The 55927-nt window shown below is 71.2% G+C and carries 62 protein-coding genes; 53 read left to right on the top strand and 9 right to left on the bottom strand.

Annotation, left to right across the window (positions count from 1 at the left end):
• Positions 1-398: 398 nt before the first annotated feature.
• From rpoB to JQN72_RS18555, 4 genes are all read left to right on the top strand, one after another.
• Positions 399-3887, top strand: a complete 3489-nt coding sequence (gene rpoB, locus JQN72_RS15985) for a DNA-directed RNA polymerase subunit beta (protein WP_204136128.1) — start codon at positions 399-401, stop codon at positions 3885-3887.
• 101 nt (positions 3888-3988) lie between these two features.
• Positions 3989-7876 (top strand): DNA-directed RNA polymerase subunit beta', encoded by a 3888-nt coding sequence (locus JQN72_RS15980; protein WP_204136127.1) that lies wholly within the window; start codon positions 3989-3991, stop codon positions 7874-7876.
• 88 nt (positions 7877-7964) lie between these two features.
• Complete coding sequence (locus JQN72_RS18560; RefSeq protein WP_239100749.1) at positions 7965-8648, top strand: hypothetical protein; 684 nt, start codon at positions 7965-7967, stop codon at positions 8646-8648.
• 14 nt (positions 8649-8662) lie between these two features.
• On the top strand, positions 8663-9199 hold the full coding sequence (locus tag JQN72_RS18555) for an N-acetyltransferase (protein ID WP_307812756.1): 537 nt from the start codon (positions 8663-8665) through the stop codon (positions 9197-9199).
• Between the two features lie 12 nt (positions 9200-9211).
• Here JQN72_RS18555 and JQN72_RS15970 read toward each other — a convergent pair whose 3' ends face one another.
• A complete protein-coding gene (locus JQN72_RS15970) occupies positions 9212-9910 on the bottom strand; it encodes a GNAT family protein (protein ID WP_307812754.1) in 699 nt (232 codons plus the stop codon).
• A 363-nt stretch (positions 9911-10273) separates the two neighbouring features.
• Here JQN72_RS15970 and rpsL point away from each other — a divergent pair, with 363 nt between their 5' ends.
• From rpsL to tuf, 4 genes are all read left to right on the top strand, one after another.
• Complete coding sequence (gene rpsL, locus JQN72_RS15965; protein ID WP_204136124.1) at positions 10274-10648, top strand: 30S ribosomal protein S12; 375 nt, start codon at positions 10274-10276, stop codon at positions 10646-10648.
• The gene (gene rpsG / locus JQN72_RS15960; RefSeq protein WP_204136123.1) at positions 10648-11118 is read left to right on the top strand and encodes a 30S ribosomal protein S7; all 471 of its coding nucleotides are present in this window, start codon (positions 10648-10650) and stop codon (positions 11116-11118) included. Before rpsL ends, rpsG begins: the two co-directional genes overlap by 1 nt.
• 108 nt (positions 11119-11226) lie before the next feature.
• Positions 11227-13341 (top strand): elongation factor G, encoded by a 2115-nt coding sequence (gene fusA, locus JQN72_RS15955; RefSeq protein ID WP_204136122.1) that lies wholly within the window; start codon positions 11227-11229, stop codon positions 13339-13341.
• Positions 13342-13463: 122 nt separating this feature from the next.
• A complete protein-coding gene (gene tuf / locus JQN72_RS15950; protein ID WP_204136121.1) occupies positions 13464-14660 on the top strand; it encodes an elongation factor Tu in 1197 nt (398 codons plus the stop codon).
• A gap of 68 nt (positions 14661-14728) precedes the next feature.
• Here tuf and JQN72_RS15945 read toward each other — a convergent pair whose 3' ends face one another.
• A complete protein-coding gene (locus JQN72_RS15945) occupies positions 14729-15652 on the bottom strand; it encodes a LysR family transcriptional regulator (RefSeq protein WP_204136120.1) in 924 nt (307 codons plus the stop codon).
• A gap of 72 nt (positions 15653-15724) precedes the next feature.
• Between JQN72_RS15945 and JQN72_RS15940 the strand changes: the two genes are divergently transcribed.
• The 24 genes from JQN72_RS15940 (at position 15725) to JQN72_RS15825 (ending at position 28896) form a co-directional block, all read left to right on the top strand.
• Positions 15725-16654: an EamA family transporter gene (locus tag JQN72_RS15940; protein ID WP_307812753.1), complete on the top strand. Its 930-nt coding sequence runs from the start codon at positions 15725-15727 to the stop codon at positions 16652-16654.
• Between the two features lie 415 nt (positions 16655-17069).
• Positions 17070-17378, top strand: coding sequence for a 30S ribosomal protein S10 (gene rpsJ, locus JQN72_RS15935; protein WP_012867945.1), 309 nt, complete (start codon positions 17070-17072; stop codon positions 17376-17378).
• Positions 17379-17386: 8 nt separating this feature from the next.
• A complete protein-coding gene (rplC, locus tag JQN72_RS15930; RefSeq protein WP_204136119.1) occupies positions 17387-18043 on the top strand; it encodes a 50S ribosomal protein L3 in 657 nt (218 codons plus the stop codon).
• 2 nt (positions 18044-18045) lie between these two features.
• A complete protein-coding gene (rplD, locus tag JQN72_RS15925) occupies positions 18046-18795 on the top strand; it encodes a 50S ribosomal protein L4 (RefSeq protein ID WP_204136118.1) in 750 nt (249 codons plus the stop codon).
• Positions 18792-19091, top strand: a complete 300-nt coding sequence (gene rplW, locus JQN72_RS15920) for a 50S ribosomal protein L23 (RefSeq protein WP_204136117.1) — start codon at positions 18792-18794, stop codon at positions 19089-19091. The genes rplD and rplW overlap by 4 nt, the downstream gene beginning before the upstream one ends.
• A gap of 24 nt (positions 19092-19115) precedes the next feature.
• Positions 19116-19952, top strand: a complete 837-nt coding sequence (gene rplB, locus JQN72_RS15915) for a 50S ribosomal protein L2 (RefSeq protein WP_204136116.1) — start codon at positions 19116-19118, stop codon at positions 19950-19952.
• A 15-nt stretch (positions 19953-19967) separates the two neighbouring features.
• On the top strand, positions 19968-20249 hold the full coding sequence (rpsS, locus tag JQN72_RS15910) for a 30S ribosomal protein S19 (RefSeq protein ID WP_204136115.1): 282 nt from the start codon (positions 19968-19970) through the stop codon (positions 20247-20249).
• Positions 20249-20644 carry a 50S ribosomal protein L22 gene (rplV, locus tag JQN72_RS15905; protein ID WP_204136114.1) on the top strand — a complete coding sequence of 132 codons (396 nt, stop codon included), beginning with the start codon at positions 20249-20251 and terminating at the stop codon, positions 20642-20644. The genes rpsS and rplV overlap by 1 nt, the downstream gene beginning before the upstream one ends.
• Positions 20644-21444, top strand: coding sequence for a 30S ribosomal protein S3 (gene rpsC, locus JQN72_RS15900; protein ID WP_204136113.1), 801 nt, complete (start codon positions 20644-20646; stop codon positions 21442-21444). The genes rplV and rpsC overlap by 1 nt, the downstream gene beginning before the upstream one ends.
• Before the next feature lie 2 nt (positions 21445-21446).
• Complete coding sequence (gene rplP / locus JQN72_RS15895) at positions 21447-21866, top strand: 50S ribosomal protein L16 (RefSeq protein ID WP_204136112.1); 420 nt, start codon at positions 21447-21449, stop codon at positions 21864-21866.
• Positions 21866-22102, top strand: coding sequence for a 50S ribosomal protein L29 (gene rpmC, locus JQN72_RS15890; RefSeq protein ID WP_304622440.1), 237 nt, complete (start codon positions 21866-21868; stop codon positions 22100-22102). The genes rplP and rpmC overlap by 1 nt, the downstream gene beginning before the upstream one ends.
• On the top strand, positions 22099-22389 hold the full coding sequence (gene rpsQ / locus JQN72_RS15885) for a 30S ribosomal protein S17 (RefSeq protein WP_204136111.1): 291 nt from the start codon (positions 22099-22101) through the stop codon (positions 22387-22389). Before rpmC ends, rpsQ begins: the two co-directional genes overlap by 4 nt.
• A gap of 96 nt (positions 22390-22485) precedes the next feature.
• Complete coding sequence (gene rplN, locus JQN72_RS15880; RefSeq protein ID WP_204136110.1) at positions 22486-22854, top strand: 50S ribosomal protein L14; 369 nt, start codon at positions 22486-22488, stop codon at positions 22852-22854.
• 2 nt (positions 22855-22856) lie between these two features.
• Positions 22857-23201, top strand: coding sequence for a 50S ribosomal protein L24 (gene rplX / locus JQN72_RS15875; protein ID WP_204136109.1), 345 nt, complete (start codon positions 22857-22859; stop codon positions 23199-23201).
• 5 nt (positions 23202-23206) lie between these two features.
• A complete protein-coding gene (gene rplE / locus JQN72_RS15870) occupies positions 23207-23767 on the top strand; it encodes a 50S ribosomal protein L5 (protein ID WP_204136108.1) in 561 nt (186 codons plus the stop codon).
• A 2-nt stretch (positions 23768-23769) separates the two neighbouring features.
• A complete protein-coding gene (locus JQN72_RS15865; RefSeq protein WP_204136107.1) occupies positions 23770-23955 on the top strand; it encodes a type Z 30S ribosomal protein S14 in 186 nt (61 codons plus the stop codon).
• Between the two features lie 107 nt (positions 23956-24062).
• A complete protein-coding gene (gene rpsH, locus JQN72_RS15860) occupies positions 24063-24461 on the top strand; it encodes a 30S ribosomal protein S8 (RefSeq protein ID WP_204136106.1) in 399 nt (132 codons plus the stop codon).
• A 12-nt stretch (positions 24462-24473) separates the two neighbouring features.
• Positions 24474-25010: a 50S ribosomal protein L6 gene (gene rplF / locus JQN72_RS15855; protein ID WP_204136105.1), complete on the top strand. Its 537-nt coding sequence runs from the start codon at positions 24474-24476 to the stop codon at positions 25008-25010.
• 3 nt (positions 25011-25013) lie between these two features.
• Positions 25014-25388 carry a 50S ribosomal protein L18 gene (gene rplR, locus JQN72_RS15850; RefSeq protein WP_204136104.1) on the top strand — a complete coding sequence of 125 codons (375 nt, stop codon included), beginning with the start codon at positions 25014-25016 and terminating at the stop codon, positions 25386-25388.
• A 46-nt stretch (positions 25389-25434) separates the two neighbouring features.
• The gene (gene rpsE / locus JQN72_RS15845; RefSeq protein ID WP_204136103.1) at positions 25435-26076 is read left to right on the top strand and encodes a 30S ribosomal protein S5; all 642 of its coding nucleotides are present in this window, start codon (positions 25435-25437) and stop codon (positions 26074-26076) included.
• A complete protein-coding gene (rpmD, locus tag JQN72_RS15840) occupies positions 26076-26258 on the top strand; it encodes a 50S ribosomal protein L30 (RefSeq protein ID WP_204136102.1) in 183 nt (60 codons plus the stop codon). Before rpsE ends, rpmD begins: the two co-directional genes overlap by 1 nt.
• A gap of 2 nt (positions 26259-26260) precedes the next feature.
• Positions 26261-26743: a 50S ribosomal protein L15 gene (rplO, locus tag JQN72_RS15835; RefSeq protein WP_204136101.1), complete on the top strand. Its 483-nt coding sequence runs from the start codon at positions 26261-26263 to the stop codon at positions 26741-26743.
• A 172-nt stretch (positions 26744-26915) separates the two neighbouring features.
• The gene (gene secY, locus JQN72_RS15830) at positions 26916-28229 is read left to right on the top strand and encodes a preprotein translocase subunit SecY (protein WP_204136100.1); all 1314 of its coding nucleotides are present in this window, start codon (positions 26916-26918) and stop codon (positions 28227-28229) included.
• Between the two features lie 106 nt (positions 28230-28335).
• Complete coding sequence (locus JQN72_RS15825; RefSeq protein ID WP_204136130.1) at positions 28336-28896, top strand: adenylate kinase; 561 nt, start codon at positions 28336-28338, stop codon at positions 28894-28896.
• Here the strand turns inward: JQN72_RS15825 and JQN72_RS15820 are convergent.
• Positions 28877-29587, bottom strand: a complete 711-nt coding sequence (locus tag JQN72_RS15820) for a spermidine synthase (RefSeq protein ID WP_204136099.1) — start codon at positions 29585-29587, stop codon at positions 28877-28879. The genes JQN72_RS15825 and JQN72_RS15820 overlap by 20 nt on opposite strands.
• A gap of 58 nt (positions 29588-29645) precedes the next feature.
• On the opposite strand from JQN72_RS15820, the gene map reads away from it, so the two are divergent.
• The 4 genes from map (at position 29646) to meaB (ending at position 35567) form a co-directional block, all read left to right on the top strand.
• Positions 29646-30503 (top strand): type I methionyl aminopeptidase, encoded by an 858-nt coding sequence (map, locus tag JQN72_RS15815; RefSeq protein WP_204136098.1) that lies wholly within the window; start codon positions 29646-29648, stop codon positions 30501-30503.
• 98 nt (positions 30504-30601) lie between these two features.
• Positions 30602-32413 carry a methylmalonyl-CoA mutase subunit beta gene (locus JQN72_RS15810; protein ID WP_204136097.1) on the top strand — a complete coding sequence of 604 codons (1812 nt, stop codon included), beginning with the start codon at positions 30602-30604 and terminating at the stop codon, positions 32411-32413.
• On the top strand, positions 32410-34563 hold the full coding sequence (gene scpA / locus JQN72_RS15805; protein WP_204136096.1) for a methylmalonyl-CoA mutase: 2154 nt from the start codon (positions 32410-32412) through the stop codon (positions 34561-34563). The genes JQN72_RS15810 and scpA overlap by 4 nt, the downstream gene beginning before the upstream one ends.
• Positions 34560-35567, top strand: a complete 1008-nt coding sequence (gene meaB / locus JQN72_RS15800) for a methylmalonyl Co-A mutase-associated GTPase MeaB (RefSeq protein ID WP_204136095.1) — start codon at positions 34560-34562, stop codon at positions 35565-35567. The genes scpA and meaB overlap by 4 nt, the downstream gene beginning before the upstream one ends.
• Here meaB and JQN72_RS15795 read toward each other — a convergent pair.
• From JQN72_RS15795 to JQN72_RS15785, 3 genes are all read right to left on the bottom strand, one after another.
• Complete coding sequence (locus JQN72_RS15795) at positions 35548-36786, bottom strand: CPBP family intramembrane glutamic endopeptidase (RefSeq protein WP_204136094.1); 1239 nt, start codon at positions 36784-36786, stop codon at positions 35548-35550. The two genes, meaB and JQN72_RS15795, sit on opposite strands and share 20 nt — an antisense overlap.
• A 77-nt stretch (positions 36787-36863) precedes the next feature.
• Complete coding sequence (locus tag JQN72_RS15790) at positions 36864-37568, bottom strand: CPBP family intramembrane glutamic endopeptidase (RefSeq protein ID WP_204136093.1); 705 nt, start codon at positions 37566-37568, stop codon at positions 36864-36866.
• Positions 37569-37614: 46 nt separating this feature from the next.
• The gene (locus tag JQN72_RS15785) at positions 37615-38328 is read right to left on the bottom strand and encodes a DUF4386 domain-containing protein (protein ID WP_204136092.1); all 714 of its coding nucleotides are present in this window, start codon (positions 38326-38328) and stop codon (positions 37615-37617) included.
• Between the two features lie 67 nt (positions 38329-38395).
• On the opposite strand from JQN72_RS15785, the gene JQN72_RS15780 reads away from it, so the two are divergent.
• From JQN72_RS15780 to JQN72_RS15720, 13 genes are all read left to right on the top strand, one after another.
• The gene (locus JQN72_RS15780; RefSeq protein ID WP_204136091.1) at positions 38396-38938 is read left to right on the top strand and encodes a MarR family winged helix-turn-helix transcriptional regulator; all 543 of its coding nucleotides are present in this window, start codon (positions 38396-38398) and stop codon (positions 38936-38938) included.
• Positions 38939-39101: 163 nt separating this feature from the next.
• Positions 39102-39323: a translation initiation factor IF-1 gene (gene infA / locus JQN72_RS15775; RefSeq protein WP_006946284.1), complete on the top strand. Its 222-nt coding sequence runs from the start codon at positions 39102-39104 to the stop codon at positions 39321-39323.
• 33 nt (positions 39324-39356) lie between these two features.
• A complete protein-coding gene (gene rpmJ, locus JQN72_RS15770) occupies positions 39357-39470 on the top strand; it encodes a 50S ribosomal protein L36 (protein ID WP_009775928.1) in 114 nt (37 codons plus the stop codon).
• 220 nt (positions 39471-39690) lie between these two features.
• Entirely contained in the window at positions 39691-40068 is a 378-nt protein-coding gene (gene rpsM, locus JQN72_RS15765) for a 30S ribosomal protein S13 (RefSeq protein ID WP_204136090.1), read from the top strand.
• A gap of 58 nt (positions 40069-40126) precedes the next feature.
• Positions 40127-40531 carry a 30S ribosomal protein S11 gene (gene rpsK / locus JQN72_RS15760; protein ID WP_204136089.1) on the top strand — a complete coding sequence of 135 codons (405 nt, stop codon included), beginning with the start codon at positions 40127-40129 and terminating at the stop codon, positions 40529-40531.
• Positions 40532-40567: 36 nt separating this feature from the next.
• Positions 40568-41176 (top strand): 30S ribosomal protein S4, encoded by a 609-nt coding sequence (rpsD, locus tag JQN72_RS15755; protein ID WP_204136088.1) that lies wholly within the window; start codon positions 40568-40570, stop codon positions 41174-41176.
• 152 nt (positions 41177-41328) lie between these two features.
• Positions 41329-42363, top strand: coding sequence for a DNA-directed RNA polymerase subunit alpha (locus JQN72_RS15750; protein WP_204136087.1), 1035 nt, complete (start codon positions 41329-41331; stop codon positions 42361-42363).
• Between the two features lie 35 nt (positions 42364-42398).
• Positions 42399-43142, top strand: a complete 744-nt coding sequence (gene rplQ, locus JQN72_RS15745) for a 50S ribosomal protein L17 (RefSeq protein WP_204136086.1) — start codon at positions 42399-42401, stop codon at positions 43140-43142.
• 133 nt (positions 43143-43275) lie between these two features.
• Positions 43276-43737 carry a hypothetical protein gene (locus tag JQN72_RS15740; protein WP_204136085.1) on the top strand — a complete coding sequence of 154 codons (462 nt, stop codon included), beginning with the start codon at positions 43276-43278 and terminating at the stop codon, positions 43735-43737.
• A 16-nt stretch (positions 43738-43753) separates the two neighbouring features.
• A complete protein-coding gene (gene truA / locus JQN72_RS15735; RefSeq protein WP_204136129.1) occupies positions 43754-44590 on the top strand; it encodes a tRNA pseudouridine(38-40) synthase TruA in 837 nt (278 codons plus the stop codon).
• Positions 44591-44614: 24 nt separating this feature from the next.
• Positions 44615-45040, top strand: a complete 426-nt coding sequence (locus tag JQN72_RS15730) for an MmcQ/YjbR family DNA-binding protein (protein WP_204136084.1) — start codon at positions 44615-44617, stop codon at positions 45038-45040.
• Between the two features lie 34 nt (positions 45041-45074).
• Positions 45075-46817 (top strand): ABC-F family ATP-binding cassette domain-containing protein, encoded by a 1743-nt coding sequence (locus JQN72_RS15725; RefSeq protein WP_204136083.1) that lies wholly within the window; start codon positions 45075-45077, stop codon positions 46815-46817.
• 123 nt (positions 46818-46940) lie between these two features.
• Complete coding sequence (locus tag JQN72_RS15720; protein ID WP_204136082.1) at positions 46941-50063, top strand: alpha-amylase family glycosyl hydrolase; 3123 nt, start codon at positions 46941-46943, stop codon at positions 50061-50063.
• 15 nt (positions 50064-50078) lie between these two features.
• Here the strand turns inward: JQN72_RS15720 and JQN72_RS15715 are convergent, their stop codons facing one another.
• The 3 genes from JQN72_RS15715 to JQN72_RS15705 are packed head-to-tail and all read right to left on the bottom strand — an operon-like array spanning position 50079 to position 52670.
• A complete protein-coding gene (locus JQN72_RS15715; RefSeq protein ID WP_204136081.1) occupies positions 50079-50741 on the bottom strand; it encodes an LmeA family phospholipid-binding protein in 663 nt (220 codons plus the stop codon).
• A gap of 4 nt (positions 50742-50745) precedes the next feature.
• Complete coding sequence (locus JQN72_RS15710) at positions 50746-52050, bottom strand: MFS transporter (RefSeq protein ID WP_204136080.1); 1305 nt, start codon at positions 52048-52050, stop codon at positions 50746-50748.
• Positions 52047-52670: a helix-turn-helix domain-containing protein gene (locus JQN72_RS15705; protein ID WP_204136079.1), complete on the bottom strand. Its 624-nt coding sequence runs from the start codon at positions 52668-52670 to the stop codon at positions 52047-52049. The genes JQN72_RS15710 and JQN72_RS15705 overlap by 4 nt, the downstream gene beginning before the upstream one ends.
• 213 nt (positions 52671-52883) lie before the next feature.
• On the opposite strand from JQN72_RS15705, the gene rplM reads away from it, so the two are divergent.
• The 4 genes from rplM (at position 52884) to JQN72_RS15685 (ending at position 55807) form a co-directional block, all read left to right on the top strand.
• The gene (gene rplM, locus JQN72_RS15700) at positions 52884-53327 is read left to right on the top strand and encodes a 50S ribosomal protein L13 (RefSeq protein WP_204136078.1); all 444 of its coding nucleotides are present in this window, start codon (positions 52884-52886) and stop codon (positions 53325-53327) included.
• A complete protein-coding gene (rpsI, locus tag JQN72_RS15695) occupies positions 53327-53842 on the top strand; it encodes a 30S ribosomal protein S9 (RefSeq protein ID WP_204136077.1) in 516 nt (171 codons plus the stop codon). Before rplM ends, rpsI begins: the two co-directional genes overlap by 1 nt.
• Positions 53843-53955: 113 nt before the next feature.
• A complete protein-coding gene (gene glmM / locus JQN72_RS15690) occupies positions 53956-55302 on the top strand; it encodes a phosphoglucosamine mutase (protein WP_204136076.1) in 1347 nt (448 codons plus the stop codon).
• Positions 55303-55381: 79 nt separating this feature from the next.
• A complete protein-coding gene (locus JQN72_RS15685) occupies positions 55382-55807 on the top strand; it encodes an Ohr family peroxiredoxin (RefSeq protein ID WP_307812748.1) in 426 nt (141 codons plus the stop codon).
• Positions 55808-55927 lie beyond the last annotated feature (120 nt).

Raw genomic sequence — 55927 nt, 5'->3', positions numbered from 1 at the left:
GGGGGGGGCCCCCACGGTCGTGTCCGGATGGCAGCCGCCGCACCCGGGGTCGGCCGTATCGCGGCCTGCTGAGCGTGCCTCCACGGCCGGCGAGCAACGCCGATTGGCCCGTACTGCTTGACGTCACGGGGTGTTGCGGCCATCCTGGCTGCGTCGCCCGCTCGCGTGGGCGTCCGCACCGGGAGCCAGGGGGCTTGACGCGGTTGGACGGTGCTGCCTGTGTGGGGTATGGTACTTCTTTGCGCTGCCCCTTACCTTCCATGCTCGGTGTCGAGCCGTCGTCCTCGCCATGCCCCCGGCTGCCCCGGGAGACCTGCGAAGCGGCGGTCCTGCGATGAGCCGGTGGGTGGAGAGCGGCCGGAACGCACGTCAAACCAGGCCTGTGGAAGGAACCCTCCTTGGCTGCCTCGCGCACCTCGTCCAAGACCGTGAACTCTGCTCGGACGGCTTCAGGCCGTCTCTCCTTCGCCAAGATCCGTGAGCCCCTGGAGGTCCCCGACCTCCTCGCTCTCCAGACCGAGAGCTTCGACTGGCTCCTCGGCAACGAGCGCTGGCAGGAGCGCGTCGCGCAGGCCCAGGCCGCCGGCCGGGACGACGTCCCCGAGCGCTCGGGCCTCGAGGAGATCTTCGAGGAGATCTCCCCCATCGAGGACTTCAGCGGCTCGATGTCGCTGAGCTTCCGCGACCACCGTTTCGAGGAGGTCAAGTACTCCATCGAGGAGTGCAAGGAGCGCGACCAGACCTACTCGGCGCCGCTGTTCGTCACCGCCGAGTTCATGAACAACACGACCGGCGAGATCAAGAGCCAGACGGTGTTCATGGGCGACTTCCCGCTCATGACCGAGCGCGGCACGTTCGTCATCAACGGCACCGAGCGCGTCGTCGTCTCCCAGCTCGTCCGCAGCCCGGGCGTCTACTTCGAGCGCACCCCGGACAAGACCTCCGACAAGGACGTCTACTCCGCGAAGGTCATCCCGAGCCGCGGTGCCTGGCTCGAGTTCGAGGTCGACAAGCGCGACATGGTCGGCGTGCGCGTCGACCGCAAGCGCAAGCAGTCCGTCACGGTCCTGCTCAAGGCCCTCGGCATGTCCGAGGCCGAGATCCTCGAGCAGTTCGGCGACTACGAGTCGATGCGGCTCACCCTGGAGAAGGACAACACCACCGACCAGGACGACGCGCTGCTCGACATCTACCGCAAGCTGCGTCCGGGCGAGCCGCCGACCAAGGAGGCCGCGCAGACCCTCCTGGACAACCTGTACTTCAACGGCAAGCGCTACGACCTCGCCAAGGTCGGCCGGTACAAGATCGACAAGAAGCTCGGCGTCGACGCCGACCTCACCCAGTCCACGCTGTCGGTCGACGACATCGTCGCCACGATCCACTACCTCGTCGCGCTGCACGCCGGTGAGGACACGATCGCCGGCCACCGCCGGGGCGAGGACGTCGAGGTCCGCGTCGAGACCGACGACATCGACCACTTCGGCAACCGCCGCCTGCGCAACGTCGGCGAGCTCATCCAGAACCAGGTCCGCACGGGTCTGTCCCGGATGGAGCGCGTCGTCCGCGAGCGGATGACGACCCAGGACGTCGAGGCCATCACGCCGCAGACGCTCATCAACATCCGCCCGGTCGTGGCGTCCATCAAGGAGTTCTTCGGCACCAGCCAGCTCTCCCAGTTCATGGACCAGAACAACCCGCTCGCGGGCCTGACGCACAAGCGGCGTCTGTCGGCCCTGGGCCCGGGTGGTCTCTCCCGCGACCGCGCCGGCATGGAGGTCCGCGACGTCCACCCGTCGCACTACGGCCGGATGTGCCCGATCGAGACCCCCGAGGGTCCGAACATCGGCCTCATCGGCTCGCTCGCGTCCTACGGGCGGATCAACTCCTTCGGCTTCATCGAGACCCCGTACCGCAAGGTCGAGAAGGGCCGCATCACCGACGACGTGCACTACCTGTCCGCGGACGAGGAGGACGAGCACGTCATCGCGCAGGCGAACGCCACCCTCACCGATGACGGCACGCACTTCGCGCACGAGCGTGTGACGGTCCGCCGCAAGGGCGGCGAGGTCGAGTACGTCCCGGCCGACGAGGTCGACTACATCGACGTCTCGCCCCGCCAGATGGTCTCGGCCGCGACCGCGCTCATCCCGTTCCTCGAGCACGACGACGCCAACCGCGCGCTCATGGGCTCGAACATGCAGCGCCAGGCCGTCCCGCTCGTGCGGGCCGAGGCCCCGCTCGTCGGCACCGGCATGGAGTACCGCGCGGCGGTCGACTCCGGTGACGTCGTCGTGGCCGAGAAGGCCGGGGCCGTCACCGAGGTCTCCGCCGACCTCGTGACGGTCGCCGCCGACGACGGCACCTCGCGCACCTACCGGATCGCGAAGTTCGACCGCTCCAACCAGGGCAACAGCTACAACCAGGTCGTCCGGGTCCAGGAGGGCCAGCGCCTCGAGGCCGGTCAGCTCATCGCCGACGGTCCCGCGACCGAGGGCGGCGAGATGGCGCTCGGGCGCAACCTGCTCGTCGCGTTCATGCCGTGGGAGGGCCACAACTACGAGGACGCGATCATCCTCAGCCAGCGTCTGGTGCAGGACGACGTCCTCTCCTCCATCCACATCGAGGAGCACGAGGTCGACGCCCGCGACACCAAGCTCGGCCCGGAGGAGATCACCCGCGACATCCCGAACGTCAGCGAGGACGTCCTCGCCGACCTCGACGAGCGCGGCATCATCCGGATCGGTGCCGAGGTCCGCGACGGCGACCTCCTCGTCGGCAAGGTCACGCCGAAGGGCGAGACCGAGCTGACCCCCGAGGAGCGGCTGCTCCGCGCGATCTTCGGTGAGAAGGCGCGCGAGGTCCGCGACACCTCCCTCAAGGTCCCGCACGGCGAGACCGGCACCGTCATCGGTGTCAAGGTCTTCGACAAGGACGAGGGCGACGAGCTCCCGCCGGGTGTCAACCAGCTGGTCCGCGTCTATGTCGCGAACAAGCGGAAGATCACCGACGGCGACAAGCTCGCCGGCCGGCACGGCAACAAGGGCGTCATCTCCAAGATCCTCCCGGTCGAGGACATGCCCTTCCTGCCGGACGGCACCCCGGTCGACATCGTGCTCAACCCGCTCGGCGTGCCCGGACGGATGAACGTCGGCCAGATCCTCGAGCTCCACCTCGGCTGGGCCGCCAGCAGGGGCTGGAAGATCGAGGGCCAGCCGGACTGGGCCTCGCTCATCCCGGAGGACGCCCGTGAGGCGGAGGCCGGGACGCGCGTCGCCTCGCCGGTGTTCGACGGTGTCCGCGAGAACGAGATCGTCGGTCTCCTCGACTCGACGAACCCGACCCGCGACGGCGACCGTCTCATCGACGGCTCCGGCAAGGCCCGGCTCTTCGACGGCCGCTCCGGCGAGCCGTTCCCCGAGCCGGTCTCCGTGGGCTACATGTACATCCTCAAGCTGCACCACCTCGTGGACGACAAGATCCACGCGCGCAGCACGGGTCCGTACTCGATGATCACCCAGCAGCCGCTCGGCGGTAAGGCCCAGTTCGGTGGCCAGCGCTTCGGTGAGATGGAGGTCTGGGCCCTCGAGGCGTACGGCGCGGCCTACGCGCTGCAGGAGCTGCTCACCATCAAGTCCGACGACGTCAACGGCCGCGTCAAGGTGTACGAGGCCATCGTCAAGGGCGACAACATCCCCGAGCCCGGCATCCCCGAGTCCTTCAAGGTGCTCATCAAGGAGATGCAGAGCCTCTGCCTCAACGTCGAGGTGCTGTCCAGCGACGGCTCCACGATCGAGATGCACGACGCGGAGGACGACGTCTTCCGCGCGGCGGAGGAGCTCGGCATCGACCTGTCCCGGCGCGAGCCGAGCAGCGTCGAAGAGGTCTGACAGGTGCCCCGGCCCGGACACCGCGAGGCGTCCGGACCGGGGAGCCCGCCCGACTCACACCAGTCAGACCAGAGATTTCGTAGAACGAGAGAAGGAACCACGTGCTCGACGTCAACTTCTTCGACGAGCTCCGGATCGGTCTCGCGACGGCCGACTCCATCCGTGCCTGGAGCCACGGCGAGGTCAAGAAGCCCGAGACGATCAACTACCGCACCCTGAAGCCCGAGAAGGACGGCCTCTTCTGCGAGAAGATCTTCGGCCCGACCCGGGACTGGGAGTGCGCCTGCGGCAAGTACAAGCGGGTCCGCTTCAAGGGCATCATCTGTGAGCGCTGCGGTGTCGAGGTCACCCGCGCCGCCGTGCGGCGTGAGCGGATGGGCCACATCGAGCTCGCCGCCCCCGTCACCCACATCTGGTACTTCAAGGGTGTCCCGAGCCGCCTCGGGTACCTGCTCGACCTCGCCCCGAAGGACCTCGAGAAGGTCATCTACTTCGCGGCGTACATGATCACCCACGTCGACGAGGACCAGCGGCACGCCGACCTCCCGTCGCTCGAGGCGCAGATCCAGGTCGAGAAGAAGGAGATCGAGAACCGGCGCGACGCCGACGTCGAGACCCGGGCCAAGAAGCTCGAGGACGACATCGCCGCGCTCGAGGCCGAGGGCGCCAAGTCCGACGCCAAGCGCAAGGTCCGCGACTCCGCCGAGCGGGAGATGAACGCCATCCGCCGCCGCGCCGACCAGCAGGTCGAGCGGCTCGAGCAGGTCTGGGACCGCTTCAAGAACCTCAAGGTCCAGGACCTCGAGGGCGACGAGGTCCTCTACCGCGAGATGCGCGACCGGTTCGGGCTCTACTTCGAGGGCGGGATGGGCGCCGCGGCGATCCAGAAGCGCCTCGAGACCTTCGACCTCGAGGCCGAGGCGGAGTCGCTGCGCGAGACCATCGCCACGGGCAAGGGCCAGCGCAAGACCCGGGCCCTGAAGCGCCTCAAGGTCGTGTCCGCGTTCCAGACGACGACGAACCAGCCGGCCGGCATGGTCCTCGACGCGATCCCGGTCATCCCGCCGGACCTGCGCCCGATGGTGCAGCTCGACGGTGGGCGGTTCGCGACGTCCGACCTCAACGACCTCTACCGCCGGGTCATCAACCGGAACAACCGCCTCAAGCGGCTGCTCGACCTCGGTGCGCCCGAGATCATCGTCAACAACGAGAAGCGGATGCTCCAGGAGGCCGTCGACAGCCTCTTCGACAACGGCCGCCGCGGCCGCCCCGTCACGGGCCCCGGCAACCGTCCGCTCAAGTCGCTGTCCGACATGCTCAAGGGCAAGCAGGGCCGGTTCCGCCAGAACCTGCTCGGCAAGCGCGTCGACTACTCGGGCCGCTCGGTCATCGTCGTCGGCCCGCAGCTCAAGCTGCACCAGTGCGGCCTGCCGAAGCAGATGGCGCTCGAGCTCTTCAAGCCGTTCGTCATGAAGCGGCTCGTCGACCTCGACCACGCGCAGAACATCAAGTCCGCCAAGCGGATGGTCGAGCGTCAGCGTCCGGTCGTGTGGGACGTCCTCGAGGAGGTCATCACCGAGCACCCCGTGCTGCTCAACCGTGCACCCACGCTGCACCGCCTCGGCATCCAGGCCTTCGAGCCGCAGCTCGTCGAGGGCAAGGCCATCCAGATCCACCCGCTCGTCTGCACCGCGTTCAACGCGGACTTCGACGGTGACCAGATGGCCGTGCACGTGCCGCTGTCGGCGGAGGCGCAGGCCGAGGCCCGCATCCTCATGCTGTCCTCGAACAACATCCTCAAGCCGGCCGACGGCCGCCCGGTGACCATGCCCACCCAGGACATGATCATCGGCCTGTACCACCTCACCTCCGAGGTCGAGGACGGCAAGGGCGCCGGCCGGGTCTTCGCGACCCCGTCGGAGGCGCGGATGGCGTTCGACGCGGGCGAGATCGAGCTGGGGTCGAACGTCAAGATCCGCCTCGAGCGTCTCGTCCCGACGCCGCTCATGGAGCTGCCGGAGGGTGTCGAGGTCGGCGCGGACGGCACCGTCCCGTCGCTGACGCTCGAGACGACCCTCGGCCGCGCGCTCTTCAACGAGACGCTGCCGGAGGACTACCCCTACGTCAACGACCAGGTCGACAAGAAGCGCCTGTCGACGATCGTCAACGACCTCGCCGAGCGGTACAGCAAGGTGCAGGTCGCGGCGAGCCTCGACGCGCTCAAGGAGTACGGCTTCCACTGGGCGACCCGCTCGGGCACCACGGTGGCTATCTCCGACGTCGTCACCCCGCCGCGCAAGGGCGAGATCCTCGAGGCCTACGAGACCAAGGCCACGAAGGTGCAGACGCAGTACGAGCGCGGTCTGATCACCGACGACGAGCGCCGTCAGGAGCTCATCGAGATCTGGACCCAGGCGACGAACGAGGTCGCCAAGGAGATGGAGGGCAACATCCCGCGCACCAACACCATCTACCGGATGGTGAGCTCGGGTGCGCGCGGTAACTGGATGCAGCTCCGCCAGATCGCCGGCATGCGTGGCCTGGTGTCGAACCCGAAGGGCGACATCATCCCGCGGCCGATCCGCGCGAACTTCCGCGAGGGCCTCACGGTCGTCGAGTTCTTCATCTCGACGCACGGCTCCCGCAAGGGCCTCGCGGATACCGCGCTGCGCACCGCCGACTCCGGGTACCTCACCCGTCGCCTCGTCGACGTCTCGCAGGACGTCATCATCCGCGAGGACGACTGCGGCACCGAGCGTGGGCTGACGATGCCCATCGCGACGACCGACGAGCGCACCGGCACGCGGGCGGTCCACGACGACGTCGAGACCTCGGTCTACGCACGCTCGCTCGCCGAGGACGTCACCCAGGACGGCGAGGTGCTCGCCCAGGCCGGCATCGACCTCGGCGACGTCGTCATCGGCGCGCTCTTCGCGGCCGGAGTCGACTCCGTCAAGGTGCGCTCCGTGCTCACCTGCGACTCCAAGGTCGGGACCTGCGCCAAGTGCTACGGCCGCTCGCTGGCCACCGGCAAGCTCGTCGACATCGGCGAGGCCGTCGGCATCATCGCGGCGCAGTCGATCGGTGAGCCCGGTACCCAGCTGACGATGCGGACCTTCCACACCGGTGGTGTGGCCGGTGACGACATCACCCAGGGTCTGCCGCGTGTCGTCGAGCTCTTCGAGGCGCGCACCCCGAAGGGTGTCGCCCCGATCGCCGAGTCCAGCGGGCGGGTGACGATCGAGGAGACCGACAAGGCGCGGCGCATCCTCGTCACCCCGGACGACGGCTCCGAGGACCACGCCTACCCGGTGACGAAGCGGGCCCGCCTGCTGGTCCAGGACGGCCAGCACGTCGAGGTCGGCACCCAGCTGACCCAGGGCTCGATCGACCCGAAGCAGGTGCTCCGGATCCTCGGCCCGCGCCAGGTGCAGATGCACCTCGTCGACGAGGTCCAGAACGTGTACCGCCAGCAGGGTGTGTCGATCCACGACAAGCACATCGAGGTCATCGTCCGGCAGATGCTCCGCCGGATCACGATCATCGAGTCGGGCGACGCCGACCTCCTGCCGGGCATGCTCGCCGAGCGCGGCCGCTTCGAGTCCGAGAACCGTCGGGTGGTCTCCGAGGGCGGTCGTCCCGCCTCGGGTCGACCCGAGCTCATGGGCATCACCAAGGCCTCGCTCGCGACCGAGTCGTGGCTGTCGGCGGCGTCCTTCCAGGAGACGACGCGCGTCCTCACCGAGGCCGCGATGGAGGGCAAGTCCGACCCGCTGCTGGGCCTCAAGGAGAACGTCATCCTCGGCAAGCTCATCCCCGCGGGCACCGGCCTCACCCGGTACCGGAACATCGCGGTCGAGCCCACCGAGGAGGCCAAGGCAGCGATGTACTCGATGCCGAACTACGAGGACTACGCGTTCTCGTTCGGTCCTGGCTCCGGCGAGGCCGTACGCCTCGACGACTCCGAGCTCGGTCTCGACCGGCTCTGACGGGTCCGACCCGCACCTGACGAGGGCGGGCACCACGGTGGGAGACCACCGGGTGCCCGCCCTCGTCGCGTGTGCCTACGCTTCCCGGATGGAGCCCGTCGTCCCCGTGACCCTCGGCCGCGAGGACACCCCTGCCGGCGAGGTGGTCCTGCGGCGTCGCGGCGAGGTCCTCGAGCTCTTCGTCGACGGCACGTTCACGATGGACACCGTCGACACCTCCACCGAGGTGCTCCTCGCCACCGAGGCCCTGCGCCGCCACCCGGCGCCCGGGAGGGTGCTCGTGGGCGGGCTGGGGCTGGGCTTCACCACGCGGGCGGTCCTCGACGACGCCCGGGTACGTCACGTTGACGTCGTCGAGCTCGCGGAGCCGCTCGTGCGATGGGCCCGCGAGGGTCTGGCCCCCGAGCTCTCGGGTCTCGAGGGGGACCGGTGCGCGCTGCACGTCGAGGACGTCGCCGACGTCCTCCGTCGTGGGGCGGGCCCCTCGGGGTGCTGGGACCTCGTCCTCCTCGACGTCGACAACGGCCCCGGCTTCCTCGTCCACCCCGGCAACGCCGACCTCTACCGCACGCCCCTGCTCGCCCGGGCACGGGGAGTGCTGCGCCCGGCCGGGGTGCTCGTCGTCTGGTCCTCGCACGCGGCCCCGGACCTCGAGCAACACCTGCGCCGGGTGGCAGGTCCGCAGGACCGGATCGAGGAGACGGTGCTCGAGGTCGCGCGGGACGGACGCACCTTCCACTACGCGCTCTACACGCTGGCTCGCGGGCGGTAGGGAAGGATGGGGTCGTGCGCGCCGACCTCGTCATCCGTCCCGAGCAGTCCACGGACGCACCCGGCGTCCGCGGTGTCCTCGACGCGGCGTTCCCGGTGCCCGAGGGTGCGCAGGAGACCGTCGAGGCCCGGCTCGCCGACGCGCTGCGATCGGACGGCGACGTCGTCCCCGGCCTCACCTTCGTCGCCGAGCTCGACGGCGAAGTGGTCGGCTCCGTGGTGTGCAGCCGCGCGACGATGGGCCGCGGCGTCTCGGTCGGCCTGGGGCCGCTGGCCGTCCGCCCGGACCTGCAGCGACAGGGCATCGGCTCCGCGCTCATGGCGTCCGTGATCGCCACGGCGGACCAGGCCGCCGAGCCCTCCCTCGTGCTGCTCGGCGACCCCGGGTACTACGGGCACTTCGGGTTCGTGCCGGCGGTCGAGCACGGCATCGGCTCGCCAGGCCCCTGGGACGACCGCTACTTCCAGGTCAAGGTCCTCCGCGCCTGGCGACCGCAGCTCGCCGGGCCCTTCCGCTATGCGCCGGCCTTCGAGCGCCTCGAGGAGTCGTGAGCGACCGACGGCTCAGCGTCGAGTCCGGACGTCCAGGGCGGTGCGCTGCCGGCCGTCGGCGTCGAAGTTCGCCGGGTCCAGCCACCGCTCGAGGCCGGTGCGGAGCCGCGGCCACTCGGCGTCGGTGACCGAGAACCAGGCCGTGTCGCGGTTGCGGCCGCGGTACACCACGGCGTTGCGGAACGTGCCCTCGTACGTGAAGCCCAGCCGCTCCGCGGCGTCGCGGGACGGGGCGTTGAGCGCGTCGCACTTCCACTCGTAGCGCCGGTAGCCGAGGTCGTCGAAGGCGTGCCGCATCATGAGGTACATGGCCTCGGTGGCCGCCGTGGTCCGCTGCAGCGCGGAGCCGTAGACGATGTTGCCGACCTCCACCGAGCCGTTGGGCGGGTCGATCCGCAGGTAGCACGCGACCCCGAGCGGCGCGCCCGCCGGGGACAGCACGGTCATCGTCACCTGGTCGGGCCGCGCGACCACCCTCCCCAGCCAGGCCCGGAGGTCGTCGGTGCTCCGGTGCGGCCCCGACGGGTAGTACGACCAGACGGTGGGGGAGCTCTCGAGGTCGAGGGCGACGTGCAGCGGCTCGTCGTGCTCCGGTGCGTACGGGACGAGGCGGCACCACCGCCCGTCGAGCGTCACCGGGCGAGGGGCGGGCCGGGGCGTCCAGCCGGGCACCGGTGCGCCGACCTGCTGGCCGTGCTCGTCGGTCCGCACGGGCGGCACCCTAGCCGCCGTTCGGGAACATCGTGCCGCCGGGCTGGCGTTCCACCTGCGACCGGTGCGCGCAGGTGGTCCGTCGACGATTTGGAACGCCCCAGCGCAGGCCGGTAGTCTGGGACACCGTGTCTGGCTAGGTCCAGACCCCGGAGGCCGTGGCCATCGCCGTGAGGCGTCGGAGGCGGCATCGCCCACCTCTTGCCGGGCGCCCCACTTCACTCTCGTCCGAGGGTGACCCATGGGGAGTGCAGGGAAGAGCAGCCGGTGCGACACACCCGAGCGCGGGGGTCGAGTGCCGGCCATGACAAGGAGCCGCGGCACCGACGCCGAGGCTTGACCAGACCAGACGAAGGAACCAGGTTGCCTACCATCAACCAGCTGGTGCGCAAGGGCCGGCAGGACAAGGCCGTGAAGGTCAACACTCCTGCACTCAAGGGCTCGCCGCAGCGCCGTGGCGTGTGCACGCGCGTCTACACGACCACCCCCAAGAAGCCGAACTCCGCCCTCCGCAAGGTCGCCCGTGTGCGCCTGACGAGCGGCATCGAGGTCACCGCCTACATCCCGGGCGTCGGCCACAACCTCCAGGAGCACTCGATGGTGCTCGTCCGTGGCGGCCGGGTGAAGGACCTCCCCGGCGTCCGCTACAAGATCATCCGTGGCGCGCTGGACACCCAGGGTGTCCGCGACCGCAAGCAGGCCCGCAGCCGCTACGGCGCGAAGAAGGTGAAGGGCTGATGCCGCGCAAGGGTCCCGCCCCGAAGCGTCCGCTCGTCGTCGACCCGGTCTACCAGTCCCCGCTGGTCACCGCGCTCGTCAACAAGGTCCTCCTCGACGGCAAGAAGTCCACCGCCGAGCGCATCGTCTACGGCGCGCTGGAGGGCTGCCGCGACAAGACCGGCACCGACCCGGTGCAGACGCTCAAGCGAGCGCTCGACAACATCCGGCCGACCCTCGAGGTCAAGTCCCGTCGCGTCGGCGGTGCGACCTACCAGGTGCCGGTCGAGGTCAAGCCGAACCGTGCGACGACGCTGTCCCTGCGCTGGCTCGTCGGCTACTCGCGGCAGCGTCGCGAGAAGACGATGACCGAGCGCCTCATGAACGAGATCCTCGACGCCTCCAACGGCCTCGGTGCCGCGGTGAAGCGCCGCGAGGACACCCACAAGATGGCGGAGTCCAACCGGGCCTTCGCGCACTACCGCTGGTGAGCCGCGCCCGGGGGGCCGGCCGCAGACCGTGGCCGCCCCCCGGGCCCACCGCGACCCCCGCAGCGCACCGAACCGCACACCCCTAGCGACGAGACGAGAGCACCCAACGTGGCACAGGACGTCCTGACGGACCTCAAGAAGGTCCGCAACATCGGCATCATGGCGCACATCGACGCCGGCAAGACGACGGCGACGGAGCGCATCCTCTTCTACACCGGTGTCAACCGGAAGATGGGCGAGACGCACGACGGCGCCTCGACCACCGACTGGATGGAGCAGGAGAAGGAGCGGGGGATCACGATCACCTCCGCGGCGGTCACCTCCTTCTGGGAGGGCCACCAGATCAACATCATCGACACCCCCGGCCACGTCGACTTCACGGTCGAGGTCGAGCGCTCGCTGCGCGTGCTCGACGGTGCCGTCGCCGTCTTCGACGGCAAGGAGGGCGTCGAGCCGCAGTCCGAGACGGTGTGGCGCCAGGCCGACAAGTACGGCGTGCCGCGCATCTGCTTCGTCAACAAGATGGACAAGCTCGGTGCGGACTTCTACTTCACCGTCGACACCATCAAGGACCGCCTCGGTGCCGAGCCGCTCGTGCTCCAGCTGCCGATCGGTGCCGAGAACGACTTCGTCGGCGTCGTCGACCTCATCTACAAGCGCGCGCTGGTCTGGGAGGGCGACGCCAAGGGCGACGTCACGCTCGGCGCGAAGTACGAGATCCAGGACATCCCGGCCGACCTCGCCGACCAGGTCGAGGAGTACCGCCACCACCTCATCGAGCGCGTCGCCGAGTCCGACGACGCCCTCATGGAGAAGTACCTCGAGGGCGGCGAGCTCTCCCCCGAGGAGATCAAGACGGGCATCCGCGCCCTGACGATCGCCTCCGAGGTCTACCCCGTCCTGTGCGGCTCCGCGTTCAAGAACCGCGGCGTCCAGCCGATGCTCGACGCGGTCGTCGACTACCTCCCCTCGCCCGTGGACGTCCCCGCGATGCACGGGCACGCCCCGGGCGCCGAGGACGAGGAGATCACCCGCGCGCCGAGCAAGTCCGAGCCGTTCTCGGCCCTGGCCTTCAAGGTCGCGTCGCACCCGTTCTTCGGCACACTCACCTTCATCCGGGTCTACTCCGGCCACATCTCGTCGGGCACCCAAGTGCTCAACAGCACGAAGATGAAGAAGGAGCGCATCGGGAAGCTCTTCCAGATGCACGCCAACAAGGAGAACCCGGTCGAGGAGGCCATGGCGGGCCACATCTACGCCGCCATCGGTCTCAAGGCGACGACCACCGGCGACACGCTGTCGGCGATGGACGCCCCCGTGGTCCTCGAGTCGATGACCTTCCCGGAGCCCGTCATCCAGGTCGCCATCGAGCCCAAGACCAAGGGTGACCAGGAGAAGCTCTCCACGGCCATCCAGAAGCTCGCCGAGGAGGACCCCACCTTCCAGGTCACCCTCGACGAGGAGACCGGCCAGACGATCATCGCCGGCATGGGCGAGCTCCACCTCGACATCCTCGTCGACCGGATGAAGCGCGAGTTCAAGGTCGAGGCGAACGTCGGCAAGCCGCAGGTCGCCTACCGCGAGACCATCAAGCGCGGGATCGACCGCTACGACTACACCCACAAGAAGCAGACGGGTGGGTCCGGCCAGTTCGCGAAGGTCCAGATCGCGCTCGCGCCGCTCGACACCGCCGAGGGCGAGCTCTACGAGTTCGAGAACAAGGTCACCGGTGGCCGCGTCCCGCGCGAGTACATCCCCTCGGTCGACCACGGCATCCAGGACGCCATGCAGTACGGCATCCTCGCGGGCTACCCGCTCGTCGGCATCAAGGCCACGCTGCTCGACGGCCAGGCCCACGACGTCGACTCCTCGGAGATGGCGTTCAAGATCGCCGGGTCCATGGCGCTCAAGGAGGCCGTCCGCAAGTGCGAGCCGGTGCTCCTCGAGCCGATGATGGCCGTCGAGGTGCGCACGCCCGAGGACTACATGGGCGACGTCATCGGTGACATCAACGCCCGCCGTGGCCAGATCCAGGCCATGGAGGACATCAGCGGCGCCAAGGTCGTCCGCGGTGTGGTGCCGCTGTCGGAGATGTTCGGCTACGTCGGCGACCTGCGGTCCAAGACCCAGGGCCGGGCGAACTACTCGATGGAGTTCGACTCCTACGCCGAGGTCCCCAAGTCGGTGGCCGAGGAGATCATCAAGAAGACCCGGGGCGAGTGACCGCTAGAGTGGTCGCTGGTCTCGCCTAGAGAAGCATCCCCACCAGAAACCCACAGACGACGCCACGTCCTGCCCGGTCGTAACGGCGTTACCGAGAGAAGAGTCCTGAGGAGGACAAACAAGTGGCGAAGGCAAAGTTCGAGCGGTCCAAGCCGCACGTCAACATCGGCACCATCGGTCACATCGACCATGGCAAGACGACGCTGACGGCCGCGATCTCGAAGGTCCTGCACGACAAGTACCCGGACCTCAACGAGGCGTCGCCGTTCGACTCGATCGACAAGGCGCCCGAGGAGAAGCAGCGCGGCATCACGATCTCGATCGCGCACATCGAGTACCAGACCGAGCAGCGGCACTACGCACACGTCGACTGCCCGGGGCACGCCGACTACGTGAAGAACATGATCACGGGTGCGGCCCAGATGGACGGCGCCATCCTCGTCGTCGCGGCCACCGACGGCCCGATGCCGCAGACCAAGGAGCACGTCCTCCTGGCCCGCCAGGTCGGCGTCCCCTACATCGTCGTGGCGCTGAACAAGGCCGACATGGTCGACGACGAGGAGATCCTCGAGCTCGTCGAGATGGAGGTCCGCGAGCTCCTCACGTCCTACGAGTTCCCGGGCGACGACCTGCCGGTCGTCAAGGTCTCGGCGCTCAAGGCGCTCGAGGGCGACGCCGAGTGGGGCCAGTCGGTCCTCGACCTCATGGACGCCGTCGACACCTACATCCCCGAGCCGGAGCGTGAGACGGAGAAGCCGTTCCTCATGCCCGTCGAGGACGTCTTCACGATCACCGGTCGTGGCACCGTCGTCACCGGCCGTGTCGAGCGTGGCATCCTCAAGGTCAACGAGGACGTCGAGATCGTCGGCATCCACACCGGCCCGGCGACCAAGACCACCGTCACCGGCATCGAGATGTTCCGCAAGCTCCTCGACGAGGGTCGTGCGGGCGAGAACGTCGGCCTCCTCCTGCGCGGTATCAAGCGCGAGGACGTCGAGCGTGGCCAGGTCGTCGTCAAGCCGGGGTCGATCACGCCGCACACCGCGTTCGAGGCGAACGTCTACATCCTCTCCAAGGACGAGGGTGGCCGGCACACGCCGTTCTACGACAACTACCGTCCGCAGTTCTACTTCCGGACCACGGACGTCACCGGTGTCGTGAAGCTCCCGGAGGGCACCGAGATGGTCATGCCCGGCGACAACACCGAGATGTCCGTCGAGCTCATCCAGCCGATCGCCATGGAGGAGGGCCTCCGCTTCGCGATCCGCGAGGGTGGCCGCACCGTCGGCGCCGGCCGGGTCACCAAGATCAACGAGTGACCTGACGCCGGTCCCCACCGGCACTCGAAGGGCCCGTCCACCGTGAGGTGGACGGGCCCTTCGCCGTGTCAGGGGTCGAGCCGCTCGGCGGCGACCCGGGCCAGCTCGTCGCGGACCCGGGTGATGGCGGGGGAGGGTGCCATCGAGCGGCGCCACGTCATCATCACGCGGCGGGTGGGGCGGGGGTCGGTGACCGGCACGGCGACGACGCCGGGAGGAAGGGCCGCACGGCCCAGGCGTGGGACGAGCGCGACGCACACGCCCTCGTCCACGAGCGCCACCTGGGAGGCGAACTCCAGGGCCTCGTGCCGGATGTCCGGGCGCAGGCCGTGCAGGTCGAACATGTGGGTGAGCCAGCCGTGGCACACCGAGCCCGCGGGGGCGCACACCCAACGCTCCGTGGCGAGCCGGGCGGCGCCGACGCCCGGGCCGTCTGCCTCGGCGGCGAGGGGATGATCCGTGGTGACGAGCACGTCCGCGGCGTCGGTGCCGAGCCCGCTGACCTCCACGTGGTCGGGGAACGGCAGGGGCAGGTCACCCCAGCCGTGGACGAGCGCGCTGTCGGCGGCGCCGGAGGCGACGAGGTCGATCGCCTCGTGCGGGTCCTGCTCGACGACGCTGACGTCGAGCCCGGGCTCGGCCACGCCGAGAGCACGCAGGGCCGGGGCGACGAGACCTCGGACCCCGGTCGAGAACGAGACGAGCCGGACGGTCCCGACGGCGGGCCCACCGGTGACCCGGCCGAGCCCCGCCTCGAGGGCCTCGAGCGCGGTGAGGATGTCGGCGCCCTCGTCGACGAGGTGACGGCCGAGCTCGGTGAGCATCACCCCGCGCCCGACGCGATCCAGGACCGGTCCGCCGACGCGTCGCTCGAGCCGTCTCACCTGCTGCGAGACCGCGGACGGGGTGAAGCCGAGCTGGCTGGCAGCGCCACCGATGGAGCCCGTCCGGCGGATGGCGCTCAGCGTGACGAGATGGTCGACGTCGATCATGAAGCAACGCTACGTCTTGTGCGGTGACATTAGTTGCTGGTGCTTCACGGACATCCGCCCGAGGATGGGTCCGTGACTCTTCGTGACGCCTCCGCCGCGGTCCTCGTCATGCTCGTCTGGGGGATGAACTTCGTCGTCATCGACCGCGGGCTCGAGGGCGTCCCGCCGCTCGTCCTCGTCGCGGTGCGCTTCGCGGTCGTCCTCCTCGCCCTGCCGTTCGTCGCCCGGCCCGCGGCTCCGCTGCGACGGGTCCTCGCGGTCGGCGCCTTCATGAGCCTGGGCCAGTTCGGGCTGCTCTACACCTCCCTCGCCGTCGGGATGCCGCCCGGCCTGGCATCCCTCGTCCTGCAGGCACAGGCCGTCCTCACCGTCGGTCTGGCCGCCCTCGTCCTCGGCGAGCGGCCGTTGCCCGTGCAGCTCGCCGGCGTCGCGGCCGGTGTCGTCGGCCTCGGCGTCGTCGCCGTCGGTCGTGGCGGGTCCGTGCCGGGCGTCGCTCTCGTCCTCTGCGTCCTCGCGGCGGTCTCGTGGGCGAGTGGCAACGTGCTCGTCCGCCGGCTGCGGGTGCCGGGCGGGCTCGGGCTCGTGGTCTGGTCGGCGCTCGTCGTCCCGGTCCCCGTGCTCGCCCTCGCCGTGGCGGTCGACGGGCCCGCGGTGGTCGGCCACGCGCTCACGCACCTGACCGTCGTCAACTGGGCCTCCACGGCCTACACCGCACTCCTGGCCAGCCTCGTGGGCTACGGCATCTGGAACCGGCTGCTCGAGCGGCACCCCGCGTCCGAGGTCGCCCCGTTCACGCTGCTCGTGCCGCCGATCGGGATGGTGACGGCCTGGCTCGTCGACGGTGAGCGGCCGACCGTGCTCGCGATGCTCGGCGGCGGAGCCCTCGTCCTCGGGGTGGCGCTCGTGACGCTCGGGCCGCGCGTCGCCCGCCGGGGCGGACGCGACGGGGGGCCTCGGACGCCGGAGCTCGCGGGGCCCGTCGGGTCGGGGCTCGGTAGGTGAGGCTGCAGCCCGGGCCGACGGCCGCGTCGTCGTGACGAGGGACGCGACGGGCTCGGCGGGCATGAGGTGGGGAGGGCGGGGCCCTGGTACGGCGGTCGCCGGTGCGGGCCGGCTCGATTTGGCCGAGGTGCCGCGGCTCTGGCACACTGGTCAGGTTGCTCGGCGTGCGTGAGCGACCCGCGAGGGTCGGTCGCGCCCACCGCGACGAGGACGAACCGCTGGTCCGGCGGGGCGTCGCGTCGGCGAAGAGCCGGGCCCCGGTCCCACCGGGACAGCCGAACCCCACGGAGCAGGTACGGGAGACCGTACAGGCCTCGCCTGCGGAGACAGGGCGACACACCCGACCGCGGGGGTCGGAGGTCCACGAGGGCCGGCCATAGACCAGATGGACGGCGAGAGAGAGACGGAACGTCAGATGGCGGGACAGAAGATCCGCATCCGCTTGAAGTCGTATGACCACGAGGTCATCGACTCCTCGGCGCGCAAGATCGTCGACACGGTGACCCGTGCCGGCGCGACCGTGGTGGGCCCCGTGCCGCTGCCGACGGAGAAGAACGTGTTCTGCGTCATCCGGTCGCCGCACAAGTACAAGGACAGCCGCGAGCACTTCGAGATGCGCACCCACAAGCGCCTCATCGACATCATCGACCCGACGCCCAAGGCCGTCGACTCGCTGATGCGTCTCGACCTCCCGGCCGACGTCAACATCGAGATCAAGCTCTGAGGCTCGCGATGACCACCACTGCCACGAAGACCCAGAAGGGTCTGCTGGGCACCAAGCTCGGCATGACCCAGGTGTGGGACGAGGACAACCGCCTCGTGCCCGTCACCGTGATCCAGGCCGGCCCGAACGTCGTGACCCAGGTGCGTGCCGCCGACACCGACGGCTACGCGGCCGTCCAGCTCGGCTACGGCGCGATCGACCCGCGCAAGGTCACCAAGCCGCTGGCCGGTCACTTCGAGAAGGCCGGCGTCACACCCCGCCGCCACCTCGTCGAGCTGCGCACCGGGGACGCGGCCGAGTACTCGCTCGGCCAGGAGCTCGGCGCCGACACCTTCGAGGCCGGCCAGGCCGTCGACATCAGTGCGACGACCAAGGGCAAGGGCTTCGCCGGTGTCATGAAGCGCCACGGCTTCCACGGTGTCTCGGCGTCCCACGGTGCGCACCGCAACCACCGCAAGCCCGGCTCGATCGGCGGGTGCGCCACCCCCGGTCGCGTCTTCAAGGGCATGCGCATGGCCGGCCGCATGGGCGGCGTGCGCCACACGACGCAGAACCTCACGATCCACGCCGTCGACACCGACAAGGGCCTGCTCCTCGTCAAGGGTGCCGTCCCCGGCCCGCGCGGCGCGGTCGTCCTCGTCCGCTCGGCTGCGAAGGGGGCCTGACCATGGCTACCGAGACCCTCGACGTCACCCTCCCCGCGGAGATCTTCGACGTCCAGACCAACGTCCCGCTGATCCACCAGGTCGTCACCGCGCAGCTCGCGGCCGCCCGCCAGGGCACGCACGCGACGAAGACGCGCGGCGAGGTCCGCGGCGGTGGGCGCAAGCCGTACCGCCAGAAGGGCACCGGCCGCGCCCGCCAGGGCTCGACCCGCGCGCCGCAGTTCGCCGGCGGTGGCACCGTCCACGGCCCGCAGCCGCGTGACTACGCCCAGCGGACGCCCAAGAAGATGAAGGCCGCGGCCCTGCGTGGTGCCCTCTCCGACCGCGCGCGCCACGGCCGCATCCACGTCGTCGAGTCCATCGCCACCGGCGAGGTCCCGTCGACGAAGGACGCCCAGGTGCTGTTCGCCGGTCTCACCGAGCGGCCGAACCTGCTCGTCGTGCTGGACCGCGCCGACATCGTCTCGATGAAGTCGGTCCGCAACCTCGTGGACGTCCACGTCCTCGCGGTCGACCAGCTCAACACCTACGACGTGCTCTGCGCCGACGACATCGTCTTCACCAAGGCCGCCTACGAGGTCTTCACCGGCCAGCCGGTCGAGGCCGCCAAGCCGGCCAAGAAGACCGCCGCCAAGAAGGCCACCACGAAGAAGGCCGCCGCGCCGAAGGCCGAGCCGGGCCCCGCTGACGGTGCCGCCGACAGCGACGAAGTCGGCGTTGCCGGCAGCGACAATGGGGAGGACGAGAAGTGAGCCAGGACAAGAACCCCCGCGACATCCTGATCGCGCCGGTCGTGTCCGAGAAGTCCTACGGGCTCCTCGACGAGGGCAAGTACACCTTCCTCGTCGACCCGCGGTCCAACAAGACCGAGATCAAGATCGCCGTCGAGCAGGTCTTCGGCGTCAAGGTCGACTCCGTGCACACGATGAACCGCCCGGGCAAGGCCCGCCGCACGCGGTTCGGCACCGGTAAGCGCAAGGACACCAAGCGCGCGATCGTCACCCTCCGCGAGGGCTCGATCGACATCTTCGGCAGCGCCGGCGTCTGAGGAAGCTGAGGAACTGACGTAACCATGGGTATCCGCAAGTACAAGCCGACGACGCCGGGGCGTCGCGGGTCGAGCGTGGCCGACTTCGTCGAGGTCACCCGCACGACCCCCGAGAAGTCCCTCGTCCGCCCGCTGACCAAGAGCGGTGGCCGCAACAACAACGGCCGCATCACCACCCGCCACATCGGTGGGGGCCACAAGCGCGCCTACCGGGTCATCGACTTCCGTCGCCACGACAAGGACGGCGTGCCGGCCAAGGTCGCGCACATCGAGTACGACCCGAACCGCACCGCGCGGATCGCGCTCCTGCACTACGCCGACGGCGAGAAGCGCTACATCCTCGCGCCGCGCGGCCTCGAGCAGGGCATGTCGATCGAGAACGGCCCGTCCGCCGACATCAAGCCCGGCAACAGCCTGCCGCTGCGCAACATCCCGACCGGTACGGTCATCCACGCCGTCGAGCTCAAGCCCGGTGGCGGCGCGAAGATCGCCCGCTCGGCCGGGGTCCGCGTGCAGCTCGTCGCCAAGGACGGCCCCTACGCCCAGCTGCGCATGCCGTCCGGTGAGATCCGCAACGTCGACGCGCGCTGCCGCGCCACCGTCGGCGAGGTCGGCAACGCCGAGCAGTCCAACATCAACTGGGGCAAGGCCGGCCGGATGCGCTGGAAGGGCAAGCGCCCGACCGTCCGCGGTGTCGTCATGAACCCGGTCGACCACCCCCACGGTGGTGGTGAGGGCCGCACGTCCGGTGGCCGTCACCCCGTCTCGCCGTGGGGCCAGCCCGAGGGCCGCACCCGCCGCCCCGGCAAGCCGAGCGACAAGCTGATCGTGCGCCGCCGCCGTACGGGCAAGAAGCGCTGAGTAGGAGCCTGAACCATGCCTCGTAGCCTGAAGAAGGGCCCCTTCATCGACGACCACCTCCAGAAGAAGGTGGACGCTCAGAACGAAGCGGGCAGCAAGAACGTCATCAAGACCTGGTCGCGCCGCTCGGTCATCTCGCCCGACATGCTCGGCCATACCCTCGCCGTCCACGACGGCCGCAAGCACGTCCCGGTGTTCGTCACCGAGGCGATGGTCGGCCACAAGCTCGGCGAGTTCGCACCGACCCGCACCTTCAAGGGTCACGTCAAGGACGACAAGAAGGGGCGTCGTCGCTGATGGCCACCGAGAACACCACCCTCGAGTCCAAGGCCGTGGCCCGGCACGTCCGGATCACGCCGATGAAGGCCCGACGCGTCGTCGACCTCATCCGTGGCAAGGCCGCCGACGAGGCCGTGTCGGTCCTGCGCTTCGCGCCCCAGGGTGCGAGCGAGCAGGTCCGCAAGGTCCTCGAGTCCGCGATCGCCAACGCCCGGGTCAAGGCCGACGCGACGGCCGAGCGGTTCGACGAGCGCGAGCTCGTCGTCGCGAAGGCCTTCGTCGACGAGGGCCCGACCATGAAGCGGTTCCGGCCGCGCGCCCAGGGCCGCGCCAGCCGCATCAACAAGCGCACGAGCCACATCACCGTGGTCGTCGCCCCCAAGCCCACGAGCACGAACGGAGGCACCCGCTGATGGGCCAGAAGGTCAACCCGCACGGCTTCCGTCTCGGCATCACGACGGAGCACAAGAGCCGCTGGTTCGCCGACTCCACCAAGGACGGCCAGCGCTACCGCGACTACGTCAAGGAGGACGTGGCGATCCGCAAGCTCATGTCCACGGGCATGGACCGCGCCGGGATCGCCCGCGTCGACATCGAGCGCACCCGCGACCGGGTCCGCGTCGACATCCACACCGCGCGGCCGGGCATCGTCATCGGCCGCCGCGGCGCGGAGGCCGACCGGCTCCGCGGCGAGCTCGAGAAGCTCACCGGCAAGCAGGTCCAGCTCAACATCCTCGAGGTCAAGAACCCCGAGGTCGAGGCCCAGCTCGTCGCACAGGGCATCGCCGAGCAGCTCTCCGCGCGCGTCTCGTTCCGTCGCGCCATGCGCAAGGGCATGCAGTCCGCCACCCGCGCGGGCGCCAAGGGCATCCGGGTCCAGGTCTCCGGCCGTCTCGGCGGCGCGGAGATGAGCCGCACCGAGTTCTACCGCGAGGGGCGCGTGCCGCTGCACACCCTCCGCGCGAACATCGACTACGGCTTCTACGAGGCCCGCACCACCTTCGGCCGGATCGGCGTCAAGGTCTGGATCTACAAGGGCGACCTCACCGCGCGTGAGCTCGCGGCCCAGCAGGCCTCCGCGCCGCGCCAGGGCCGTGGTCCGCGTCGTGACGGCGCCGACCGTCCGGCCCGTGCCCGCCGCCAGGCCGCCCCCGCCGCCGCGGAGGCCCCGGCCGAGCAGGCGCAGGCCGCTCCGAGCACCGAGGAGTCCTGACCATGTTGATTCCCCGTCGAGTCAAGCACCGCAAGCAGCACCACCCCGGCCGGTCCGGGATGGCCAAGGGCGGTACGACCATCGCGTTCGGCGACTACGGCATCCAGGCCCTCGAGCCCGCCTACGTCACGAACCGCCAGATCGAGTCCGCGCGTATCGCGATGACCCGCTACATCAAGCGTGGCGGAAAGGTCTGGATCAACATCTACCCGGACCGTCCCCTGACGAAGAAGCCTGCCGAGACCCGCATGGGTTCCGGCAAGGGCTCGCCCGAGTGGTGGGTGGCGAACGTCAAGCCGGGCCGGATCATGTTCGAGCTCTCCGGTGTCCCGGAGGACGTCGCGCGCGAGGCCATGCGTCTCGCCATGCACAAGCTGCCGATGAAGTGCCGCTTCGTCCAGCGTGAGGGTGGTGACTTCTGATGGCAGTCGGTTCCAAGGACCTGACCCCCAAGGAGCTGCGTGGGCTCGAGACCGAGCGTCTCACCGACGAGCTCCGCAAGGCCAAGGAGGAGCTGTTCAACCTCCGCTTCCAGTCGGCCACGGGGCAGCTGGACAACCACGGTCGGCTCCGCGCCGTCCGGAAGGACATCGCCCGGATCTACACCGAGATGCGTGAGCGCGAGCTCAACATCGGCGGGAAGGGTGAGGCCAAGTGAGCGAGAAGAAGGACGAGACCGTGACGACCACCGTCGAGCGCAGCTACCGCAAGACCCGCCAGGGGTACGTGGTCAGCGACAAGATGGACAAGACCGTCGTCGTCGAGGTCGAGGACCGCGTCAAGCACGCGCTCTACGGCAAGGTCATGCGCCGCTCGAGCAAGGTCAAGGCCCACGACGAGGGCAACGCCGCCGGTGTCGGCGACCGTGTCCTCATCATGGAGACCCGGCCCCTCTCGGCGACCAAGCGCTGGCGCGTCGTCGAGATCCTCGAGAAGGCCAAGTAGCACCCTGCGGGGGCCCGGCCCCCGCTCCCCGCCGTAGTTCGGCCAGGCTCTGCGCCTCGGGCGCGGAGAACCAGCACGACATATAGGAGACAAACAGTGATCCAGCAGGAGTCGCGACTGCGAGTCGCCGACAACACCGGTGCGAAGGAGATCCTCTGCATCCGTGTGCTCGGTGGCTCCGGTCGCCGGTACGCCGGAATCGGCGACACCATCGTCGCCACCGTCAAGGACGCGATCCCCGGCGGCAACGTCAAGAAGGGCGACGTCGTCAAGGCCGTCATCGTGCGGACCAAGAAGGAGCGTCGTCGCGCCGACGGGTCCTACATCCGCTTCGACGAGAACGCCGCGGTGATCCTTCGGGGCGACGGCGACCCGCGCGGGACGCGCATCTTCGGCCCGGTCGGCCGCGAGCTGCGCGAGAAGCGCTTCATGAAGATCATCAGCCTGGCGCCGGAGGTGCTCTGACCATGGCGACGAAGATCAAGAAGGGTGACACCGTGCAGGTGCTCACCGGCAAGGACAAGGGCAGCACCGGCAAGGTCATCGCCGTCGACCGCGAGCGCGGCCGCGTGACCGTCGAGGGTGTGAACCGGGTGACCCGGCACACCAAGGCCGGCGAGTCGAACCGGGGCAGCCGCACCGGTGGCCTCGTCGTCCAGGAGGCGTCGGTCCACGTGAGCAACGTGGCGGTCGTCGACCCGTCGGACAAGAAGCCCACCCGCGTCAAGACCCGCGTCGAGACCGTCGAGCGCGACGGCCGCCAGAAGGCGAGCCGCGTCCGCGTCGGCGTGCGCTCGGGCAAGGACCTGTGAGAGAGATGGCAGACACCGCGACCAAGCCCCGCCTCAAGGCGCGCTACCAGGACGACATCAAGGGATCCCTCAAGGACCAGTTCTCCTACGAGAACGTCATGCAGGTCCCCGGGGTGACCAAGGTCGTCGTCAACATGGGTGTCGGCGACGCCGCGAAGGACAGCAAGCTCATCGAGGGAGCCATCCGCGACCTCACGGCGATCACCGGCCAGAAGCCGGTCGTCACCCGGGCCCGCAAGTCCATCGCGCAGTTCAAGCTCCGCGAGGGCATGCCGATCGGCGCGCACACCACGCTGCGCGGTGACCGGATGTGGGAGTTCCTCGACCGTCTCGTGACGATCGCCCTCCCGCGTATTCGCGACTTCCGCGGCCTCTCGCCCAAGCAGTTCGACGGCCGTGGCAACTACACGTTCGGTCTCACCGAGCAGTCGATGTTCCACGAGATCGACCAGGACAAGATCGACCGGGTCCGCGGCATGGACATCACGGTCGTCACGACCGCGACGAACGACGACGAGGGACGCGCGCTGCTCAAGGCGCTCGGCTTCCCGTTCAAGGAGAACTGAGCATGGCCAAGACCGCCCTGATCAACAAGGCGAACAGCAAGCCGAAGTTCAAGGTCCGCGCCTACACGCGCTGCCAGCGCTGCGGCCGCCCGCACTCGGTCTACCGCAAGTTCGGCCTGTGCCGGATCTGCCTCCGGGAGATGGCCCACCGTGGCGAGCTCCCCGGCGTGACCAAGAGCAGCTGGTAAGTCCCTGACCCGCCGCCTGGCGCGGCACCCCATCCCAAGACCATCTACATCGCAGGTCCGTCGGCTTCGCCGGCAGAAACCGCGGTGAGAGAGGGCGGAGAAGCCCAATGACCATGACTGACCCGATTGCGGACATGCTGACCCGCGTCCGGAACGCCAACTCGGCGCACAAGGACGACGTCTCCATGCCGTTCTCGAAGCTCAAGAGCCACATCGCCGAGATCCTCGAGGCGGAGGGCTACATCGCCGGCTGGTCCGTGGAGGACGCCGAGGTCGGCAAGACCCTCACGGTCCAGCTCAAGTACGGCCCCAACCGGGAGCGCTCGATCGCCGGCCTGCGCCGCGTCAGCAAGCCCGGCCTGCGCGTGTACGCCAAGTCCACCAACCTGCCCAAGGTGCTCGGTGGCCTCGGCGTCGCGATCATCTCGACGTCGTCCGGCCTGCTCACCGACAAGCAGGCCGCCAACAAGGGTGTGGGCGGGGAAGTCCTCGCCTACGTCTGGTAAGGGGTAGCAGCCATGTCACGAATCGGACGCCTCCCCGTCACCATCCCCTCCGGTGTCGACGTCAACGTCTCCGGACAGACCGTCACCGTCAAGGGCCCGAAGGGCGAGCTGAGCCACACCGTCGCCGCGCCGATCACGGTCGAGCGGGCCGACGGCTCGCTCGAGGTCAAGCGTCCCGACGACGAGCGCGTGTCGCGCTCGCTGCACGGACTGACCCGCTCGCTCATCAACAACATGGTCCTCGGTGTGACCGAGGGCTACGAGAAGAAGCTCGAGATCCACGGCACGGGGTACCGCGTGCAGGCCAAGGGCAGCAACCTCGAGTTCGCCCTCGGCTACTCGCACTCCATCACCGTCGAGCCGCCGTCGGGTATCACCTTCGCGGTCGAGAACCCCACCCGGTTCTCGGTCCAGGGCATCGACAAGCAGCTCGTCGGCGAGGTCGCCGCGAACATCCGCAAGCTCCGCAAGCCCGACCCGTACAAGGGCAAGGGCGTCCGCTACGCGGGCGAGCACATCCGCCGCAAGGTCGGGAAGGCTGGTAAGTAACCGATGGCACTGATCGTCAAGCGCGCCAAGGGCAAGTCGGCCGCACGCGTCCGCCGTCACGTCCGCGTCCGCAAGCAGGTCAGCGGCACCGCCGCGCGGCCCCGCCTCGTCGTCACGCGGTCCTCGCGCCACGTCTTCGTCCAGGTCGTCGACGACACGGCCGGCCGCACGGTCGCGTCCGCGTCGACGATGGAGGCCGACGTGCGCACCCTCGAGGGCGACAAGCGCGAGAAGGCCAAGAAGGTCGGCGAGCTCGTCGCCGAGCGGGCCAAGGCCGCCGGTGTCGAGTCCGTCGTGTTCGACCGCGGGGGCAACAGGTACCACGGTCGCGTCGCCGCCATCGCGGACGGCGCTCGGGAAGGCGGGCTGTCGCTGTGACCCACCCCGCCCGGACCACCACGAACGTCGAGAAGAGGAACATCTGATGCCAGGACCCCAGCGTCGAGGCACCGGGACCGGCGGCGCCGAGCGCGGCGACCGGCGGGACCGTCGCGACGACCGTCGCGGCGGCCGTGACTCCCGGGACGCCGAGAAGAACCAGTACCTCGAACGCGTCGTGACCATCAACCGTGTCGCCAAGGTCGTCAAGGGTGGTCGTCGCTTCAGCTTCACCGCCCTGGTCGTCGTCGGTGACGGCGACGGCACCGTCGGCGTCGGCTACGGCAAGGCCAAGGAGGTGCCCGCGGCGATCGCCAAGGGTGTCGAGGAGGCGAAGAAGAACTTCTTCCGCGTCCCGCGCATCCAGGGCACCATCCCGCACCCCGTCCAGGGTGAGGCCGCCGCCGGTGTCGTCATGCTCCGCCCCGCCAGCCCCGGTACCGGTGTCATCGCCGGTGGCCCGGTGCGTGCGGTCCTGGAGTGCGCCGGCATCCACGACGTGCTCTCCAAGAGCCTCGGCTCGGACAACGCCATCAACATCGTGCACGCCACCGTCGAGGCCCTCCAGGGCCTGGAGCGTCCGGAGGCCGTCGCGGCCCGCCGTGGCCTCCCGGTCGACCAGGTCGCGCCGGCCGCGATGCTCCGTGCGCAGGCCGCCGGCCTCGCCGAGGCCAAGGCGGGTGCGTGATGGCTCGTCTCAAGGTCACCCAGACCCGGTCCGGCATCGGGGGCAAGCAGAACCAGCGGAACACGCTGCGCTCCCTCGGTCTGAAGCGGATCGGCGACGTCGTCGTCAAGGAGGACCGTCCCGAGATCCGCGGGATGGTCAAGACGGTCACCCACCTGGTCGCCGTCGAGGAGGTTGAGTGAGCATGGCCGACACGAAGGCCAACAAGGCTGCGGCGCGCGAGGCGTCGGCCCTCAAGGTCCACCACCTGCGTCCGGCCCCGGGCGCGAAGACCGCGCGCACCCGCGTCGGTCGTGGTGAGGGATCCAAGGGCAAGACCGCCGGTCGCGGGACCAAGGGCACCAAGGCCCGCTACCAGGTCCCGGCCGGCTTCCAGGGCGGCACCACGCCGCTGCACATGCGGTTCCCGAAGCTGCGCGGCTTCAAGAACCCGTTCAAGACCGAGTACCAGGTCGTGAACCTGGACAAGCTGTCGGCGCTCTACCCGAAGGGTGGCGACGTCACGGTCGAGGACCTGGTCGCCAAGGGCGCCGTCCGCGACGGCTTCCCCGTGAAGGTGCTCGGCACCGGCGACATCGCCGTGGCCGTCAACGTCACGGTGGCCGCCTTCTCGGCCAGCGCCAAGGAGAAGATCGAGGCGGCGGGCGGATCGGCGACGACCGCCTGACGCCCCACGCCGACCGCGTGCCGCAGGGCCGGCTCCGGAGAGTCCTTCGGAGCCGGCCCTGCGCCGTTCGGTCTCCCACCCTCGGGTTCCGGTGACGCCGGGACCTACAGGTATGTTGTGACGGATCGCTGACGACGCGGCCACATCCCCGGCCGCACTCCTGGAGGACCCTGTGCTCACCGCATTCGGCCGAGCGTTCAAGACGCCCGACCTGCGCAGGAAGCTGCTGTTCACGCTGTTCATCATCGTGATCTTCCGGCTCGGCTCGCACGTGCCCACCCCGGGCGTCAGCTACCCGCTCGTCCAGCAGTGCATCTCCGGTGCCGACAACAGCAACCAGCTGCTCGGGCTGATCAACCTCTTCAGCGGCGGCGCGCTGCTCCAGCTGTCCATCTTCGCGCTGGGGATCATGCCGTACATCACGGCGAGCATCATCGTGCAGCTGCTCACCGTCGTCATCCCGCGGTTCGAGACCCTCAAGAAGGAGGGCCAGGCCGGTCAGGCGAAGATGACGCAGTACACCCGCTACCTGACGATCGGGCTCGCGGTCCTGCAGTCCTCGACGCTCATCACCTTCGCGCAGAACCCGGCGACGCTGTTCAACAACCCGGGCTGCACGAACATCCTCACCGACGACTCGGTCGTGACGATCCTCATCATGGTGCTCACCATGACGGCCGGTACCGGCCTGATCATGTGGCTCGGCGAGCTCATCACGGACAAGGGCGTCGGCAACGGGATGTCGCTGCTGATCTTCACCTCGATCGCGGCGCAGTTCCCGTCCTCGCTGTGGGCCATCCAGCAGCGCTCGGGCTGGACCATCTTCCTCGGTGTCATCCTCCTCGGCTTCGTCGTCATCGCCCTCGTCGTGTTCGTCGAGCAGAGCCAGCGGCGCATCCCCGTGCAGTACGCGAAGCGGATGGTCGGCCGGCGCGTCTACGGCGGCACCTCGACCTACATCCCGCTCAAGGTCAACATGGCCGGCGTCATCCCGGTCATCTTCGCGAGCTCGCTGCTCACGCTGCCGATGCTCGTGGCGCAGTTCAACCAGAGCCCCGACGGCGTGAACTCCGGGTGGGTCGACTGGATCAACGCCCACCTCGTGCGCGGCGACCACCCGTACTACATGGCCCTCTACATCGGGCTCATCCTCTTCTTCACGTTCTTCTACGTGTCGATCACGTTCAACCCGACCGAGGTCGCCGACAACATGAAGAAGTACGGCGGCTTCATCCCGGGTATCCGTGCCGGGCGACCCACGGCCGAGTACCTCAACTACGTCCTGACCCGGATCACCGTGCCGGGCGCGATCTACCTCGCGCTGATCTCGCTCATCCCGCTCATCGCCCTGGTCCTCGTCGACGCCAACCAGAACTTCCCCTTCGGCGGCACCTCGATCCTCATCATCGTCGGTGTCGGCCTGGAGACGGTCAAGCAGATCGAGGCCCAGCTGCAACAGCGACACTACGAAGGGTTCCTCCGCTGATGTCACCCCTCGAAGTTCCGCCCACGCGCACCGTGGGACCCGCCCCGCTTCGCTCCGCCCACGCTGCGCGTGGGACCCGCGGATACTTCGTGGGGGCCCCGACATGATGCGCCTCATCATCCTCGGGCCCCCCGGTGCCGGAAAGGGCACGCAGGCCTCCCGGATCGCCGAGCACTTCGGCATCCCCGCCATCTCGACCGGCGACATCTTCCGCTCCAACATCAAGAACGAGACCGAGCTCGGCACGCAGGTCAAGGAGATCCTCGCCTCCGGGGGCTACGTCTCCGACGAGATCACCAACGCGATCGTCGAGGACCGCCTCGGCCAGGACGACTGCGCACGGGGGTTCCTCCTCGACGGCTACCCGCGCACCCTCGCCCAGGTCGAGGCGCTCGACGCCATGCTCTCCGCGCACGGTGCCGCCCTCGACCGCGTCCTCGAGCTCACCGTCGACGACGACGTCGTCGTGGGCCGGCTGCTCAAGCGGGCGGAGGTCGAGGGTCGCGACGACGACACCGAGGACGTCATCCGCGAGCGGATGGCCATCTACCACCGCGAGACCAAGCCGCTGGCCGACACCTACCGCGAGCGCGGTCTGCTCGTCGACGTCGACGGCGACGGCGCGGTCGACGAGGTCTTCGAGCGGATCAAGGCCGCGCTGGGCTGAGCGGCTCGCGCGCCACGTAGACGGTGTTCGCGGCCGTGCCACCGGTGAGGTGGTTCGGGAACGACACGACGTGCGCGTCGGCGTACTCGAACGCACCGGCCATCGCCTGCACCATCCGCTCGTCCGGCGGCTCGTCGGACCACACCGCGAGCGCCCCCTGCGGCCGCAGCATCGCTGCGGCCCGGGCCTGTCCCGGCTGCGTGTAGAAGTCGGCGTGGTCCGAGCGCAGCAGCCAGTCCGGGGCGTGGTCGATGTCGAGCAGCACCGCGTCGTAGGGACGGGCCACGCGCTCGGCTCGGACGACGTCGAAGAAGTCGTCGTGGACGAGCGTCGTGCGCGGGTCCGCGGCCAGTCCCCGGGTGTCCTCGAACAGGTCGCGCTCGTGCCAGGAGATGACCGGCGCGAGGGCCTCGACGACGTCGAGGGCGGCCACCCGCTCGTCCTGGAGGGCGGTCCACGCCGTGTAGCCGAGCCCGAGGCCGCCGACGAGCACGCGCAGGCCGGTCCCGTCCACGGCGGCCATCCCGAGCCGTGCCAGCTCGCACTCGCCGACCGTGAACTGGCTGGACATGAGGTAGTCCTCGTCGAGCTTGACCTCGTGGACGACGCGTCCGGTGGCCGGCTCGACCCGACGACGCAGGCTGACCTGGCCCCACTCGGTGTCGGCCCAGTCCAGCTCCTCGATGCGCATTGCGCGAGGGTAGCCGGGGGTGCGCGGCGGCGGCCACGGCGCAGGTAGGGTGCGCTGCATGGGACTGTTCGGCCGGGAGCGCTGTGTCGGCAGGACGCCGGAGCAGCTCGCCATGATGCGCACCGCGGGTCTGCTCGTCGGCCGTACCCTCGAGCTCCTCACGGCAGCGGTCCGTCCGGGGGTCAGCACGCTCGAGCTCGACACCCTCGCCGAGACCCACATCCGCGACCACGGCGGCATCCCGAACTTCCAGCTCGTCCCGGGCTACAGCCACACCCTCTGCACCAGCGTCAACGAGGAGATCGTCCACGGTATCCCCCGGGCGGACAAGGTGCTGCACGAGGGTGACCTGCTGTCCGTCGACTGCGGTGCCGAGGTCGACGGCTGGAACGGCGACGCCGCGGTCAGCCTCGTCGTCGGCGGCCCCGACGCCGCCCGGCCCGAGGACCTCGAGCTCGTCGAGGACACCGAGGCCTCGCTGTGGGCCGGCATCGGCGCGCTCACGGTCGGCGGCGCGCTCTACGCGGTCGGCGCCGCGGTCGAGGACAGCCTCACCGACGCCGGCACCCGACGCGGCCGCGAGTACGGGATCGTCGAGGACTACGTCGGCCACGGCATCGGCACCTCGATGCACATGGACCCCCAGGTCCCCAACTACCGCGTCCCCGGGCGCAGCCCCAAGGTGCCGGACGGCCTGACCATCTGCATCGAGCCCATGGTCACCCTCGGCGACCAGGACAACACGGTCCTCGACGACGAGTGGACGATCGTCACCACGGACGGCTCGCGCGCCGCGCACTGGGAGCACTCCGTCGCCGTCACCTCGAGCGGGCTGCACGTGCTCACGGCGCTCGACGGCGGGCGGCAGCGGCTCGCCGACCTCGGCGTGCCGTTCGCCGAGATCGCCCCTGCCTGAGTGGCGCGCGCGGGCGTCGGTGTGCCCGATCTCTCGCTGCCCGGACGACTCCGGCTGGCTAGGGTGAAAGTGGCAGGACCCCGAGCGAGGAGGGCTGGATGACGGCGCCGGCGCACGACCCGATGACCCTCGCCGAGGGGTTCCCGGCCACCGACCTGGACACGTGGCAGCAGCTCGTCGCCGACGTGCTCAACAAGCGACGGGCCGAGGACGACCGGCTGGGCCCGCAGGACGCCGCCCGGTCCCTGCTCACCGCGCTCGACGGCGACCTCGAGACCGACGGTCTCTACCTACGCGAGGACCGCACGCTCGGTCTCCCCGGAGCGATGCCGTTCACCCGCGGCCGCACCGTCCGGGACGGCACCTCCCCGTGGGACGTCCGCCAGCTGCACGACGACCCGGACCCGGCTCGCAGCCGCGCGGCCGTCCTCGACGACCTCGAGCACGGCGCCACCTCGGTGTGGGTGCACGTCGGGGACGAGGGTGTCGCGCCGACCGACCTCGCGGAGGTGCTCGCGGACGTCGACCTCGCGCTCGCCCCGGTCGTCGTGTCGTCGTTCACCGACCAGCCCGGAGCGGCCCGGGCCGTCCTCGACCTCGTGGCCGAGCGGCCGAGCGCCGGCGGAGGACTCGGCCTGGACCCCTTCGGCGCCGCCCTGCGCACCGGTGCCACCCCCGACCTCGGCCCGCTCGGCGAGCTCGTCCGGGCGTGCTCCGGGCGCGACGGATGGACCGCCGTCACCGTCGACGCCCGCGTCCTGCACGACGCCGGGTCGAGCGAGGTGGACGCGCTCGGCGTGGCCGTCGCGACGGGCGTGGCCTACCTGCGTCACCTCGAGGCCGACGGCGTGACGCCTTCCGAGGCGTTCCCCCTCGTCGAGATGCGGCTGCCCGCGACGGCCGACCAGTTCCTCACTGCGGCCGTCCTGCGCGCCGCCCGGCGGCTCTGGGCCCGGGTGGGGGAGGCCTGCGGCGTGCCCGAGGCCGACCGCGGCCTGCGCACGCACGCCGTGACGAGCCTGCGGATGGCGAGCCGCGAGGACCCGTTCGTCAACGTCCTGCGCAACACCCTCGCGACGTTCGGTGCCTCGGTCGGCGGGGCCGACGCCCTCACCGTGCTGCCGCACGACACCGTCTCCGGGCTGCCGGGGCGGTTCTCCCGGCGGCTCGCCCGCAACACCCAGATCCTCCTCGCGGCCGAGGCGGGCGTCGGCCGGGTCACCGACCCCGGCGGAGGGTCGTGGTACCTCGAGTCGCTGACCGACGACGTCGCCGAGCGCGCGTGGAGCCGGTTCCAACAGGTCGAGCGGGCCGGGGGAGCCCTGGACGCCCTCGCGACCGGCATGCTCCGCGACCTCGTCGACACCGCGGCCACGGCCCGCGAGCACCTCGTGGCCACCCGGGCCCGTCCGCTGGCCGGGGTGTCGATGTTCCCGAACCTCGCCGACACCGCGCCGGAGCGGGTGGACCGCCCGGCGCTCGCCGTCACCGACGGCGCGTTCGAGCCGCGCCGCGACGCCGCCGCGTTCGAGGCCCTGCGCGACCGCGCCCGCGCGCTCGGGGCCCCGGCCGTCACGGTGCGCACCCTCGGGACCCAGCGCGACTTCGGCGCCCGGCACCTCTTCGTCACCAACCTGCTCGCCGCGGGCGGCATCGCCGTCATGGACGAGCCCGGGCCGGTGGCCGTGCTCGCGTCGAACCGTGCCGGGTACGCCGAGGGCGGCCGGGCGGCCGCCGACGAGCTGCGCGCCGCCGGCGCCGAGCAAGTGCTCGTCGCGGGCCGTGCCGGCGAGCTCGATGACGCGGCGGACGCGGTCGACGGCGAGGTCCATGACGGGATGGACGTCGTGGCGTTCCTCGGTGGCGTGCTCGACCGGCTCGGCGCCCCGGCGGAAGGAGAGCCCCGATGACCCGGGTCCCCGACTTCACCGCGCTCGACCTCGGGCCCGGCACGGCGGCCTCCGCGGCCCCGCCCGCTGCCGACCCCTGGGAGACCCCGGAGCGGATCCCCGTCGCGCCGGTGTACACCGAGGACGACCTCGACGGTCTCGACTTCCTCGACACCGTCCCCGGCGCCCCACCGTTCCTGCGCGGGCCGTACCCGACGATGTACACGACGCAGCCGTGGACGATCCGCCAGTACGCCGGCTTCTCGACCGCCGAGGAGTCCAACGCCTTCTACCGCCGCAACCTCGCGGCCGGGCAGAAGGGCCTGTCGGTCGCGTTCGACCTCGCGACGCACCGCGGCTACGACTCCGACCATCCGCGGGTCGCCGGGGACGTCGGGATGGCCGGGGTCGCGATCGACTCCATCCTCGACATGCGCACGCTGTTCGACGGCATCCCGCTCGACCGGATGTCGGTGTCGATGACGATGAACGGCGCGGTCGTGCCGGTCCTCGCGCTCTACGTCGTCGCGGCCGAGGAGCAGGGGGTGAGCCCGGACCGGCTGACGGGGACGATCCAGAACGACATCCTCAAGGAGTTCATGGTCCGCAACACCTACATCTACCCGCCCCAGCCGTCGATGCGGATCATCAGCGACATCTTCGCCTTCACGAGCCAGGAGATGCCGCGCTTCAACTCCATCTCGATCTCCGGGTACCACATGCAGGAGGCCGGGGCGACGCAGGACCTCGAGCTCGCCTACACCCTCGCCGACGGCGTCGAGTACCTCCGCGCGGGCAAGGCGGTGGGTCTCGACGTCGACCGATTCGCCCCCAGGCTGTCGTTCTTCTGGGCCATCGGGATGAACTTCTACATGGAGGTCGCCAAGCTGCGCGCGGCGCGGCTGCTGTGGGCCCGGCTCGTGCGGGACCAGGGTGGGCAGAACCCGAAGTCCCTCTCGCTGCGCACCCACTGCCAGACCTCGGGATGGTCGCTGACGGCCCAGGACGTGTTCAACAACGTCGTGCGCACCTGCGTCGAGGCGATGGCCGCGACCCAGGGGCACACCCAGAGCCTCCACACGAACGCCCTCGACGAGGCCATCGCGCTGCCCACCGACTTCTCTGCGCGGATCGCCCGCAACACCCAGCTCGTCCTCCAGCAGGAGTCCGGCACGACCCGAACCATCGACCCGTGGGGCGGCGCGGCGTACGTCGAGCGGCTCACCCACGACCTCGCGCGGCGCGCGTGGGAGCACATCGAGGAGGTCGAGGCCGCGGGCGGGATGGCCAAGGCCATCGAGCAGGGCATCCCGAAGATGCGCATCGAGGAGGCCGCGGCCCGTACCCAGGCGCGGATCGACTCCGGCCAGCAGCCGGTCGTCGGCGTCAACCTCTACCCGGTCGACGAGGACGAGCCGATCGAGGTCCTCAAGGTCGGGGGCGCCGAGGTGCTGCGCAGCCAGGTGGCCCGGCTCGAGCGGCTGCGGGCGGAGCGCGACGAGGACGCCTGCCGCGCGGCGCTCGCCCGGCTCACCGAGGCCGCCCGGCACGACGCGGGCGGGGACCTCGAGCACAACCTCCTCGCCCGGGCCGTCGACGCCGCGCGGGCGCATGCCACGGTCGGCGAGATGTCGGCCGCGATGGAGGAGGTCTTCGGCCGCTACACCGCGCAGATCCGTACCATCGGGGGCGTGTACAGCGCGGAGGCGGGGCAGGACGAGACCGTCCACGAGGCCCGGGCCGCCGTCGAGGCGTTCGAGGAGGACCAGGGCCGCCGCCCGCGCATCCTCGTCGCGAAGATGGGCCAGGACGGCCACGACCGCGGGCAGAAGGTCATCGCGACGGCGTTCGCGGACCTCGGTTTCGACGTGGACGTCGGCCCGCTGTTCCAGACCCCGGAGGAGGTCGCCCGGCAGGCGGTCGAGGCCGACGTGCACGTCGTCGGCGTCAGCTCGCTCGCGGCCGGCCACCTCACCCTCGTGCCGGCCCTGCGCCGTGCCCTCGACGACCTCGGCCGCGGCGACCTGATGATCGTCGTCGGCGGGGTCGTCCCCGACCAGGACCACGCCGCGCTGCGCGAGGCGGGCGCGGACGCCATCTACCCGCCGGGCACCGTCATCGGCAAGGCCGCCGTGGCCCTCGTCCACGACCTGCGCGAGCGGCTCGGGTGAGGCCGGTCGACGTCGCCGCGCTCGCGGCCGGCGTCCGGGACGGCTCGCGGCAGGCGGTGGCCCGCGCCATCACACTGCTCGAGTCGCGACGTCCCGAGCACCGTGAGCAGTCGCGCGAGCTCCTCGCCGCGCTCGCCGACCGCACCGGGGGAGCGGTCCGGGTCGGGGTGAGCGGGGTGCCGGGTGCCGGCAAGTCGACCTTCGTCGACGCCCTCGGGGTGCGGCTCGTCGAGCGTGGCCACCGGGTCGCCGTCGTCGCGGTCGACCCCAGCTCACGGCGCACCGGCGGCTCCATCCTCGGCGACCGCACCCGGATGGCCCGGCTCGCGGCCAGCGACGACGCGTTCGTCCGGCCGAGCCCGTCCGGCCGTCAGCTCGGCGGCGTGGCGCGGGCGACCCGGGAGTCGATGCTGGTCCTCGAGGCCGCCGGGTACGACGTCGTCGTCGTCGAGACCGTGGGGGTCGGCCAGAACGAGATCGCGGTCTCGGAGATGGTCGACACCTTCCTCCTGCTCGGCCTCGCGCGGGCCGGCGACCAGCTGCAGGGCATCAAGCGCGGCATCCTCGAGCTGGCCGACGTCATCGCCGTCAACAAGGCCGACGGCGACGGTGAGAACCCGGCCAAGGGTGCCGCCCGCGAGCTCGCCGGGGCGCTGCGGCTCATGATGCCGGGGGACGTCCGCCGCCCGCCGGTGCTCACCTGCTCGGCGCTCACCGGTGCCGGCCTGGACGACGTCTGGCGGGCGGTGCTCGACCACCGGGCACACCTCGAGGAGCACGGGTCGCTCGCGGCGCGGCGGGCGCAGCAGCAGCAGGACTGGATGTGGGCGATGGTCGACGCGGCCCTCACCGATGGCGTGCGCGACGCCGCGGGGGTGCTCGCCGAGCGGGCCGGGATCGAGGCGGCGGTCCGCGCCGGCGAGCTGAGCGCGGTCGAGGGCACGGCGCGGATCCTCGGCCTCTACGCCGCCGACCTGCGGGCCGTCACCCCCGAGCCGGGGTGAGCCAGCCGCGGGGGACGACGCCCTTGCGGCGACCGTGCCACAGGATCACGACCACCGCGACCACGGTGACCACCCAGGACATCAGCGCCGACAGCGGTGAGCCGGTCGTCGTCGTGTCGATGTAGGAGTCGCCGAGCCCGCCGAGGACCGCGCCCGAGACGGTGATGAGGACGTTGTTGACGACGTGCAGCGCGATCGCCGCCTCGAGGCCGCCCGTGCGCCAGGCGAGGTAGCACCCGAGGACCCCGAGGGACGCGAGCTCGGTGAGGATCCACGGGTCGGCGGACCCGTGCGCGGCGGCGAACGCGGCGGTGGACACCACGGTCGTGACGACGAGGGCGAGCACCGGGCGACGGAACCACGACCCGACCGCCTGGACGAGCCCGCCGCGGAAGAACAGCTCCTCGGCGGCGGACTGCAGCGGCGTGGTGAGGAGGGCGACGACGACCAGCCACACCCAGTCGGAGGTTCGCGGCAGCACCTCCTGGTCGAACACCACCCAGGACCCGGCCAGGTAGAGCGCCCACAGCGGTGTGACGAGGAGGAGGCAGCGAGCGAGCCAGCCCCAGCGCAGACGCCCGGCGACGGACAGCACGCGCCACGGGGACCGCCAGTGGGCCACGCCGGAAGCGACCAGGGTGACGGGGATGAGCACGATGAGCAGACCGTTGAGGACCAGCAGGCTCGAGGGCGAGTCGACGGACTCCAGCAGGGTGGCGGGGTCGACGCCGGCGAGCAGCACCACCACACCGAGCCAGGTGTTGACCAGGACGTACAGCACGACGACGAGCAGCAGCCACAGCACCGGACGCCACCAGCGGTGGCGCGGCCCTCGCATCTGGTGGACGTAGGGCCGCGGCTCGGCCTCGGCGGTCTCGAGCGCCGCGCGCTCCTCGGTGCGGGTACGAGCCGCCGCCTCGGCCTGCTCCCGCCACACGGCCCGAGAGCGCGCGGCGTCGACGAACCGGGGGTCCAGGCCCGGGCCCGGCCACGGAGGGGCTCCCGCCACGACCCCGCCCACCGGGACGCCGGCGGACCGCAGCGTGTCGGCGGCCCGCTCGACCGCCGGCCCGCCCGCGGCGGCCCAGAGACCGTCCGCGCCGAGTACGTGCTCGACCTGCAGCGACTGCGGGTCGAGCACGCGGACCTCGACGTCGGGAGATGAAGGAGGAACGGGACCGGTGGCACCGTCCCCCACGAACGCGATACGGGCCGTCACTCCGCCATTCTCGCCCTCGGGGCTCCGCACCGGGACGGCGGTGTCGCGAGGGGAGGCGGGTCGGCGGGCGGGGGGCCTCAGCCGAGGAGTGCGGGGGTGTGCCACCCGGTCAGAACGAGCGATGTCAGGACCACGACGATGTTCTGCGCGGCGTGGGCGGCCATCGGCACCCACGTCGATGCGGTGCGTTCCCGGATGGCTCCGGCAGCGAGCCCCACCAGGACCGCCAGGGGCAGGAACGTCGCAGTGCCGTGCATCAACCCGAAGCCGACGCCGGTGACGAGGATCGTCCATCGCGCAGGGAGTCGCCGCCGGAGCCAGGCGTACAGCGCTCCGCGGAACAAGAGCTCCTCGGCCACGGGGGACAGGACGAGGACACGGACGAGGATCACCGCCGCCGCACCGGCGGACGCCGTGCCGAGCCGACCGTTGTCGGCGCCCACCGAGCCCAGCAGACGGACTGCGTCGGCGGGGGAGGTACCGAGCGGGGTGAGGAGGAGGTAGCACGGCGCGGCCACGACGTAGGCGCCGGCCCAGATGCACAGGCCGGCGGTGAGGCGCCGGGGGCTCGTGCGCCGCAGTCCGAGCCACCTCTCCCGCTGCTGCGCGGTCCGCCCCAGGACGGCGAGCAGCGCGACGACGACCGCGCCGTAGACGACGGCGATCACCACGGGGGCGAGGCGGTCACGGTCGGACGCCCACGACGTGCCCGACGCCCCGGCGAGCGCCACGGCGGCGCTCGCGGCCGCAGCGGCGAGGACGACCCCCGTCACCAGCGCCACCGTGAGCCGCCTCCCGCTCGGCCCGTCCGTCACGGCGCCCACCACGTCAGGTCCCTGGCGCAGTGGTGCGCCGTGCGGTCGTCGAGCCGGTGCGCAGGCGGTTCCGGGGAAGCAGCAGGGCGGCGAGCACCAGCCAGGCCAGACCGCCGAACCGCGCCAACGGCACGAGGTAGGCGAGCGGGTCGACCAGCAGTGCGAGAGTGCACACCTGGCCGACGGCACCGAGGGCGATGCCCGTGACCGCCACCCAGCGCGGCAGCAGCTGCACCAGCAGGCCGGGCACCGCGACCCCGGCGACCAGGAGACCCAGACCCACCACGTGCACCGGGCCGCCGAGCACGAACACGAGCGCGTGCAGCAGGCCGGCGGTCGCGGGGTCCGGGACAGGGTGCGCGCCGAGCGACCAGAGCAGGCATCCTCCGAGGGCCAGGCTGCCGGCCGCGGCCAACCCACCCGACAGCGCGATCGTCGGACCCGCGTTGCGCAGCCCCAGGGCCTGCAGCCGACTGTGCATGGCCGCGGCGTAGATCGCGAGCGGCACGCTGGCCGCGATCTGGAAGAACGCGACCACCTCGGCCACGCCCCCGTGCCGGGCGAACCACGCACTGATCGTCAGCGCGTCCGCCCCCGGTCGAGGGTACGGCTCCTCGGGTGCGACAGCGGCGACGACGAGGCTGGTGCAGAACAGGGCCGCAGACACCGTGCCGACCACCGCAGGGGGAGGCCCGGCCCCGACGAGCGAACGAGGCGTCCGTGGCATGAGCGACATCCCTTCATGCATAAAATGATTCATATAGTGAATTGTTTTTTCACGCTAGCATCGCCGTATGCCATCGGACAACCCCTCACGTCCGCGCGCGGGTGCAGCGGCCTTCCTCCTCGCCCAGGTCGGGCACGAGGCGGCCCGGCGCTTCGCCGAGCGGCTGACCGGCATCGACCTCACCCCCCCGCTGGCGGGGGCGCTGCGCGTCATCGGAGCAGACCCAGGGCGGTCCCAACGGGCCGTCGCGGAGCAGCTGGGGATGTTGCCGAGCCAGCTGGTGGTCCTCGTCGACGAGCTGGAGTCGCGAGGCCTGCTGGAGCGACGGCGCGACCGCGCGGACCGTCGTCGGTACGGCCTGCACCTGACCGCCGCGGGTGAGCGGGCGCTGCTCGACGTCGCGTCCGCCGGGAGGGAGCACGGATCGGCGTTCCTGGCGGCACTGACCGACGAGGAGGCCGACACGGTGCGCGTCCTGCTCGGCCGGGTCGCCGACCACCACGGACTGACCCCCTGGGTCCATCCCGGCTTCCGTGCGTTCGGCACCGGCCGCCCTGCTCCCCGGACTCCTCAGGAGCCTCCTGGTCGGGGGTCGTCGCAGGCCGGCTGAGCGCCCGCGGTCGGATTTCACGGACGAGGCATCCCTCCCCTACTATTGAACGTCGGTCACGTGTGCGCGTCGCACGGGTGCAACCCCGCGCGAGCAGCACGAGGCCGATTCCCATGGGTGGCCCAACCGACGGCGGGCTGCCCACCAAGCGGATTGAGAGGGTATGGCCAAGAAGGACGGCGTCATCGAGATCGAGGGCACGATCGTCGAGGCTCTTCCGAACGCGATGTTCCGCGTCGAGCTCACGAACGGTCACAAGGTGCTCGCGCACATCTCCGGCAAGATGCGACAGCACTACATCCGGATCCTCCCCGAGGACCGGGTGGTGGTGGAGCTGAGCCCGTACGACCTGACCCGCGGCCGCATCGTCTTCCGCTACCGCTGAGAACACACGAATCGACGAGACAGCAAAGGCACCATGAAGGTTCAGCCGAGCGTCAAGAAGATCTGTGACAAGTGCAAGGTGATCCGCCGTAACGGGCGGGTCATGGTGATCTGCGAGAACCCGCGCCACAAGCAGCGCCAGGGCTGACGCGAGTCAGACGCAGGACACCGCCCCGCGAGGGGCCGCACGGGTCACCGGCTCGAGCAGACGCACCACACAAGAAGCACGCAGTACCCGACCCCCGACGGGTCACCTGGATGCAGGTGGGCGCGGGACGTCACCCCCGGCCCGGAGGCCGGGGACCGGACCAGGATGGCCGGACCGGTACTGCTCCAGACCTCCGGACACCAGAGAAGGAATCCATCCCATGGCACGTCTGATGGGTGTCGACCTCCCGCGCGAGAAGCGCGCCGAGGTCGCACTGACCTACATCTTCGGCGTCGGTCGCACCAGCGCGCAGAAGGCGCTCGCCGCCACCGAGGTCGACCCGGACACCCGGGTCAAGGACCTCGGCGACGACGACCTCGTCAAGCTCCGTGACTGGATCGAGGAGAACCTGCGGGTCGAGGGTGACCTCCGCCGCGAGGTCGCCTCCGACATCCGGCGCAAGGTCGAGATCGGCTCCTACGAGGGCCTCCGTCACCGCCGCGGCCTGCCCGTGCGCGGTCAGCGGACCAAGACCAACGCGCGGACCCGCAAGGGCCCCAAGCGCACCGTGGCCGGCAAGAAGAAGGCCGGTAAGTGACCTGCGCCTGACGCACGTCACCCCACCGCCACCGAAGACTTCGTAGGAGAACACGCTTATGCCTCCCAAGGGCCGTCAGGCCGGCGCCAAGAAGGTGCGCCGCAAGGAGAAGAAGAACGTCGCCGTGGGCCAGGCCCACATCAAGAGCACGTTCAACAACACGATCATCTCGATCACCGACCCCACCGGTGCCGTCATCTCCTGGGCCTCCGCGGGCCAGGTCGGCTTCAAGGGGTCCCGCAAGTCCACGCCGTTCGCCGCGCAGACCGCCGCCGAGGCCGCTGCGCGCCGTGCCATGGAGCACGGGATGCGCAAGGTGGACGTCTTCGTCAAGGGCCCGGGCTCCGGTCGTGAGACCGCGATCCGCTCCCTGACCGCGGCCGGCCTCGAGGTCGGCTCGATCCAGGACGTCACGCCCCAGCCGCACAACGGTGTCCGCCCGCCCAAGCGCCGCCGCGTCTGAGCGACCGACAGACTTCGCGAAAGGTAAGAGAGAGACATGGCCCGTTACACCGGACCCATCACGAAGAAGTCGCGTCGCCTCAAGACCGACCTCGTCGGTGGTGACAAGAACTTCGACCTGCGTCCCTTCCCGCCCGGCCAGCACGGCCGTCGCCGGATGCAGGAGAAGGAGTACCTGACCCAGCTCCAGGAGAAGCAGAAGGCCCGCTTCACCTACGGGGTCATGGAGAAGCAGTTCCGCCGCTACTACAAGGAGGCGGCCACCCGCCCCGGCAAGACCGGCGAGAACATCCTGACGATCCTCGAGTCCCGGCTCGACAACGTCGTCTACCGCGCCGGCCTGGCCCGGACCCGTCGCCACGCGCGCCAGCTCGTGAGCCACGGCCACTTCGAGGTCAACGGCCGCCGGACCGACGTCCCGAGCCACCGGGTCGAGCAGTTCGACATCGTCACGGTGCGCAAGCAGTCCGTCGAGTCCTTCCCGTTCCAGCTGGCGCGGGAGACCTTCGGCGAGCGGCCCACCCCGGCGTGGCTGCAGGTCGTCCCCGGGACGCTGCAGATCCTCGTGCACCAGCTGCCGACACGTGAGCAGATCGACACGGTGCTCACCGAGCAGCTCATCGTCGAGTTCTACTCGAAGAACTGATCTGACGTCCGCGGTGCCGCCTCGCCCTCACGGGACGGCGCGGCGCCGCGGACGAGGCCTGTCCCGCGGACCGATGCGGGGCAGGGGCCGGGATGGTGCCCGGCGTTCACGCGGCGTCATATAGCGGTCGCCCGTGGGAAGGAAGAACCACCGTGCTCATCGCACAGCGTCCCGTCCTCAGTGAGGACGTCGTCTCCGAGTACCGGAGCCGTTTCGCCATCGAGCCTCTCGAGCCGGGCTTCGGCTACACGCTCGGGAACAGCCTCCGCCGCACCCTGCTCTCGAGCATCCCGGGCGCGGCCGTCACGAGCATCCGCGTCGACGGCGTGCTCCACGAGTTCTCCACGATCCCGGGCGTCAAGGAGGACGTCACCGAGATCATCCTCAACATCAAGAGCCTCGTCGTGTCCTCCGAGCACGACGAGCCGGTCGTCATGTACCTGCGCAAGCAGGGTGCCGGTGCCGTCACCGCCGCGGACATCGCGCCGCCGGCCGGGGTCGAGGTGCACAACCCGGACCTGCACATCGCGACCCTGAACGACAAGGGCACCGTCGAGATGGAGCTCACCGTCGAGCGCGGTCGCGGCTACGTCTCCGCCGTCCAGAACAAGGCCGGGGACCAGGAGATCGGCCGCATCCCGGTCGACTCGATCTACAGCCCGGTCCTCACCGTGACCTACAAGGTCGAGGCCACCCGTGTCGAGCAGCGCACCGACTTCGACCGACTCGTCGTCGACGTCGAGACCAAGTCCTCGATGGCGCCGCGCGACGCGCTCGCCTCCGCCGGCAAGACGCTCGTCGAGCTCTTCGGCCTGGCCCGTGAGCTGAACATCGAGGCCGAGGGCATCGACATGGGCCCGTCCCCGACCGACGCCGCGCTCGCCGCCGACCTCGCCCTGCCGATCGAGGACCTCGACCTCACCGTGCGGTCCTACAACTGCCTCAAGCGCGAGGGCATCCACACCGTGGGTGAGCTCGTGGGCCGCAGCGAGGCCGATCTCCTCGACATCCGGAACTTCGGGGCGAAGTCGATCGACGAGGTCAAGGCCAAGCTCGCGGGCATGGGGCTGGCGCTCAAGGACAGCCCGCCCGGGTTCGACCCGAGCATGATCGCCGACCGCTACGACGACTTCACGTTCGGCGAGGGCGAGGACGACTCGGCGTACGCCGAGGACGAGCAGCTCTGATTCCGCCTCCCGGCACGTAACCAAGGAGAACAGCAATGCCTACGCCCACCAAGGGTCCCCGGCTCGGAGGCGGTCCCGCTCACGAGCGGCTCATCCTCGCGAACCTCGCGACCTCGCTCTTCGAGCACGACCGGATCACGACCACCGAGTCCAAGGCCAAGCGGCTGCGTCCGCTCGCCGAGCGGCTCGTGACGTTCGCCAAGCGCGGCGACCTCTCCGCGCGGCGTCGGGTCATGACCGTCGTACGCGACAAGGGCGTCGTCCACCGGCTCTTCGTCGAGATCGCGCCCGACATGGCCGAGCGCAACGGCGGCTACACACGCATCACGAAGATCGGTCCACGCAAGGGCGACAACGCCCCCATGGCCGTCATCGAGCTCGTCCGCGAGCCGGTCGCGAAGAAGGCCACCGTCAAGGAGGCCGAGGGCGCCACCAAGCGCGCGGCCAAGGACGACGCGAAGAAGCGCGAGGCCGCCCAGGCCGAGGCGAAGCAGGCCGCCGAGGAGACCGCTGCCGAGGAGGCCGCGGAGGAGACCACCGCCACCGAGGTGGCGGAGGAGGCCCCCGCCGCCGAGGCCGGGACCGAGCTCCCGGAGGGTGCGGTCAAGGCGCTCGACGACGGCTCCTCGCCGGACGCCGACCACGTCGTCAAGGGCAACATGGACTCGATGAAGTACCACGAGCCCGACGGCCAGTGGTTCGAGCAGACCGTCGCCGAGGTGTGGTTCAAGACCGCCGAGGACGCCGAGGCCGCAGGCTTCACCAAGGCCGGCTCCTGAGCGGACACCGCACCGTCGACCGAGGGCCGTCTCCCGTACCGGGAGGCGGCCCTCGTCGTGTGCGGATGACGAGAAGGTGACGATCCGGAATGCGGGGCGGACGGCCGGGCCCGCAGCACCCTAGGGTCGGTGGATGCGTCCCCACCGGTCCCTCGCCGCCCTCGGCGCCGTCGCCGTCCTCGCCCTCACAGGCTGCGGGGACGGGCAGGACGCCGGGTCGACCACCCTCCCGTCGTCCACCCCGGACACCACGCTCGTGCCGGACGACGGCGAGACCGAGGAGAAGCGGTTCCCGGACGTCGAGACCGTCGACATCCGGCGGGAGGCCGACGGCACGTTCACGCTGGACGTGACGATCTCGTCCACATACGACTCCCCGGAACGGTACGCCGACGGCTGGCGCGTCCTCACCACGGACGGCACCGAGCTCGGCAGCCACGAGCTGGCCCATGACCACGCCGGCGAGCAGCCCTTCACCCGGACCCAGTCGGGGCTCGCCATCCCGGACGGCGTCACCGAGGTGATCGTCGAGGGGCGGGACAGCGAGAACGGCTACGGAGGGACGAGCGTCCGGGCCGCTGTTCCCGCCCCGTAGCCTTGACGCCGTGACGGTGCGGCTGCGGATCGACCTCGCCTATGACGGGTCGGGCTTCTCCGGGTGGGCGGCGCAACCGGACCGCAGGACGGTCCAGGGCGTGCTGTCCGCGGCGCTCACCACGGTGCTGCGGGCGCCGGAACCGGTGCGCCTCACCGTCGCCGGGCGCACCGACGCCGGCGTGCACGCCCGGGGCCAGGTCGCCCATGCCGACGTCGACGAGTCGGCGTTCGCCTCGCTCCCCGGGCGCTCGGACCGCGACCCCGCCACGGCGGCGGTCACGCGGCTGGCCGGTGTGCTCCCGGACGACGTCGTCGTCCACCGGGTGTCGATCGCCCCGCCCGGGTTCGACGCACGCTTCTCCGCGCTGCGCCGCCGCTACCGCTACCGGGTCGTCGACGACCCGGCGTCCGCCGACCCGCTGCGCCGGAACGACACCGTCCGGGTCCGCGACCGGCTCGACGCCGCCGCCATGGACGAGGCCGCTCGAGCCCTGGTCGGCCTGCACGACTTCGCCGCCTTCTGCAAGCGGCGCGAGGGGGCGACCACCGTCCGGACCCTGCTCGACTACCGCTGGACGCGCACCGGCGAGGGCGTCCTCGAGGCGACCGTCGTCGCCGACGCCTTCTGCCACAGCATGGTCCGTGCGCTCGTCGGGGCCGTCGTGCCCGTGGGGGAGGGCCGCCACCCGGTGGGCTTCCCGGCCGAGGTCCTGGCCGGCGGCGTGCGCGACCCACGGGTCACGGTGATGCCCGCGCACGGCCTGTCCCTCGAGGAGGTCGTCTACCCGCCCGACGACGAGCTCGCCGCGCGCGCGGAGGAGGCGCGCGCCGTTCGGACCCTGCCCGGCTGACCCGCACGGCCCTACGATGGCGTGGTGGCTCACCCGCCGCGCTTCGACGACGCCGACCCGCTGCTCGCCCGAGTACGCGAGGTCGCCCTGGCCCTGCCCGGTGCCGCGGAGAAGGTCAGCCACGGGCGTCCCACGTTCTTCACGAAGAAGGTCTTCGCCATCTTCGGTGGCGTCGTCAAGGGAAATCACGGTTCGGACGCCCTGCGTCAGGCCCTGGTCTTCCTCCCGGACGACGGCGAGCGGCCGGCCCTGCTCGAGGACTCCCGCTTCGTCGTCCCCGGATACGAGGGTGCCTACGGCTGGCTCGCGCTGGACCTGCGCGTCGACGTCGACTGGGACGAGGTCGCCGAGCTCGTCGAGTCCTCGTACCGGGCGACCGCGCCCGCGCGCCTCGTCGCCGAGCTCGACGGCGCCGTGCGCTCCGGGCCGGGGACCTCGAAACCCGGATGACGCCGGGCGCCCTCGTGCGCCACACTCGACGCCCGTGGGACACCTCGACATCGGCGCCGTGGGCTACGCGCTCCCCGACGGCCGGCCCCTGCTGCGCGAGGTGACCTTCCGCGTCGGCGACGGCGCCAAGGTCGCGCTCATCGGCCCCAACGGCACGGGCAAGACGACCCTCCTGCGCATCCTCGCCGGGGACCTCACGGGCCACGACGGCGCGGTCACCCGCAGTGGCGGGCTCGGGGTGATGCGCCAGTTCGTCGGGAAGGTCCGGGACGACTCGACCGTGCGCGACCTCCTCGTCTCCGTCGCGCCCGAGCCGGTGCGGCGGGCCGCGGAGGCCGTCGACCGCACCGAGCTCGCGATGATGGAGCGCGAGTCCGAGCAGGACCAGCTCGACTACGCCCAGGCGCTCGCCGACTGGGGAGACGTCGGCGGCTACGAGTGGGAGACGCTGTGGGACGTCTGCACCGTCGCGGCCCTCGGCATCCCGTACGAGAAGGCCCAGTGGCGGAAGGTCACGACCCTCTCCGGCGGCGAGCAGAAGCGGCTCGTCCTCGAGGCCCTGCTGCGCGGGCCGGACGAGGTGCTGCTCCTCGACGAGCCGGACAACTACCTGGACGTCCCCGCCAAGCGCTGGCTCGAGGAGCGGCTCGTCGAGTCGCCGAAGACCGTCCTGTTCGTCAGCCACGACCGCGAGCTGCTCGACCGCGTCGCGACGCGCATCGCGACGCTCGAGCCGTCCCGTGGCGGCAACACGGTGTGGGTCCACCCCGGGAGGTTCGGCACGTACGAGCAGGCCCGCGCGGACCGCAACGCCCGCCTCGACGAGCTGCGTCGCCGGTGGGACGAGGAGCGCGCCAAGCTCGAGGCGCTCGTCGTCATGTACCGCCAGAAGGCGGCGTACAACTCCGCCATGGCTCCTCGGCTCCAGGCCGCGGAGACCCGGCTGCGCCGCTTCGAGGAGGCCGGCCCACCCGAGGCCGTCCCGCTGCGGCAGAAGGTGTCGATGCGGCTGCGCGGAGGCCGCACGGCCAAGCGGGCCGTCGTCGCCACCGGGCTCGAGCTGCGGGTCGACGGGCAGCGGCTCGTCGCGCCGTTCGACGACGAGATCTGGTTCGGCGAGCGGGTGGGCGTGCTCGGCAGCAACGGCTCCGGGAAGTCTCACTTCCTCCGGCTGCTCGCGGCCGCTGGCAGCGACCCCGCGCGTGAGCACGAACCGGTGGCGGGGGCACCTCCCGGTTCCCGTGGCGGCCACGCCGCGGGGACTGGGGGAGACATCCGCCCCGAGCCGGTCGCGCACGCCGGGCGGGTCGTCCTCGGCAGCCGGGTGCGCCCCGGCTGGTTCGCCCAGACGCACGACCACGCGGCCCTGCACGGCCGCACGCTGCTCGAGATCCTGCACCGCGGGGACGAGCACCGCGCCGGGATGCCGCGCGACCTCGCCGCCCGGGCGCTCGACCGCTACGGGCTCGCGAAGGCCGCCGAGCAGACCTTCGACTCGCTCTCCGGCGGGCAGCAGGCGCGCCTGCAGATCCTCCTCCTCGAGCTGTCCGGCGCCACGCTGCTGCTCCTCGACGAGCCCACCGACAACCTCGACCTGCACTCGGCCGAGGCGCTCGAGGACGCCCTCGACGCCTTCGAGGGCACCGTCGTCGCGGTCACCCACGACCGGTGGTTCGCCCGCGGGCTCGACCGCTTCCTCGTGTTCCGCCAGGACGGGACGGTCGTGAGCAGCGACGCGCCGGTGTGGGACGAGGGCCGCATCCTCCGGCCCCGGTGAGGGCCGGGTAAAGACTTCGTCAGAAGGTCGGGCCGGGTCTTCCCGTGGCGCGTCGGTGCATCTACCTTCGCTCGCGAGACACCGTCCGGGCGGCGATCCGTCCGTGGTCCCCGAGGAGCAACGATGCCCCGACCAGCACGCCGCCTGCCCGCCGTCCTCTTGGGTGCCCTCCTCCTCGGGTCGCCGGGGGCGTTGGCCGCGCTCCCCGCGTCGGCAGCCACCGGGTCGGTCGCCCTCGTCGGTGACCTCCAGGACGAGCTCGGCTGCGCCGAGGACTGGATGCCCGCCTGCGAGGAGACCGAGCTGGCCCGAGAGGGCGACGGCGACCGGTGGAGCGCGACCTTCGAGATGCCCGCCGGCTCGTGGGAGTACAAGGTGGCCCTCGACGACGGCTGGGCGGAGAGCTACGGGGCCGGCGGCGTGCAGGGCGGCCCCGACATCCCGCTCCATCTCGAGGGCCCGGCCCGGGTGGAGGTGGCCTACGACGACGCCACCCACGCCGTGACCGCCTCGCCGGTCGACGTCCAGGCAGGGACGAGCACGGGGGACCGGGCGCTGGCGAAGGACTCGCTGCGTGAGCCGCTGACCCGGGAGCGGTTCTACTTCGTCATGGCGGGCCGTTTCGCCAACGGCTCGCGGGCCAACGACCGGGGCGGCCTCACCGGAGGGCGCCTCACGACCGGGTTCGACCCGAGCGACAAGGCGTTCTACCACGGGGGCGACCTCGCCGGGCTGACCGACCGCCTCGACTACATCAAGGGCCTCGGCACGACAGCCATCTGGCTCACCCCGAGCTTCACGAACAAGCCGGTCCAGGGCGCTCCGGGCCAGGAGAGCGCCGGGTACCACGGCTACTGGATCACCGACTTCACCCGCATCGACCCGCACCTCGGGACGAACGCCGAGATGAAGGCGCTCGTCGCCGCCGCGCATCGCAAGGGCATGAAGGTCTTCTTCGACATCATCACGAACCACACCGCCGACGTCATCGACGACGAGGAGGGCCGGTACTCGTACCGGACGAAGGCACAGGACCCGTACCGCGACGTCGACGGGCAGCCCTTCGACGACCGCGACTACGTCGACCGCCCGGCGGACGAGTGGCCAGAGCTCGACCCGGCCACCTCGTTCCCGTACGCGCCGTTCCTCCACCCCGGGGAGGGGGACGCCAAGACCCCCGCCTGGCTGAACGACGTGACGATGTACCACAACCGCGGCGACTCGACCTTCGCCGGGGAGTCCTCGACCTACGGTGACTTCGTCGGGCTCGACGACCTGTTCACCGAGCGGCCCGAGGTCGCCCGCGGCATGGGTGAGATCTACAGGACGTGGGTCGACTTCGGCATCGACGGCTTCCGGATCGACACCGTCAAGCACGTCAACCTCGAGTTCTGGCAGCAGTTCGTCCCCGACGTCCTGGGCGAGGCCGAGCGCATCGGGAACGACGACTTCTTCGCCTTCGGCGAGGTCTACGACGGCAACCCGGCCGTGATGTCGCAGTACACGACCGCGGGGAAGCTCCAGGCGACCCTCGACTTCGGCTTCCAGCAGCGGGGCGTCGACTTCGCCGAGGGCGGGCCGGCCTCCGCCCTCGCCGACTTCTACGCCGACGACGACTGGTACACCGACGCCGACAGCAACGCCTACCAGCTGCCGACCTTCCTCGGGAACCACGACATGGGCCGCGTCGCGATGTTCCTCGCCGACGCGTCGGCGGACGAGGCGGAGCACCTGCAGCGGGTGAAGCTGGCCGACTCGCTGATGTTCACGACCCGCGGCAACCCGGTCACGTACTACGGCGACGAGCAGGGCTTCATCGGCACCGGCGGCGACCAGCTGGCCCGCGAGGACCTCTTCGCCAGCCAGGTCGACGTCTACAACTCCGAGGACGTGCTCGCCGGGCCCGAGGGCTCCCGCGACCGCTACGACCCCGACCACCCGCTCTACCGGCACCTCCGCACGCTCGCCGAGGTCCGGGACCGCAACCCCGCGCTCGCCGACGGGGCCCAGGTCGCGCGGTACGCCGAGGACGGGCCGGGCATCTTCGCGGTGTCCCGGATCGACCGCCGCCGTCAGGTGGAGTACGTCGTCGCGGCGAACAGCTCGTCCGAGCCCGCGACCGCCACCTTCGACACCTGGACCTCCGGACGTGGTCGCGCCTTCCGTCCGGTGTTCGGCGCGGACCGGGCGGTCAGGCCGTCGCGGGACGGCACCGTGCGGGTCGCCGTCCCGCCGCTGTCGGTCAGCGTCTGGAAGGCGAACAAGCCCATCACGACCCGGGTCGCCCCGCCCACCGTGACGCTCGAGGCGCAGGACGGGGCCGGGGTGTCCGGCCGGGCGGAGGTCGCGGCGGACGTGGTGTCCGACACCTTCGCGCAGGCGACGTTCTGGGTCCGGCCGGTCGGGACGCAGGAGTGGCAGCTCCTCGGCACCGACGACAACGCGCCCTTCCGGGTGTTCCACGACGTCTCGCGGCTGCCGCTCGGGACGCTGCTCGAGTACCGCGTCGCCGTCCGGGACGCCCGCGGCCGGGTGGCCGCGGACGGCGGCTGGGCCGTCACCGCGCCGCCGGGGGCGGACACCGGGGACGTCCCGCTCGGGGACCCGGTCCCGCAGCCCGACGCGGTGAGCGTGCCGGGGACGCACAACTCCGAGATGGGCTGCCCCGTCGAGCTCGGCGTCAGCGGCGACTGGGCGCCCGACTGCGACCAGGCCCAGTTGGCGCTCGATGACCGGGACGGGATCTGGAAGGAGCACTTCAGCATCCCTGCGGGCAGCTACGGCTACAAGGCCGCGACGAACCGGTCCTGGACCGAGAACTACGGCGCGGGCGGGGTGCGGGAGGGCGACAACATCTCGTACGAGACGCCGGATGGGGACGTGACCTTCTACTACGACCACGCGACGCACTGGGCGACCTCGGACGAGGAGGGGCCCGTCGTCACCGCACCGGGCTCGTACCAGTCCGAGCTCGGGTGCGGCGACGACTGGCAGCCGGGCTGCATGCGGCCCTGGCTGCAGGACCCGGACGGCGACGGGACCTACACGTGGGCGACGACCCGCATCCCGGCCGGGACGTGGGAGCTCAAGGTCGCGCACGGGCTGTCCTGGGACGAGAGCTACGGTGCGGGTGGGTCGCCGGATGGTGGCGACATCACCCTCACCGTGCCCTCCGACGGGGCCCGGACGACGTTCGTGTACGACTCCTCGACGCACTTCTTGACGGTCACCTCGGAAGCCGGCTGACGGCCGGGTGAGCGGTCAGCGGCCGACCGCGACGTCGGTGCCGTCGAGGCGGACGGCGAAGCCCGCGCCGCTCACCGACACCTCGCGCAGCACCATCCCCTCGGGAACGCCCGGCACATCGGTGCGGAACGTCACGAGGCGACGCAGCGCCGCACCGGCGACCGACTCGAGGACGTCGGGTGCCCCGACGTCCACGGTCTCGGGGACGACGAGCAGCTGACCGCGGTCGGCGCTGACCCGGCCGGTCGCGCGGACGAGCACGTCGCGCCCGAGGACACGGGCCGGCCGCTCGACCCCGGCCCGGCCGCCGCTCACGGCGTAGAGCCGGATGTCGCCCTCGACCTGCTCGGCGACGGTGTCGAACGGGATCGTGGCGTCGATGGCCAGGGTCCGTGCCCGCAGGCCGTCCGGGCCGAAGCGCACCCCGGTGCCGGTCGCCTGCACGTCGACGAGGTCGCCCTCAGCCGAGACGACCTCACGGCTGTCGAGGTCGACGGCACCGAGCCAGGTCTCGTCGTCGCCGAGGTCGTCCGGCGGCGGGACACGCACCCCCGACGGGGCGGGGGAGGGCGGGGGCTCGCCGGGTTCGGCGCCGTCCCCGACCGCCAGGACGAGCGCCCCGGCCCCGAGGGCCAGGACGACGAGCGTGGCCACCACGCCTGCCAGGAACTGCCGCATGCCGTCAGCCTGCCATGCGAGGCCCGGACCGCCCTTCTGCCTCCGACATCGCCTCGGTTCTCCGCCGCTCCTGGCGGAGGGCGGGCAGGTACAGGGCCGCACCGAGGACGCTGAAGGCGCCGGCCATCCCGATGGCGAGGGCGGTGCTCGTCGCCTCGGCGAACGGGCCGAGCGCGAGCAGGCCGAGGCTGTAGGAGGCGCCCGCGACCATCGAGTTCATGGACAGCAGCGTCGTCCGGTTGCCCGGCCGTGCCTGACGGTGGATGAGCGTCGCGTGGACCGGGCCGGCGGTGCCGTGCAGCGCGTAGACGACGAAGAACGCGGTGACGAGGCCGATCGGCCCGGTCGTCAGGCCCATGACGACGACGAGCAGCCCCTGTCCGACCCGCGAGCCGATGGCGGTCCAGGCGACCCCGACCCGGCGGGCCAGCAGGGAAGCGAGCGCCGACCCGGCCGCGAACAGCCCCCAGGCTGCCGCCGACACCGGGCCCATGAGCGCGCCCGCCTGCGCCTCGCCGCCGACGAGCTCGGACAGGCGCACCGGCATGAGCGTCTCGAACGAGATCATCCCGACGCTCCAGAACACCTCGACCCCGACGAGGGCAAGGGCGACGCGGTTGCTCCGCAGCAGCCCGAGGCCCCCGGCGACGACCCGAGGCGCCTCGCGGGCCGAGCCCAGGGCACGGCGCCAGCCGGTGGCGTCGACGTGGGTGACCGGCTCCTTCAGCAGGACCGCGGTGGTGACGATGTTGACGGCGATGAATCCGACCGAGAGCCAGTAGGGCGTCTCGAGGGCGGTGAGGAACGGGACCGGGTCCCAGGCGACGAGGCCTCCGGACGCCAGCGCCCCGCCGACGATCGACAGCCCGAGCACCGTGCCGGCCCGGGAGAGCCCCTGCTCGACCTCGACCCCGGGGTCGGCGGCCTGGGCGGTGTCGACGTACCAGGACTCCAGCGGTCCGGAGTCGAGCGCGCGGTACACGCCCTGGAGGAGCATCGCGACGACGAACGCGGCGACGGTCTGGGCCAGGACGAACAGGACCGCCGAGACGAGCGCGACACCGGTCGCCACGAGGAGCACCGGGCGTCGGCCGAGGGCGTCGGCGATCCCGCCGGTGGGCAGCTCGAGGGCGAGGACGACGAACCCTTGCGCCGAGAGGATCAGCCCGAGCTGGCTCAGGCTCACCCCGCGCTCGAGGGGGAGCAGGGTCACGATGCCGATGACCAGGCCCACGGGGAACCAGCGGGTGGCGGTGAGAATCAGCAGGACACGCCGGGCCGCGGCGGCCGTCGGGGGGCGGGTGGTCACCGGGTGCGCTCGCCGCGCGGTGGGCGGTCGAGGTCGAGAGGGTAGCTGACGAGGTAGGCGGCGACGCGCCGGGCGGTGGGGTTGCCCTGGCCCACCCGGCGGTACCTCTCGAGGACCGCCCACAGCTCGGCCTGCATCGCGCGGAGCTGCTCCGGGGTCGCGATGACGAACGAGTCGGACATCCCGACCGCGTCGCGCCACTCGTCCGGCCAGCCGTGCTCGACGTCGAGCCATCGTTCGAAGCGCTCGCCGAGATGGCGCGAGTAGTCGCGCTGCAGCCAGCCCAGCGCGGTCTCGGCGTCGTCGTCCCCCGTGAAGTCGCTCGGCTCGTACTGGTGGCTGTCCGTGGACGCCCGCCAGAGCCGCCGCCTGCCCGTGCCCTCGCCGGTGTCGGTGACGAGGCCGACCGCCTCGAGCCGGCGCAGGTGGTAGGACGTCGCGCCCGAGTTGGTCGAGAGCGCGGTGGCGAGGGCGGTGGCCGTCGCGGGTCCGTCGGTGCGCAGCCGGCTGAGCAGCCGGGACCGGAGCGGGTGGGCCAGCACCTTGAGGGCGGTGGCGTCGAGCCGGAGGCCGGTGAGCTCGTCGGGAGACGGCGGCAGGGGAGGGTCCGAGGGCGGCATGTATGCACAATACATGTGCACACATGCTTTGCACAGTATCCTTGCACGCCGCCAGATACCCATGTCTTCGCAGGTCAGGGGGTAGAGGCCGCCGATTAGGCCGGATCGCCCCGGGGTCCATAGACTTGTCGACTGGTGTGCCGCGCCCGAGGGCAGAGCCCCTCAGCGGCCTCGCGGCCCGACGTCCACCCGACCGAACCACAGGAAGCTCCCATGCGTACCTACACCCCGAAGCCGGGCGAGATCACCCGTGCGTGGCACGTCATCGACGCCACGGACGTCGTGCTCGGCCGCCTCGCGAGCCAGGCCGCCGTCCTGCTGCGCGGCAAGCACAAGCCGACCTTCGCCCCGCACGTCGACACCGGCGACTTCGTCATCATCGTCAACGCCGACAAGGTCGCGCTCACCGGCTCCAAGGCCGAGCAGAAGCGCGCCTACCGGCACTCCGGCTTCCCGGGCGGCCTGAGGTCGCAGTCGTACACCGAGCTCCTCGAGAAGCACCCGGAGAAGGCGGTCGAGAAGGCCGTCCGCGGGATGCTCCCCAAGACCTCCCTCGGCCGCCAGCAGCTGACCAAGCTCAAGGTCTACGCCGGCGCCGAGCACCCGCACGCCGCTCAGCAGCCCACGCCCTTCGAGATCACCCAGGTGGCCCAGTGATGTCCGAGAACGCCCAGATCGACGAGACCGCCGGCACCGACGCCGAGGACGCCCCCGTCACCGAGTACACCTCCGAGTCCGACGCTCCCGCCGCCGGCGGTGAGACCGTCCGCCGCCCGAGCGCCTCGGCACCCGGTGGCGCCACCGGCCGCCGCAAGCAGGCCGTCGCCCGCGTCCGGATCGTCCCGGGCAGCGGTGAGTGGAAGGTCAACGGCCGCGCCCTCGAGGAGTACTTCCCGAACAAGGTGCACCAGCAGATCGTCGCCGAGCCGCTCAAGGTGCTCGAGCTCGACGGCGCCTACGACGTCCTCGTCCGGGTCCACGGCGGTGGCCCCTCGGGCCAGGCCGGCGCGGTCCGCCTCGGTGTCGCCCGCTCGCTCAACGGCGTCGACCCCGAGCTCAACCGCCCGGCGCTGAAGAAGGCCGGCCTGCTCACCCGGGACGCCCGTGTCCCCGAGCGCAAGAAGGCCGGTCTCAAGAAGGCCCGCAAGGCGCCGCAGTACAGCAAGCGCTGACCCGCGCCCGCACCGCGCCACGACGGCGGCATCCCCTGCGGATGCCGCCGTCGCGGTGCGCGGGGCGGACTCGCGGTAGGTTCAGTCGCCGGAATCCTCGAAAGGCCTGATGAATGTCCCGACTCTTCGGTACCGACGGGGTGCGCGGTCTCGCCAACCGTGACATCACCGCCGAGCTCGCGCTCGACCTCAGCATCGCCGCGGCCCAGGTGCTCGGCGAGGAGGACCGGCGGGACGGTCGCCGTCCGCGAGCCGTCGTCGGTCGCGACCCCCGGGTCAGCGGCGAGTTCCTCTCCGCGGCCGTGTGCGCCGGGCTCGCGTCGGCGGGGGTCGACGTGCACAACGTCGGTGTCCTGCCGACGCCGGCCGTCGCCTACCTCACCGCCGACATGGGCGCCACGTTCGGGGTCATGATCTCGGCGTCGCACAACGCGATGCCGGACAACGGCATCAAGTTCTTCGCCGACGGCGGTCACAAGCTGCCGGACGCGGTCGAGGACGAGATCGCCGACCGTCTCGGCCAGGCGTGGGAGCGACCACAGGGTGCCGACGTCGGGCGCATCCACGAGAACCGGGCCGGCCAGGCTCGCTACGTCGCGCACCTGCTCCAGGCCCTGCCCAACCGGCTCGACGGCCTCACCGTCGTCATCGACGCCGCGCACGGGGCCGCCAGCGCCGTCTCGCCGGAGGTCTTCCGGCTCTCCGGTGCCGAGGTCGTCGAGATCGGCACCGACCCGGACGGTCTGAACATCAACGACGGCTACGGCTCGACCCATCTCGACCGGCTGAGCGCGGCCGTCGTCGAGCGCGGCGCACACCTCGGGATCGCCCACGACGGCGACGCCGACCGCTGTCTCGCCGTCGATGCCGAGGGGCGCGCCGTCGACGGCGACCAGGTCATGGGGATCCTCGCCGTCGCTCTCAAGGACCGGGGTCTGCTGCGCGAGAACACCCTCGTCGCCACCGTCATGAGCAACCTCGGCCTGCTCCAGGCGATGGAGCGCGAGGGCATCGCCGTCACCCAGACCGCCGTCGGCGACCGCTACGTCCTCGAGGAGATGCGCCGCAACGAGCACTCCCTCGGCGGCGAGCAGTCCGGGCACGTCATCATCCTCGAGCACGCGACCACCGGCGACGGCGTCCTCACCGGCCTCCTCCTCGCGGCGCGCGTCGCGGAGACCGGACGCAGCCTCGCCGACCTCGCGACGGTCATGACCCGGCTGCCGCAGGTGCTCGTCAACGTCAAGGGCGTCGACAAGTCTCGCGTCGACACCGACGAGGGCGTCCTCACCGCGGTACGCGCGGAGACGGCGGCGCTCGCGGGCACCGGACGGGTGCTGCTGCGCAAGTCCGGCACCGAGCCGGTCGTGCGCGTCATGGTCGAGGCCGCCACCGAGGAGCGGGCGCGCGAGATCTGCGACCGGCTCTGCGCCGTCGTCCGGGACCGCCTCGGCCTCTGACGTCCGGCTCCGGGGAATGGCGTCCCGGGCCGCACTGTTGCCCAGGGCGACCATGTCGTCGATCATTGAGGAGTGCTCCGTGCCCCACGAGGCCGTGAACAAGAAGCTGTACAGCATCGCCGCCACCGCCACCGGTGGCCGCGAGGGTCACACGAAGAGCGAGGACGGGGTCGTCGACCTCCCGCTCGGCAAGCCGAGCACGTCGAACCCCGTCGCGAACCCCGAGACGCTGTTCGCGGCCGGGTATGCGGCCTGCTACAACGGCGCGCTCGCGCTGATCGCCTCGCGGGAGGGCGTGGACGCCTCCGGTGCCGAGACGACCGCGGACGTCACCCTCGGCGAGACCGACACCGGGTTCGGCCTCGCGGTCGAGCTCGTGACGACCATCCCCGGTGTCGACGCCGACACCGCGCAGGCCCTCGCCGACAAGGCGCACGAGTTCTGCCCGTACAGCAAGGCCACCCGCGGCAACATCGACGTCACCGTCGTCGGCAAGCCCGCCTGACCGTCCCGCACCACCCCGCGTCGGGGGCCCCCCCCCGGGGCGGGGGGGGGGGGCCCCCCCGGGGGGGGGGCGGGGCGGGGGGGGGGGGCCCGGGGGGGGGGGGGGGGGGGGGGGGGGGGG

The organism is Phycicoccus sp. CSK15P-2, from assembly GCF_016888005.1.
Lineage (GTDB): Bacteria > Actinomycetota > Actinomycetes > Actinomycetales > Dermatophilaceae > Phycicoccus.
The sequence above is the reverse complement of the archived record's forward strand: the minus strand, read 5'-3'. Positions and strand labels throughout refer to the sequence as shown.

Coding starts and splice junctions, on each gene's coding strand:
- JQN72_RS18560 (WP_239100749.1), top strand. CDS start 7,965: ATGGAGCCCGTCGTCCCCGTGACCCTCGGCCGCGAGGACACCCCTGCC.
- rpsG (WP_204136123.1), top strand. CDS start 10,648: ATGCCGCGCAAGGGTCCCGCCCCGAAGCGTCCGCTCGTCGTCGACCCG.
- JQN72_RS15945 (WP_204136120.1), bottom strand. CDS start 15,652: ATGATCGACGTCGACCATCTCGTCACGCTGAGCGCCATCCGCCGGACG.
- rpsJ (WP_012867945.1), top strand. CDS start 17,070: ATGGCGGGACAGAAGATCCGCATCCGCTTGAAGTCGTATGACCACGAG.
- rplC (WP_204136119.1), top strand. CDS start 17,387: ATGACCACCACTGCCACGAAGACCCAGAAGGGTCTGCTGGGCACCAAG.
- rplD (WP_204136118.1), top strand. CDS start 18,046: ATGGCTACCGAGACCCTCGACGTCACCCTCCCCGCGGAGATCTTCGAC.
- rplB (WP_204136116.1), top strand. CDS start 19,116: ATGGGTATCCGCAAGTACAAGCCGACGACGCCGGGGCGTCGCGGGTCG.
- rpsS (WP_204136115.1), top strand. CDS start 19,968: ATGCCTCGTAGCCTGAAGAAGGGCCCCTTCATCGACGACCACCTCCAG.
- rplV (WP_204136114.1), top strand. CDS start 20,249: ATGGCCACCGAGAACACCACCCTCGAGTCCAAGGCCGTGGCCCGGCAC.
- rpsC (WP_204136113.1), top strand. CDS start 20,644: ATGGGCCAGAAGGTCAACCCGCACGGCTTCCGTCTCGGCATCACGACG.
- rplP (WP_204136112.1), top strand. CDS start 21,447: ATGTTGATTCCCCGTCGAGTCAAGCACCGCAAGCAGCACCACCCCGGC.
- rpmC (WP_304622440.1), top strand. CDS start 21,866: ATGGCAGTCGGTTCCAAGGACCTGACCCCCAAGGAGCTGCGTGGGCTC.
- rplX (WP_204136109.1), top strand. CDS start 22,857: ATGGCGACGAAGATCAAGAAGGGTGACACCGTGCAGGTGCTCACCGGC.
- rplE (WP_204136108.1), top strand. CDS start 23,207: ATGGCAGACACCGCGACCAAGCCCCGCCTCAAGGCGCGCTACCAGGAC.
- JQN72_RS15865 (WP_204136107.1), top strand. CDS start 23,770: ATGGCCAAGACCGCCCTGATCAACAAGGCGAACAGCAAGCCGAAGTTC.
- rpsH (WP_204136106.1), top strand. CDS start 24,063: ATGACCATGACTGACCCGATTGCGGACATGCTGACCCGCGTCCGGAAC.
- rplF (WP_204136105.1), top strand. CDS start 24,474: ATGTCACGAATCGGACGCCTCCCCGTCACCATCCCCTCCGGTGTCGAC.
- rplR (WP_204136104.1), top strand. CDS start 25,014: ATGGCACTGATCGTCAAGCGCGCCAAGGGCAAGTCGGCCGCACGCGTC.
- rpsE (WP_204136103.1), top strand. CDS start 25,435: ATGCCAGGACCCCAGCGTCGAGGCACCGGGACCGGCGGCGCCGAGCGC.
- rpmD (WP_204136102.1), top strand. CDS start 26,076: ATGGCTCGTCTCAAGGTCACCCAGACCCGGTCCGGCATCGGGGGCAAG.
- rplO (WP_204136101.1), top strand. CDS start 26,261: ATGGCCGACACGAAGGCCAACAAGGCTGCGGCGCGCGAGGCGTCGGCC.
- JQN72_RS15825 (WP_204136130.1), top strand. CDS start 28,336: ATGCGCCTCATCATCCTCGGGCCCCCCGGTGCCGGAAAGGGCACGCAG.
- JQN72_RS15820 (WP_204136099.1), bottom strand. CDS start 29,587: ATGCGCATCGAGGAGCTGGACTGGGCCGACACCGAGTGGGGCCAGGTC.
- map (WP_204136098.1), top strand. CDS start 29,646: ATGGGACTGTTCGGCCGGGAGCGCTGTGTCGGCAGGACGCCGGAGCAG.
- JQN72_RS15810 (WP_204136097.1), top strand. CDS start 30,602: ATGACGGCGCCGGCGCACGACCCGATGACCCTCGCCGAGGGGTTCCCG.
- scpA (WP_204136096.1), top strand. CDS start 32,410: ATGACCCGGGTCCCCGACTTCACCGCGCTCGACCTCGGGCCCGGCACG.
- JQN72_RS15785 (WP_204136092.1), bottom strand. CDS start 38,328: ATGCCACGGACGCCTCGTTCGCTCGTCGGGGCCGGGCCTCCCCCTGCG.
- JQN72_RS15780 (WP_204136091.1), top strand. CDS start 38,396: ATGCCATCGGACAACCCCTCACGTCCGCGCGCGGGTGCAGCGGCCTTC.
- infA (WP_006946284.1), top strand. CDS start 39,102: ATGGCCAAGAAGGACGGCGTCATCGAGATCGAGGGCACGATCGTCGAG.
- rpmJ (WP_009775928.1), top strand. CDS start 39,357: ATGAAGGTTCAGCCGAGCGTCAAGAAGATCTGTGACAAGTGCAAGGTG.
- rpsM (WP_204136090.1), top strand. CDS start 39,691: ATGGCACGTCTGATGGGTGTCGACCTCCCGCGCGAGAAGCGCGCCGAG.
- rpsK (WP_204136089.1), top strand. CDS start 40,127: ATGCCTCCCAAGGGCCGTCAGGCCGGCGCCAAGAAGGTGCGCCGCAAG.
- rpsD (WP_204136088.1), top strand. CDS start 40,568: ATGGCCCGTTACACCGGACCCATCACGAAGAAGTCGCGTCGCCTCAAG.
- rplQ (WP_204136086.1), top strand. CDS start 42,399: ATGCCTACGCCCACCAAGGGTCCCCGGCTCGGAGGCGGTCCCGCTCAC.
- JQN72_RS15740 (WP_204136085.1), top strand. CDS start 43,276: ATGCGTCCCCACCGGTCCCTCGCCGCCCTCGGCGCCGTCGCCGTCCTC.
- JQN72_RS15720 (WP_204136082.1), top strand. CDS start 46,941: ATGCCCCGACCAGCACGCCGCCTGCCCGCCGTCCTCTTGGGTGCCCTC.
- JQN72_RS15715 (WP_204136081.1), bottom strand. CDS start 50,741: ATGCGGCAGTTCCTGGCAGGCGTGGTGGCCACGCTCGTCGTCCTGGCC.
- JQN72_RS15705 (WP_204136079.1), bottom strand. CDS start 52,670: ATGCCGCCCTCGGACCCTCCCCTGCCGCCGTCTCCCGACGAGCTCACC.
- rplM (WP_204136078.1), top strand. CDS start 52,884: ATGCGTACCTACACCCCGAAGCCGGGCGAGATCACCCGTGCGTGGCAC.
- rpsI (WP_204136077.1), top strand. CDS start 53,327: ATGTCCGAGAACGCCCAGATCGACGAGACCGCCGGCACCGACGCCGAG.
- glmM (WP_204136076.1), top strand. CDS start 53,956: ATGTCCCGACTCTTCGGTACCGACGGGGTGCGCGGTCTCGCCAACCGT.